56 protein-coding genes and 2 pseudogenes are annotated in these 55875 nt (G+C 61.8%); 29 read left to right on the top strand and 29 right to left on the bottom strand.

Annotated elements, in window-relative coordinates; all coding sequences use genetic code 11:
• Positions 1-41: 41 nt before the first annotated feature.
• The 7 genes from M6D32_RS16170 to M6D32_RS16140 form a co-directional block, all read right to left on the bottom strand.
• Complete coding sequence (locus M6D32_RS16170; protein ID WP_298257939.1) at positions 42-206, bottom strand: Flp family type IVb pilin; 165 nt, start codon at positions 204-206, stop codon at positions 42-44.
• 433 nt (positions 207-639) lie between these two features.
• Positions 640-828 (bottom strand): hypothetical protein, encoded by a 189-nt coding sequence (locus M6D32_RS16165; RefSeq protein WP_298257937.1) that lies wholly within the window; start codon positions 826-828, stop codon positions 640-642.
• A gap of 49 nt (positions 829-877) precedes the next feature.
• On the bottom strand, positions 878-1696 hold the full coding sequence (locus M6D32_RS16160; protein WP_298257935.1) for an RMD1 family protein: 819 nt from the start codon (positions 1694-1696) through the stop codon (positions 878-880).
• Positions 1697-1807: 111 nt separating this feature from the next.
• Complete coding sequence (locus tag M6D32_RS16155; protein WP_298257933.1) at positions 1808-2044, bottom strand: hypothetical protein; 237 nt, start codon at positions 2042-2044, stop codon at positions 1808-1810.
• A gap of 366 nt (positions 2045-2410) precedes the next feature.
• Positions 2411-2983: a hypothetical protein gene (locus M6D32_RS16150; protein WP_298257931.1), complete on the bottom strand. Its 573-nt coding sequence runs from the start codon at positions 2981-2983 to the stop codon at positions 2411-2413.
• Positions 2984-3061: 78 nt separating this feature from the next.
• Positions 3062-3625, bottom strand: a complete 564-nt coding sequence (locus M6D32_RS16145; RefSeq protein ID WP_298257929.1) for a DUF1376 domain-containing protein — start codon at positions 3623-3625, stop codon at positions 3062-3064.
• A gap of 370 nt (positions 3626-3995) precedes the next feature.
• The gene (locus M6D32_RS16140) at positions 3996-4526 is read right to left on the bottom strand and encodes a GcrA family cell cycle regulator (protein WP_298257927.1); all 531 of its coding nucleotides are present in this window, start codon (positions 4524-4526) and stop codon (positions 3996-3998) included.
• A gap of 124 nt (positions 4527-4650) precedes the next feature.
• Between M6D32_RS16140 and M6D32_RS16135 the strand changes: the two genes are divergently transcribed.
• The 4 genes from M6D32_RS16135 to M6D32_RS16120 all read left to right on the top strand — a co-directional run bounded on the left by M6D32_RS16135 (position 4651) and on the right by M6D32_RS16120 (position 7066).
• Positions 4651-5307, top strand: coding sequence for a S24 family peptidase (locus tag M6D32_RS16135; RefSeq protein ID WP_298257925.1), 657 nt, complete (start codon positions 4651-4653; stop codon positions 5305-5307).
• A gap of 186 nt (positions 5308-5493) precedes the next feature.
• Positions 5494-5769 carry a hypothetical protein gene (locus M6D32_RS16130; RefSeq protein WP_298257923.1) on the top strand — a complete coding sequence of 92 codons (276 nt, stop codon included), beginning with the start codon at positions 5494-5496 and terminating at the stop codon, positions 5767-5769.
• A 289-nt stretch (positions 5770-6058) separates the two neighbouring features.
• Positions 6059-6529: a hypothetical protein gene (locus tag M6D32_RS16125; RefSeq protein WP_298257921.1), complete on the top strand. Its 471-nt coding sequence runs from the start codon at positions 6059-6061 to the stop codon at positions 6527-6529.
• A 96-nt stretch (positions 6530-6625) separates the two neighbouring features.
• Positions 6626-7066 carry a Spy/CpxP family protein refolding chaperone gene (locus M6D32_RS16120; protein ID WP_298257919.1) on the top strand — a complete coding sequence of 147 codons (441 nt, stop codon included), beginning with the start codon at positions 6626-6628 and terminating at the stop codon, positions 7064-7066.
• An 85-nt stretch (positions 7067-7151) separates the two neighbouring features.
• Here the strand turns inward: M6D32_RS16120 and M6D32_RS16115 are convergent, their stop codons facing one another.
• Both M6D32_RS16115 and M6D32_RS16110 read right to left on the bottom strand, forming a co-directional pair.
• Entirely contained in the window at positions 7152-8477 is a 1326-nt protein-coding gene (locus M6D32_RS16115; protein WP_298257917.1) for an MFS transporter, read from the bottom strand.
• 340 nt (positions 8478-8817) lie between these two features.
• Positions 8818-9003: a hypothetical protein gene (locus tag M6D32_RS16110; protein WP_298257915.1), complete on the bottom strand. Its 186-nt coding sequence runs from the start codon at positions 9001-9003 to the stop codon at positions 8818-8820.
• A 317-nt stretch (positions 9004-9320) separates the two neighbouring features.
• Here M6D32_RS16110 and M6D32_RS16105 point away from each other — a divergent pair, with 317 nt between their 5' ends.
• A complete protein-coding gene (locus tag M6D32_RS16105) occupies positions 9321-10445 on the top strand; it encodes an amidohydrolase family protein (protein WP_298257913.1) in 1125 nt (374 codons plus the stop codon).
• Positions 10446-10544: 99 nt separating this feature from the next.
• Here M6D32_RS16105 and M6D32_RS16100 read toward each other — a convergent pair whose 3' ends face one another.
• Complete coding sequence (locus M6D32_RS16100) at positions 10545-10934, bottom strand: DoxX family protein (RefSeq protein ID WP_298257911.1); 390 nt, start codon at positions 10932-10934, stop codon at positions 10545-10547.
• Positions 10935-11561: 627 nt separating this feature from the next.
• Between M6D32_RS16100 and M6D32_RS16095 the strand changes: the two genes are divergently transcribed.
• From M6D32_RS16095 to M6D32_RS16085, 3 genes are read left to right on the top strand one after another with little or no spacing between them, the layout of a single operon-like run.
• Entirely contained in the window at positions 11562-12575 is a 1014-nt protein-coding gene (locus M6D32_RS16095) for a branched-chain amino acid ABC transporter permease (protein WP_298257909.1), read from the top strand.
• Complete coding sequence (locus tag M6D32_RS16090; protein ID WP_298257907.1) at positions 12565-13332, top strand: ABC transporter ATP-binding protein; 768 nt, start codon at positions 12565-12567, stop codon at positions 13330-13332. Before M6D32_RS16095 ends, M6D32_RS16090 begins: the two co-directional genes overlap by 11 nt.
• Positions 13329-14048: an ABC transporter ATP-binding protein gene (locus M6D32_RS16085; protein WP_298257905.1), complete on the top strand. Its 720-nt coding sequence runs from the start codon at positions 13329-13331 to the stop codon at positions 14046-14048. The genes M6D32_RS16090 and M6D32_RS16085 overlap by 4 nt, the downstream gene beginning before the upstream one ends.
• 24 nt (positions 14049-14072) lie before the next feature.
• Here the strand turns inward: M6D32_RS16085 and M6D32_RS16080 are convergent, their stop codons facing one another.
• The 3 genes and pseudogenes from M6D32_RS16080 to M6D32_RS16070 form a co-directional block, all read right to left on the bottom strand.
• Positions 14073-14636 carry an invasion associated locus B family protein gene (locus M6D32_RS16080; protein ID WP_298257903.1) on the bottom strand — a complete coding sequence of 188 codons (564 nt, stop codon included), beginning with the start codon at positions 14634-14636 and terminating at the stop codon, positions 14073-14075.
• 256 nt (positions 14637-14892) lie between these two features.
• A pseudogene (locus M6D32_RS16075) lies at positions 14893-15087 on the bottom strand (efflux RND transporter permease subunit); the annotation flags it as partial.
• Entirely contained in the window at positions 15084-16250 is a 1167-nt protein-coding gene (locus M6D32_RS16070) for an efflux RND transporter periplasmic adaptor subunit (RefSeq protein WP_298257901.1), read from the bottom strand. The gene M6D32_RS16070 and the pseudogene M6D32_RS16075, both read right to left, overlap by 4 nt.
• Positions 16251-16397: 147 nt before the next feature.
• Here M6D32_RS16070 and M6D32_RS16065 point away from each other — a divergent pair, with 147 nt between their 5' ends.
• The 4 genes from M6D32_RS16065 to M6D32_RS16050 all read left to right on the top strand — a co-directional run bounded on the left by M6D32_RS16065 (position 16398) and on the right by M6D32_RS16050 (position 19269).
• Positions 16398-16859, top strand: coding sequence for a MarR family transcriptional regulator (locus M6D32_RS16065; protein WP_298257899.1), 462 nt, complete (start codon positions 16398-16400; stop codon positions 16857-16859).
• Between the two features lie 219 nt (positions 16860-17078).
• Positions 17079-18002: a tonB-system energizer ExbB gene (gene exbB / locus M6D32_RS16060; RefSeq protein WP_298257897.1), complete on the top strand. Its 924-nt coding sequence runs from the start codon at positions 17079-17081 to the stop codon at positions 18000-18002.
• A 3-nt stretch (positions 18003-18005) separates the two neighbouring features.
• Positions 18006-18476, top strand: coding sequence for a TonB system transport protein ExbD (gene exbD / locus M6D32_RS16055; protein WP_298257896.1), 471 nt, complete (start codon positions 18006-18008; stop codon positions 18474-18476).
• 4 nt (positions 18477-18480) lie between these two features.
• A complete protein-coding gene (locus M6D32_RS16050; RefSeq protein WP_298257894.1) occupies positions 18481-19269 on the top strand; it encodes a TonB family protein in 789 nt (262 codons plus the stop codon).
• A gap of 215 nt (positions 19270-19484) precedes the next feature.
• Here the strand turns inward: M6D32_RS16050 and M6D32_RS16045 are convergent, their stop codons facing one another.
• The 7 genes from M6D32_RS16045 to M6D32_RS16015 all read right to left on the bottom strand — a co-directional run bounded on the left by M6D32_RS16045 (position 19485) and on the right by M6D32_RS16015 (position 26105).
• Positions 19485-20708 carry an ABC transporter substrate-binding protein gene (locus tag M6D32_RS16045; protein ID WP_298257892.1) on the bottom strand — a complete coding sequence of 408 codons (1224 nt, stop codon included), beginning with the start codon at positions 20706-20708 and terminating at the stop codon, positions 19485-19487.
• Positions 20709-20803: 95 nt separating this feature from the next.
• Entirely contained in the window at positions 20804-21232 is a 429-nt protein-coding gene (locus M6D32_RS16040) for a hypothetical protein (RefSeq protein WP_298257890.1), read from the bottom strand.
• Positions 21233-21431: 199 nt separating this feature from the next.
• On the bottom strand, positions 21432-22112 hold the full coding sequence (locus M6D32_RS16035) for a site-2 protease family protein (RefSeq protein ID WP_298257889.1): 681 nt from the start codon (positions 22110-22112) through the stop codon (positions 21432-21434).
• A 116-nt stretch (positions 22113-22228) separates the two neighbouring features.
• Positions 22229-22618 carry a GFA family protein gene (locus M6D32_RS16030; RefSeq protein ID WP_298257888.1) on the bottom strand — a complete coding sequence of 130 codons (390 nt, stop codon included), beginning with the start codon at positions 22616-22618 and terminating at the stop codon, positions 22229-22231.
• 8 nt (positions 22619-22626) lie between these two features.
• Positions 22627-23373 carry an SDR family NAD(P)-dependent oxidoreductase gene (locus M6D32_RS16025; RefSeq protein ID WP_298257887.1) on the bottom strand — a complete coding sequence of 249 codons (747 nt, stop codon included), beginning with the start codon at positions 23371-23373 and terminating at the stop codon, positions 22627-22629.
• A gap of 82 nt (positions 23374-23455) precedes the next feature.
• Positions 23456-24190, bottom strand: a complete 735-nt coding sequence (locus M6D32_RS16020; RefSeq protein WP_298257886.1) for an SDR family oxidoreductase — start codon at positions 24188-24190, stop codon at positions 23456-23458.
• 106 nt (positions 24191-24296) lie between these two features.
• Complete coding sequence (locus M6D32_RS16015; protein ID WP_298257884.1) at positions 24297-26105, bottom strand: IlvD/Edd family dehydratase; 1809 nt, start codon at positions 26103-26105, stop codon at positions 24297-24299.
• A 221-nt stretch (positions 26106-26326) separates the two neighbouring features.
• Between M6D32_RS16015 and ugpC the strand changes: the two genes are divergently transcribed.
• The 14 genes from ugpC (at position 26327) to M6D32_RS15945 (ending at position 45068) form a co-directional block, all read left to right on the top strand.
• Complete coding sequence (ugpC, locus tag M6D32_RS16010) at positions 26327-27388, top strand: sn-glycerol-3-phosphate ABC transporter ATP-binding protein UgpC (protein ID WP_298257882.1); 1062 nt, start codon at positions 26327-26329, stop codon at positions 27386-27388.
• A 57-nt stretch (positions 27389-27445) separates the two neighbouring features.
• Positions 27446-28768: an ABC transporter substrate-binding protein gene (locus M6D32_RS16005; RefSeq protein WP_298257880.1), complete on the top strand. Its 1323-nt coding sequence runs from the start codon at positions 27446-27448 to the stop codon at positions 28766-28768.
• Between the two features lie 117 nt (positions 28769-28885).
• Positions 28886-29845 carry a sugar ABC transporter permease gene (locus M6D32_RS16000; protein WP_298257878.1) on the top strand — a complete coding sequence of 320 codons (960 nt, stop codon included), beginning with the start codon at positions 28886-28888 and terminating at the stop codon, positions 29843-29845.
• Positions 29838-30746 carry a carbohydrate ABC transporter permease gene (locus tag M6D32_RS15995; protein WP_298257876.1) on the top strand — a complete coding sequence of 303 codons (909 nt, stop codon included), beginning with the start codon at positions 29838-29840 and terminating at the stop codon, positions 30744-30746. The genes M6D32_RS16000 and M6D32_RS15995 overlap by 8 nt, the downstream gene beginning before the upstream one ends.
• 155 nt (positions 30747-30901) lie before the next feature.
• Complete coding sequence (gene denD / locus M6D32_RS15990) at positions 30902-31888, top strand: D-erythronate dehydrogenase (protein WP_298257874.1); 987 nt, start codon at positions 30902-30904, stop codon at positions 31886-31888.
• 83 nt (positions 31889-31971) lie between these two features.
• Positions 31972-33141, top strand: a complete 1170-nt coding sequence (locus M6D32_RS15985) for an acetyl-CoA acetyltransferase (protein ID WP_298257872.1) — start codon at positions 31972-31974, stop codon at positions 33139-33141.
• Positions 33142-33156: 15 nt separating this feature from the next.
• A complete protein-coding gene (locus tag M6D32_RS15980; protein ID WP_298257870.1) occupies positions 33157-34686 on the top strand; it encodes an AMP-binding protein in 1530 nt (509 codons plus the stop codon).
• Positions 34687-34875: 189 nt separating this feature from the next.
• Complete coding sequence (locus tag M6D32_RS15975) at positions 34876-36069, top strand: CoA transferase (RefSeq protein ID WP_298257868.1); 1194 nt, start codon at positions 34876-34878, stop codon at positions 36067-36069.
• Between the two features lie 4 nt (positions 36070-36073).
• On the top strand, positions 36074-37240 hold the full coding sequence (locus tag M6D32_RS15970; RefSeq protein ID WP_298257866.1) for an acyl-CoA dehydrogenase family protein: 1167 nt from the start codon (positions 36074-36076) through the stop codon (positions 37238-37240).
• Between the two features lie 50 nt (positions 37241-37290).
• Complete coding sequence (locus M6D32_RS15965) at positions 37291-39381, top strand: acetate--CoA ligase family protein (RefSeq protein ID WP_298257864.1); 2091 nt, start codon at positions 37291-37293, stop codon at positions 39379-39381.
• 822 nt (positions 39382-40203) lie between these two features.
• On the top strand, positions 40204-41130 hold the full coding sequence (locus tag M6D32_RS15960; RefSeq protein ID WP_298257862.1) for a class I mannose-6-phosphate isomerase: 927 nt from the start codon (positions 40204-40206) through the stop codon (positions 41128-41130).
• Positions 41127-43409 carry a glycosyltransferase family 4 protein gene (locus M6D32_RS15955; RefSeq protein ID WP_298257860.1) on the top strand — a complete coding sequence of 761 codons (2283 nt, stop codon included), beginning with the start codon at positions 41127-41129 and terminating at the stop codon, positions 43407-43409. The genes M6D32_RS15960 and M6D32_RS15955 overlap by 4 nt, the downstream gene beginning before the upstream one ends.
• A 32-nt stretch (positions 43410-43441) precedes the next feature.
• The gene (locus M6D32_RS15950; protein WP_298257858.1) at positions 43442-44737 is read left to right on the top strand and encodes a glycoside hydrolase family 130 protein; all 1296 of its coding nucleotides are present in this window, start codon (positions 43442-43444) and stop codon (positions 44735-44737) included.
• Positions 44738-44780: 43 nt separating this feature from the next.
• A complete protein-coding gene (locus tag M6D32_RS15945) occupies positions 44781-45068 on the top strand; it encodes a hypothetical protein (RefSeq protein WP_298257856.1) in 288 nt (95 codons plus the stop codon).
• A 42-nt stretch (positions 45069-45110) separates the two neighbouring features.
• Here the strand turns inward: M6D32_RS15945 and M6D32_RS15940 are convergent, their stop codons facing one another.
• Positions 45111-45461, bottom strand: coding sequence for a hypothetical protein (locus M6D32_RS15940; protein ID WP_298257854.1), 351 nt, complete (start codon positions 45459-45461; stop codon positions 45111-45113).
• 468 nt (positions 45462-45929) lie between these two features.
• On the opposite strand from M6D32_RS15940, the gene M6D32_RS15935 reads away from it, so the two are divergent.
• Positions 45930-46172: a hypothetical protein gene (locus M6D32_RS15935; protein ID WP_298257852.1), complete on the top strand. Its 243-nt coding sequence runs from the start codon at positions 45930-45932 to the stop codon at positions 46170-46172.
• Positions 46173-46311: 139 nt separating this feature from the next.
• Here M6D32_RS15935 and M6D32_RS15930 read toward each other — a convergent pair whose 3' ends face one another.
• Positions 46312-46857, bottom strand: coding sequence for a MarR family winged helix-turn-helix transcriptional regulator (locus tag M6D32_RS15930; RefSeq protein WP_298257850.1), 546 nt, complete (start codon positions 46855-46857; stop codon positions 46312-46314).
• 191 nt (positions 46858-47048) lie between these two features.
• Here M6D32_RS15930 and M6D32_RS15925 point away from each other — a divergent pair, with 191 nt between their 5' ends.
• Entirely contained in the window at positions 47049-48017 is a 969-nt protein-coding gene (locus tag M6D32_RS15925) for a PDR/VanB family oxidoreductase (RefSeq protein WP_298257848.1), read from the top strand.
• Positions 48018-48246: 229 nt separating this feature from the next.
• Positions 48247-49425, top strand: a complete 1179-nt coding sequence (locus tag M6D32_RS15920) for a Gfo/Idh/MocA family oxidoreductase (RefSeq protein WP_298257846.1) — start codon at positions 48247-48249, stop codon at positions 49423-49425.
• 177 nt (positions 49426-49602) lie between these two features.
• On the opposite strand, the gene M6D32_RS15915 is transcribed toward M6D32_RS15920, so the two are convergent.
• From M6D32_RS15915 to M6D32_RS15885, 7 genes and pseudogenes are all read right to left on the bottom strand, one after another.
• The gene (locus M6D32_RS15915; protein ID WP_298257844.1) at positions 49603-49788 is read right to left on the bottom strand and encodes a hypothetical protein; all 186 of its coding nucleotides are present in this window, start codon (positions 49786-49788) and stop codon (positions 49603-49605) included.
• Positions 49789-49931: 143 nt separating this feature from the next.
• Positions 49932-50729, bottom strand: coding sequence for an ABC transporter ATP-binding protein (locus M6D32_RS15910; protein ID WP_298257842.1), 798 nt, complete (start codon positions 50727-50729; stop codon positions 49932-49934).
• On the bottom strand, positions 50716-51525 hold the full coding sequence (locus M6D32_RS15905) for an ABC transporter ATP-binding protein (protein ID WP_298257840.1): 810 nt from the start codon (positions 51523-51525) through the stop codon (positions 50716-50718). Before M6D32_RS15905 ends, M6D32_RS15910 begins: the two co-directional genes overlap by 14 nt.
• The gene (locus tag M6D32_RS15900) at positions 51522-53438 is read right to left on the bottom strand and encodes an ABC transporter permease (RefSeq protein WP_298257838.1); all 1917 of its coding nucleotides are present in this window, start codon (positions 53436-53438) and stop codon (positions 51522-51524) included. Before M6D32_RS15900 ends, M6D32_RS15905 begins: the two co-directional genes overlap by 4 nt.
• Positions 53439-53471: 33 nt before the next feature.
• Complete coding sequence (locus tag M6D32_RS15895) at positions 53472-53744, bottom strand: hypothetical protein (protein WP_298257836.1); 273 nt, start codon at positions 53742-53744, stop codon at positions 53472-53474.
• A gap of 34 nt (positions 53745-53778) precedes the next feature.
• Entirely contained in the window at positions 53779-54945 is a 1167-nt protein-coding gene (locus M6D32_RS15890; RefSeq protein ID WP_298257834.1) for an ABC transporter substrate-binding protein, read from the bottom strand.
• Positions 54946-55210: 265 nt separating this feature from the next.
• A pseudogene (locus tag M6D32_RS15885) lies at positions 55211-55875 on the bottom strand (hypothetical protein); the annotation flags it as partial.

Here is a 55875-nt window from a genome sequence, read left to right as displayed (position 1 = left end):
TCTTCTCCAACTGTATCCTGCGCGCCCCGCGACGACGGGGTTTATTTCAGCGAGCTGTTGATCGAGCTGAAGTTGGTGTTCAGGTTCGAGCCGAGGCCGTTCACCACTGCGATAATCGCAAGGGCAATACCAGCCGCGATCAGACCGTATTCAATCGCGGTCGCGCCCGACTGATCCGAAAAAAACTTCGACAAAATGCGCTGCAACTCCGCCTCCGTGATGGGAATTTACGCGCCTGTTCTGGCGCGGCCGCAATCTACGGCCGGCGCTCTAAGGTTGCGTAAACAAGTACACACAGTATTTTAACGAAAATTGTGTTTCTCGCGCGCTTTCGCGCAAAACGCGCAAGCGATGCACAGCAAGCGTGCATGTCCGACGGCCGCGCGATACCCCGCGGGCTTGCCCCGCCCGAAGCCCGTGAAAGCCAGCCGGTCTATCTGAAGGAGATTACTGGGTCGCGACCTGGACGGCCGGCTGCGAGTGGAAAATGCCAGCGCCGGATACCTGGGAGGCAATCAAAAAGGCCGCAACCACGGCCGGCACACTGATAAGTCTCAGGAATTGGTCCACGGAAATCATGTTCGACGTCCCCCAAAGATTAGACCCGACCCCGCCGGACGTGCCCACGCCCGACGAAACTCAGAACCGAACTGCCATCACCGGGTTTTCCCGGCTTGTCAGGATCTGATCGGAGATCACCGCTCCGGAGATCGTCAGCAGTGCCAGGATGGTTATGACCGTAATGGTTTGCATTTGGTTAACGTTGCGTCGGATTGTGGCCGAAAGCGTCAGAGTTTGGTCCGTTTTCAGGACGATGCCGGGAAACAATCGTGGCCGGCCTGATGACTGCGAAATCGTCTACGACCCGAGTGCAGCCTCAATGCCCGCCGCGGGCGGCAAAGATCTGCGAGATGCCGATCACGATTTCGACCGCAATCAAAAGCGCGACGATGATCTCGAGCCGCAGCGAACGGCGGGTGTCGATGATGTCGGCGAGCGTATCGGCGGTCTCGGCGACCACCGCGAGCTTGCGGTTGAGCGTCTCGACCCGCGCGGTCAGTTCGTATTCGTCTTCCAGCCGCGCATAAAGCCGCTCGAGGTCCACCCGGTCCCAGAGCACATCGGGCTTGTCGGCGATCGCGACGCGGCCGGAGACGTTGTGCTGCACCAGGAGCGCCTCGCCGATCAGCTTCAGGATGCTGCGGCGATTGCGGAAAAACCTCCCGGCAAACGCGAGCTCCCGCACAAAGGGTTCGATGGTCTCGAACACCTTTGCGACCTCGCGTTCGTCATGGGCGAGCACGACGCTCTTCGCCAGCACATCGGAGACCACGAGCAACCGCGCCATCGACATGTCGCGGACGTGAATGGGGCCGCCTGAAGCCACCTGATCGTCGCTCTCGCCCAGGAGTTCGACGGTCGCGGCCTCTTCCTCCGGCGGCGTCAACCGACCTCCGATCCGCGGCAACAGCCGTTCGAGGAAGCCGGCTTCCTCCTCCGCACTCATGTTGAAGAACACCGCGACCCCGTAACGAAACACGACTGCAATGCCGTCCTGACCCGTGCGCAGCGCCAGCGGCACCCCCGAGAGCGCGTCCTTTTCGAAGCCGGCTGTGTTGATGCGGTCTCCAACATTGAGCGCGTGCGCGGTGACGCGACTAAGCTGTGGCTCGCTGCGGAAGGCGTAGTTTTTCATGTTCGCAAAGAGGCCTCAAACAATCGCGTCCAACGGAATTCGAAATGAGATCGCGAAAGAGAGATCGCGCAAGAGGAAGAACGCGACAGTCTGGTTGACCTATTGCGCGCGTCAGCCGCGCGGTGCGATGCGCAATTCAACCAGCGCAATGCGTTCCAGCGCACCGGCGTCGCGTTCGCCGCGGCCGGCGCTGTGCAGGATCGATTCGGCCAGATAATGGACCTGGGTTGCGGAAACCGGTTCAGGCAAGCTTTTGACCGAAGATTCCAGCGCTGCCGACATGATCTCGATCACCTCGGGAGAATACATCACGGCTGAAGGTCCAACGCCTTTTGCCACCAAAGTCATGTCAGTGCCCCTTTTCGGCATCGTCGGTGGCATTACGCAAACCCCTTATCTGATAAGCCGCGCGGCAAGGGGGTAGTTCCGCGGTGTCGAATGGGGCGTTTTGGTTACGCGGTAACACAAGTGGTGTCGCCTCCGGCGCGATCACCTCCGCCAAGGTCTTAAGACTGTGCCAGCGCCGCAACAGCGGCGCGCTGTCACGCAAGCATCGTGATTTTCGACTCCATTCCTTCATCGGTAGCGGATATGTTTGACAACATCCGGGGCTGGACTAATTTCATCCCGATCCATTATTTCTGCCCGGCGGGCCGCTGGCGCATAGGCCAGCGGCCTTTTCGTTTCCTCCATCTCGATTCCTCAAATCGCAATTCAACGAAGCGGCGCGTGTTGCGGCCGACTCTTGCTTGCAAAACCGTAAATCAGCGCCAGCCGATCGAGGCATTCCTGAAAGCGCCTGGCGAAATAGTCCTTCCAGCGCTGGCCGCGCAGTCCGCGCCGCTGACCGACCTGTTCCATGGTGAGCCCGAGCACCAGCACCTCGTGCACCAGCACGATGCCGTCCGCGCCGAGCTCGCGTTCGAGGCGATTGAGCCGCAGCACCGCCCTGCGCTGCCGCTCGGTGATCGGCTCGCGCGCGCTTCCGCCATCGACGTATTCGCGCGTCGGATCGACCGCGCGCGGACCGCGCTCGGCCTTCTCCCAGTCGTCCTGAAACGCGCGCCCGGCGCGATACTGCGCCTCGTCGATGTGACGGTGGCTGTGCAGCCTGCCCAGGGGATCGTTGCGGATCGAACGCAGTGCGACGATCTTCTCGCCGGGCTCAAGCGCCAGCGGATCGTCGATCTCGACCGCCGCGACCTCCGCATTCAGCGGCAGATCCCGTGCCCGGCGATCATGAGCGTGAGCAGAAATGCGTGGCTTGGAGCGTCTGGCGCGAGGCATCGTTTTCAAAACTCCTGTTGCGAACATCAATGGTCGAAGGCGTGAAAGACCTCGCTGCTTGCAAGCTTCACGCAGCCGTCAGGTCGTCTTTCGCGCGATCAGGGCCGCAAGTTCCGCACTGACCGGGATCGACTTGCTGTCTTTCGCAGCTCCGGGCGCGGTATCGGATCTCGCACACGACGTCTGATCTCCCTTCAAGGAAAGAGTCTGATGTGAGTGTGAGTGTGAGTGGTCGACGTTTGCTTGCGTTTTGCTTGGCTTTTGCAAAGCAATTGCTGGCGGCAATGACCTTCCCCGCGCCGAATTTTCGAGTTTCAATCGGGAGAGCGCCGAACCGAGCCCGCCCTTTTGCCCCGCGGTCGCGCGCTTTTCAGAGACGCGCATCACCCGTTCCAGCTCGGCATCGATCCGCTTGTGTTTCCAGCCGGAATGAAAGAACTGCTGCAGGACCGGGCGATAATTGCTCCAGGTCTTCAACGGCAATTTCGCGATCTTCGACAGCTGGCGGTCGTCATCGGGCAGTTCGCCCTTGCGCCAGTAATGCATCATCAGCAGCAGGTAAGCGCCATGCTGCGCCGTGGTCAGGTGACCGGTGTCGCCAAGATAGTCACCGACATAAAGCGGCATCCACGCCCGCTTCATCCCGCGCGGCCGCCATCGTTGGCCGTGCTTGATCTCTCCGGCTTGCGCGCGTTATCGCATACGCGGGCGCTTCCTTTTCCCTCCCCCTTGCGGGGAGGGTCGTCGCGAATGAAATGAGCGGCGGGGTGGGGGTACAACAAGAGGCCCCCCACCCTCGCCTCCGCTTCGCTTCGGCCTTCCCTCCCCACCACTCGCTCACGCTCGCAAGGGGAGGGATAAGAAAGAGATCGCTCACGCTCCTGCGGGGTGGGGTAAGAAAGCGAGCGCGCGTTCTTTGCCCGCTCCCAGCGCACGAGCGCGGCCAGATGCGCGATGCGAAGCCGCACCGGCAAAGGCCTTAGTCTCTCAAGCATGGGATCGGCGTTCGTCTTCACGCCGCCTCCACCAGCCGCAGCGGCGCCTTTGCCGGCGGACGCTTCTCGTCAACGTCCGGCAGGCTGGTCAGATGAAAATGCGACGGGCAGTAGCTCGAACCCTCGCGGCGGAGATGGCCGCAAAACGTGATCGGCTCGCCCTCGGCATCGCCGCCATAGGGATAGCGGCAATCGCCCGGCTCGAGATCAATCAGCGTGAGGTGTCTTGGCGCGATGGCGACGCAGCGAAGCTGAAGCACGGCCGCGCGTTCCAGCGCGGTGGGTTTGGGCGACTTGCACAGGTTGCGGGCGCGCTTTTCGGCCATTTTTCGCGCATCCGGCTTCCTCGGCGCGGCAAACACGCCGCCCGGGCCCGATCGTTCGGGCGTCGAAAGCCCCAGGCGGCGGGCGCGGCCGATCGCGGCATTGCGGGTATAGGCGGTGCCGAAGCGCTCGTTCAGCGCGCGGGCGATTTCCTTGAACGAAATCCCCTTCTCGACCAGTTCACGCAGCGCAAGCGAATGCGCATCCTCCCACGTGGATTGCATTGTCAATTTCCTGAAGTTTCACGTTGTGTTCTCACTATTTCTGATATTCCGAAGCAAGTCAAGCTTGATTTCGGATAATCGGAATTGCTATGGTCACTCATATTTGACGAGTCGGAGAGGACCGATGCTGGACGTCAAGATGATCGAACGGGGACTGGCAAAGCCGGGCAAGACCAAGGGCGGCCTCGCGGCGGCAATGGGCGTGCGGCCCGGCGCGGTGTCGGAAATCCTGGGCGAGATGCGCCTGATCAAGGCTTCCGAGCTTGCCCCAATCATCGACTATCTCGAACTCAACGCAGTTCCGATCATGGGACGGGTCGGCGCCGGCGCGTCGATCACGCCGGAATTCGAGCAGATGCCGCCCGAAGGCCTCGGCGAGGTCGAACTGCCGTTCCCGATCGCGGAAGAAACCATCGCCTTCGAGGTGGTCGGCGATTCCATGCTGCCGAAATACGAGAATGGCGACATCATCGTGGTTTATCGCGACCAGCGGCACCCTCTGTCGAGCTTCTATGGCGAGGAAGCGGCGGTGCGCCTGAAGACGGGCGAGCGTTACCTGAAGACGATCGAACGCGGCAAGACCGCGCATGTCGTCAACCTCACGAGTTTCAACGCCAAGCCGATCGCTGGCGTCAAGCTGGAATGGATCGGCGAAATCTGCGTGACGCTGCCGCGCGGCCAGATCGAACGGCTGCGGGCGCGGGCTGCCTCGCGGACGCGGAAGAAAGCCGCGGGGCATTCGGGACACGGTGGGCATAAGGATGGCAAGACGCCCAAATGAGGCACGTCGTTCCGGGGCGCTCGCGAGGGCGAACCCGGAACCTCGAGATTCCAGGTTCAATGCTGCGCATTGCCCCGGAATGACGCAATTTCTGATTTTCAGAAATTTTTCTTGCCAGACTTTCGAATCCCCGAAATAATGGAACCCACTCAGGCAGGGCTTTTCGAGGAGGCGTCACGCCGCCACATGCAGTATTTCGTCGTCATGATCGATTATGGAAGGCGCGGCCGCGAGGCCATCGTCGACCCTGAAATCACCCGCCGCGAGGTCGTCTCGCGCATCGCCTCGGGCGAATACGCCAACATCAGCTTCATCCACGAGATCGCCGAGCGATCGGTCGAGGACATCACCGAGGAGATCCTGGCCGAGGCCGCCCTGCCCGAGATCGCGGCCTCGGACACGGACCTTCAGGCGGCGTGCTTCGATCACGCGCACGATCTGCGCAAGCACGAGGCTGTGTGAGGGTTTATATCGCCTCCACCGCTGGGCTCTCACTGCCAAATCGTCCTCAATTGATCAATTGCTCGCGCGAGGCATTGGCCGCCCGTCATGAATAGCTTCAGCGCCATTGGGCCGTCGCGGCGGCCATGTTGCCGCGGTCGCCGAAGCAGGCAAGCCCGAAGAAGCAACTAAACATTTCTTTAGCCGCGCTCGCATAGACCTGCGACGGCGATTCGATCAAGCTTCGACGGCCCGCGCTTCCGCGGCACATATTCCAGCTATTCGATACCGGACGCGAAAGGATATTTGGATGATGCTGATCAGAGGCGCCGCTTCTATCGGGATTGCGCTGATCCTCACGGCAGCTCCGGCGATGGCGGGACTCGTCGGTCCGCAACGGATCGAGCCTGGCCCGGATATCCAGCAGGTCCAGTATGGCGGCGACGCCATTGCGGGCGCGATCATTGGAGGCGCGGTCGCCGGCATCGTCGGCGGCGCGCTGGGCGGCAATTGTTATTACAACGACTGCGATGATGACGGGGGTTACGGCGACGGCTTCTATGGTGGCCCCGGTTATTATGGTGGCCCTGCCTATTATGGTGGTGGTCCTGCCTATTATGGCGGCGGGTTTTATCGCGGCGGGCGCGGCTTTCACGGCGGCGGCTTTCACGGCGGGCACGGCTTTCACGGCGGACACGGCTTTCACGGCGGGGGCATGGCGCGAGGCGGCGGCCACGCGGGCGGCGGCCATGCGGGTGGCGGCCATGGGGGCAGGAGATAACGGCGCCTGTCTCGTTCAAAGCGAGACCAATCATTCCTTATAGGTTGCGATCTTGAAACAAGGTTCGCCGGCAACAATCCATCCTGGGAGCATCAGATGAGAAAGACGAAACTGTCAGCGCTGATCGTGGCGGTCACCCTGCTCGGCGGGACCTCCTGGCAGGCGCAAGCCACCGACAGCGGTCATCACGGCGCGCTGTTCCAGCGGCTCTGCGCCAAGGAGAATAATGAGGCACGCCATCACAAGATCGGCGAACGGCTGGCCGCCAAGCTGAAGCTGACCTCCGCGCAACAGGCCGCCTACGACGATTTTCAGCAAACGCGGGTAAAGTCGATCGACGACACAAAATCGAAGCTTTGCACCAAGGAGCCCGACCTGTCGTCTTACGAGGACCGGCTGAATTTCCGCCAGAGCTTCCTCGAGGCGCGGCTGGATGCCATGAAGGCGGAAAACCCGAAGCTGATCGCCTTCTACAACAGCCTTGATGACAAGCAGAAGCGCAAGTTTGATGACTTCCGGAAGAGCATGCGGAAGTAGTTGCCGTTCGGCGCCTGAATGATGGGGAAAGGTCCGCCCTGAAGGCGGACCTTTTTGTATCAATGCAGCAAATCGTTCCGTCCGCCTACTCGCGCGAAATAAAGAGCTTCAGCGACATCGAGGCCAGCGCCGCCGCGACCAGGACGGCGGCAACCGCCAGCAGGCCGACGACATAGGAGCCGGAATACTGCTTCAGCCAGCCCATCATCGTGGGGCCGAAAGAGCCGCCGGTGGTGGCGACCGAGTTGATGAAGGCAAGCCCGCCGGCGGCGGCGACACCGGTGAGGAAGCGCGTCGGGATGGTCCAGAAGATAGCGCGCGCCGCGGTGACGCCGACCAGCGCCAGGCTGAAGCCGATGACGGCCGAAACAAGCGAGTTGGAAAGGATCGGCAGCAACAGGCCCACGCCGGCCAGCAGGCAGGTGACGGCGAGATTGACGATGCGCCTGCCCTTGCGGTCGACATAGTGCGCCCACAGGATCATGCCGACGGTGGCGAAGAGATAGGGGATCGCCGCGACCCAGCCGATCGCCATGTTGGAGAGGTGGTACTCCCTCAGCATCAGGGGCATCCAGATGCCGATGCCGTAGGAGCCGAGCGTAAAGCCGAACTGGACCGCGGTGCAGATCAAGACGCGCGGATCCTTCAGCGCCGCGAGCAGCGAGGAATGCGGCCGTTCCCGCACCTCTGATGCCAGCACGCCGTCGAGCGCGTCGCGCTCCTCGCGCGTCAGCCAGGATGCGGTCTGCGGCCGGTCGGCAAGAAATTTCAGCGTGAGCAGGCCGAGTGGCAGGCAAGGCAGGCTCACCAGCAGAAACATCCATTGCCAGCCGGCCAGGCCCCAGATGCCGTTCATCCGAAGCAGTTCGGTGCAAACGGGCGTACCGATCAGCGACGACAAGGGAATGCCGACCAGAAACCAGGCCAGCATCCGCGTGCGGTACTGCGCCGGAAACCATGCGGCAAGAAAGAACGTCACGCCGGGAAAGAAGCCGGCTTCCATGATGCCGAGCAGAAGCCGCACGCCGTAAAAGCTGTGTGGCCCGACCACGAAGGCGGTCGCCGCCGACACGATGCCCCAACTGACCATGATGCGGGCGATCCAGCGCCGCGCGCCAACCTTGTAAAGCAAAAGGTTGCTCGGGATCTCGAACGTCGAATAGCCGAGAAAGAACACGCCGCCGGCCAGCCCGAACTGGAATGGCGTCAACCCCAATTGCTGATTCATGGTCAGCCCCGCTACGCCGAGACTGGTGCGGTCGAGATAATTGAAGAGGTAGGCGACGGTCAAAAGCGGCACGAACCGCAGCGCCGCCTTGTGCACCGCGCGTTGCATCGCGGCATCGGCCGCGCCCGCGCTTGCGCTGGAATCGGAAAGACCACCCGGGACGCCCCCGCCCATCACCGTCATCCCGCTTTGTCCTTCCCCGTTTTGGCTTTTGTTCTTTGTTGGTTACGGACTTGCCTTAGCAGAATGCTCCCTCCGCCTGAAAGGGGGAGGGTTCGGACCTTCGATCCCTCCCCCGCGAAGCGTGGGGAGGGTGGCCGTCGCGAAGCGACGGTCGGGTGGGGGCGTGCCCGACGAGGTGAGATTGCTATATTTGATTTTGAGAACCCCCACCCCGGCTCGCCGTCGCTCGCCGACCCTCCCCGCAAGGGGGAGGGAAAAGAATCCCGCTCGTCTATCCCCCAAACGCATCGCGGGCGACCCTCCGGCCGCCCGCGACGTATGATTGATTTCGGCGACTGACTTAAGCGTTCAAGGAGCGAGCCGGCTCCTCGAAATTGCACTCCCGGAAGTGAAACGCGATCTCATCCAGCGCACGCTGCTCCCAGATTTCGGCCTCCGCAAGCCAGAACGTCTTACGCTCGGAATCATGTAACGCACGCTCACGGCAAAAATGCTCCTGGCGGCGAATTTCAACGAGCTTGTTCATGAACTCCACTCCTCTGTGAAGCCAAGTAACGGAGCAAACCTAGCAGATTTCATGGCAGGCGTCTGTTTCCTTTTGTCGCTGCCGGCGGACATCAACATTCTTTTACAACGCGTGCAGTGCGATGCAGCACGACACTCAAGAACTCTGCACGCTTGACCAGAATCTCGCGCATCTGCGCGCAAAACCGCCTTGCAAAGGCGACTTGTCCGAGGATGACGTGAAGGCGACCGCTATTGTCTGGCATACCAACATCGCTAAGGTGTGACGGTCTTGATCGAGAAGTCCCGAAGAGCGGACCGGGACGGGGAGAAAACTTCATGCGCCACAAGGAGGGTCAATCGGGCGAAGGCAAAAGGCGCATGCTGATGCGCGGTTGCGCCTGCGGATGCGGCGACACGTTGTCGCTGACGTCACGGGCTTTAAGCCGGCGCCGATTCGTGGCGGGCGCTGCTGCGCTGGCGGCAACCGGCGTGGGCGGCTCGCGAGCCTTCGCGCAGGCGGCGAACGAAAAGCCATATCGTGTCGACGTTCACCATCATCTGTCGCCGCCGAGCTATATCCAGGCCATCGTCGAAGATCATCTCGGCAGCCCTCCGCAAATCAAGTGGACGCCGGAAAAGTCGCTCGCCGACATGGATGCGGCCGGCATCCAGGTCTCCATGCTCTCGGTGACGCAGCCCGGCGTGAACTTCACCTCCGGCGACACCGCCCGCAAGCTTTGCCGCGAGAGCAACGAATATGCCGCGAAGCTGATATCAGATCATCCCGGCCGCTTCGGCTCGTTCGCGATGATCCCGCTCACCGACACCGAAGGGTCTCTAAAGGAAATCGAATACGCGCTCGACACGCTCAAGGCCGACGGCATCGGGCTGCTCACCAGCTATCACGACAAATGGCTCGGCCATCCGTCGTTCTTAGCCGTGATGGAGGAGCTCAACCGGCGCAAATGCGTCGTCTATACCCATCCGACGACCGCGGATTGTTGCGTCAACCTCTTGACGACCGAGCCGCCGACGCTGGTCGAATGGGGCACCGACACCACGCGCACCATCGGCGATATCGTGTTCTCCGGCAATGCCTCGCGGTTCCGCGACATCAAGTGGATCTTCTCGCACGCCGGCGGCACCATGCCGTTTTTGATCGAGCGCTTCATCGGCCAGCCGAAGATCGACGCCAAATTCAAGCCGGCAGTGCCCGATGGCGCGCTGGCCGAACTGACGCGTTTCTATTACGACACCGCGCAAACCGCGAACAAGGCGTCGATGTCGGCACTGACCGCCATCATCCCGCCCTCGCAAATCGTGCTCGGCACCGATTTCCCCTACCGCACCGGCATCGACCACGTGAAGGGCTTGCGAAGCTGCGGCCTGTTCTCCGATGCGCAATTGATGGGCATCGAACGCGGCAACGCGGTGAAGCTGCTGCCGCGGCTGAGCACGTGAGGTTTTTGGAGGCGCGCGAGAGCAGCGGGCGGGAGGTTTTTCCGGCTGTCGTCCCCGCGCGTTCGAAAGCAGGGACGACATAGCTGTTGTGGCGTATAGCTACTTCCCCGAGCCATCCACGGCCCAGCGGCCGGGCCCGGCGAAGAAATAGATCAGGAAGACGAAGCAATAGAGAATGGCCGCATCGCCGCCATTGAGCATCGGGAAGAAGCCCTTTGCCGCATGCACCTTGAAATAGGCGACCGCCATGTCGCCGGCGAGAATGAAGGCAACCGGGCGCGTCAAAAAGCCGATTGCAAACAGCACGCCGCCAACAATCTCGATGATGCCCTGAATCCCGATCAGCGAGCCAATCGCGGGTTGAACCGGCCCGTGCGGAAAGTCGAGCAGCTTTGAGAGCCCGTGTTCGAGAAACAACAGCCCGATGACGATGCGGGCGATGCTGAGCATCTCGGGCGTATACTTGCTTAAGCGATCAAGTGACGACATCGATCAAACTCCCCAAGCTGGATTTCGAATGTTGGAAAGGCACCCCACCCCATGGCCGGCTACCATAGCCCGCGCGGCAGGCCGTGGGAAACGCCTTCGCGCTGCACCCAAGTGTCTGATTCACAACATCTTGCTTCGAACGTCACCCCGTTGCGGCGCAAGCAAGGCCGTTACGCACGCCGGCCGAAGCGACGGAAACCGCACCTGGTCCGCCCTCGAAGATTGCTATCGGGTCCGACAGTCCCTATATGCTCACAAGTGCTCGCTTTCCGAAGTTCATGTACGACCGTTTCTGGTGCAGAAATTTCAAACAGGCCGCACTAGAGCTCCGATTCCGAAGTTCGCCAGCTAACGGGGCAACCTCTGATGCGAACTTCGGAATCAAAGGAGCTCTAGCAAGACTATGATTCTAGTGCGGCTTTTGAATTTGAAGTTCCTATGACGAACTTGCGGCGAAACTGATAGGAACTTCAAATTCGCCGCACTAGGGCCCACTTTCCGAAGTTCGTGTTACACTTCAGCGCGCACCTTTCACGAACTTCGGAAAGTTATGGGCACTAGCAAATCGATAACAATTCTAGCGCCGCTTTTCCATTTGAAGTTCCTGAACGGAGTTTGCTTCTGGTGGTGAGGAACTTCAAATGGGCGGCGCTAGTCTGGCTCTCGGTGCTGCTCTCTGTCATCGTCGCTTATCCGCTGCTGTTCTCAACGCCATTCCAACAGCGGCTCGGTGCGCTGGTGTTGCTCTATGCGATTGCCGCCTCGGCCTGGAACGTCGTCGGTGGTTACGCCGGCCAGGTTTCGGTCGGTCACGTCGTTTTCTTCGGCTGCGGCGCCTACGCCGCCATGGGCGCATATGCGCATTTCGGATGGTCGCCGCTATTGGGCATCCCGATCGGCATCTTGGCGAGCGCCGGGATAGCGGCCATCATCGGTGTGCCGACACTACGGCTGTCCGGGCACTATTTCAGCATGGCAACGATTGCGGTCGCCGAGCTTTTCAGGCTGATCGTCACCAACACGCCGTATCTCGGGGCGGGAATCGGCCTGAGCGGGCCCACGGTGCCGCGGAACGTGTTCGATCTCTCGTTCATTTCGGCGCTGCCGTATTACTACCTGTTCCTCGCGATGCTCTCGGCAACGCTGGCGATCACCTGGTGGATGAACAACAGCCGGATGGGATTTTATTTGCGCGCCATCCGCGATTCCGAACGTGCGGCCCGTTCGCTCGGCGCGCCCGCCACCCGCACCAAGCTTTATGCCTTCATGCTGAGCGCCGGCCTCACCAGCGTCGCCGGCGCGCTCTATGCGATGATGTTCGGTTTCGTCGATCCTGAATCCGGCCTCGGCCTTCTGATCTCGGTGAAGATCCTGATCATGGCGGCGCTTGGCGGCGCCGGTCTGTTGTTCGGACCGCTGGTGGGCGCTGCGATCCTCGTGCCGCTGGAAGAGATTTCCAACAGCGTGTTGGGCGGCAAAGGCGCCGGCCTGACCTTTGTCGTGTACGGTGCGATCATCGTTCTGATCGCACGCTTCCAGCCCGGCGGCGTACTCGCGCTGGCGCAGCGGTACTGGTTGCGCTGGACCGCCGCGCGCAAGACGGCCGAGGCTGCCTCGAAAGGCGCCGCCCATGCTCCTTGAGGCGCGCGAGATCACCAAGACGTTCGGCAGCTTCAAGGCCGTCGACAACGCCTCGGTCACGGTGGGCGAGGGGGACATTCTCGGCCTGATCGGACCGAACGGCGCCGGCAAATCCACCTTCTTCAACTGCCTCACGGGCGATCTCGTCTCGACCTCGGGAAAGGTACTGTTCGACGGTCACGACATCACTTCGCTGGCGCCCGAAGCCCGTGCGCGGCTCGGACTGGCGCGCACCTTTCAAGTGCCGCAAACCTTCGAAGGCATGTCGGTCCTTGAGAACGTCATGATCGGTGCGTTTCTTCGAACTTCCCGCGCGTCGGAGGCCGAAGCACGCGCGCGAGGGGTGCTGGAACGCGTCGGCATGGGCCAGTTGGCGGCGACGCCGGCGCGATCGCTGGGAACGCCGGGCCGCAAGCGGCTCGAAATCGCCCGCGCGCTTGCGACCGAACCCAAGGTGCTCTTGCTGGACGAGGCGATGGCCGGGCTGACGCAGCGCGAGGTGCAGTTGGCGATTGATCTGGTGCGCGACATCCACAGTTCTGGCGTCACGCTCGTGATCGTCGAGCACATCATGGAAGTGATCATGTCGCTGGCGACGCGGGTCCTGGTGTTTCACCAGGGCCGTGAGATCGCACGCGGCAGCCCGCGCGAGGTCACCTCCAACCCCACCGTGATCGAGGCCTATCTCGGCAAGCGCGCTGCCAAGGCAGCTGCATCTCATACGCCTATTGAGCTCATGGGCGGGCCAACACCATGACGGCTCCCTTGCTGCGGATCGAGCATTTGGAAGTTCGCTATGGCGATCTGATCGGTGTTTCCGACGTTTCGCTCGATGTGCCGGAGGGCAGTGTGGTCGCACTGCTCGGATCGAACGGAGGCGGCAAGACGACCGTTCTCAATGCCATCGCCGGCCTGATCCCACTGCATGCCGGCTCGATCGAATTTCGCGGGCAGCCGATCGGCAGACGGAGCGCCTTTTCGATCGTGCGCGACGGGCTCGCGTTGTCGCCGGAAGGGTGGCGTCTGTTCGTCCAGCAAAGCGTCGAGAAGAATCTGAAGCTCGGAGCTACCCCGTTGCATGACAAGCGGCGCGCCGCAACGCTGCTCGATCGGGTCTACGATATCTTTCCGAGGCTGGCAGAACGCCGCAACCAGCGTGCTGGCACCATGTCGGGCGGCGAGCGCCAGATGCTCGCGGTCGGACGCGCCTTGATGAGCGATCCAAAACTTCTGATGCTGGACGAGCCTTCGCTCGGCCTTGCGCCGGCGGTGGTAGAAGCCATGTACGACACTTTCGGCCGGCTGCATCGGGAAGGACTGACGATACTGCTGGCCGAGCAGTCGATCGAACTCGCCCTCGAAGTCTCCGACTTCGCGACCGTCCTTCAGGTCGGCAAGAGCGTGTTATCAGGCAAGGCTGCCGATCTCGCCAACGATCCGCAGGTGCAGAAGGCCTATCTCGGGATCGGCTAGCAACGCGCATTCAGCGGGAGCGGTTTATTTGATCTTGTCGTAGGTCGCGGTGAAATCGGCGAGCGACATCGGGATAGCAATCGTTTCCTTTGCGAGGTCCTGGAAAAGGACTTTCAGCTGCTTGCCCGCTCTCATCGCATTGAGCATGTCAGGAGAGATCGGCACACTCGCATAGCAGCCTCTATTCTCGCAGGTCTGGACCGGAAGATCGACGCCCTTGCCCTCGTCGACCTGAAGTTTTGCACCAGCTTGCAGATTGAGGCCGAGTGGCAGCTGCACCAGCGCGACCGGCGCCCGGGTATCTCCGGGCACTCGGATATTGACCAGCGCGACCAGCTGCCCGGTCTTGGTGAGGACCGCGCTCTGCTCCATCGCGCATTCGAGCGGCGCATCACGGCTCGGGCTGGAGCAGCGCGCGACCCAGCCGGGCTGCGCCGGCGCGGGTGTGGCGGAGGGTGAAGGCATCGGCAACGGGATTTGGGGTTGGCCCTTGGCCTTGGCCGTTTCCCTGGGGCCTTGGGCAAAACAAGCCCCCGTTGCGGCCGGCACGGCGAGGGCGACAATGATTGCAAGTCTTGCTGATTTCACCGACCGGTCTCCGGAAAAGATTTTGCACGCCGATCGGCGGACTAGTGCCGCCTATTTGACGTTCCTGCACCACAAGCGGCAAATTCGATCCAGGAACGTCAAATAGTAAAGCGGCACTAGAATCATAGATTTGCTAGTGCCCAGAACTTTCCGAAGTTCGTGAAAGGTGCGTGCTGAGGAGTAACACGAACTGCGGAAAGTGGGCACTAGGGCTCTGATTGCGGCGAAATTGAAACGAACGTCAAATCCGCTCCACGAGGGTTTCGGGGCTTGCGCCGGGCAACTGCGCGGTGATCTGGATCGTCGGGAAGTCGACCTGCGGCAGCGGCGCGACGGGCAGCAGGGGATAGGCGACGAGGCCGACAAACAGAATGCCAGCCATCATCAGCGAGGTGCCGATCGGGTATTTGATGAAGGGGGCGGAGATCCCCTCGTGAATACCCTCGCTCATTCCGGCTTCGCCTTCGGTTGTTCCGAATCCGAACTCGCGATGGCTGTGCTGACAAGCGTGCCCGGCGCAACCTTGAACTGGCCGGCGGTGATGACCCGCTCGCCGGGCGACACGCCTTCTTCGATCACGGAATTGCCGTCGATCGACTGGCTGACCTTCACTTTGCGGAGTTCGGCCTTGTTGTTCTGGTCGACGGTGAAAACGTAAAGACCCTGGGTGCCGTGCTGGATGGCTTGATCAGGCACCACCGTCGCTCCCTTCAGCGTCCGGATGAGAAGCCGGGTGGAGACCGATTGCCCCGGCCACAAAGCGTGGTCCTTGTTGTCGAAAACGGCCTTGAGGCGGATGGTGCCGCTGGTGGAATCGACCTGATTGTTGACCACCGCGAGCTTGCCTTCCGCAAGCGGCCTGTTGCCGTCGGTCGTCAACGCAATGGTTTTGAGCGGCGTTGCGCCTTGTGCATCCTTGATGTCCGGCAACTGGTTTTCGGGTGCGGTGAAGATCACTGCGATCGGCTCGATCTGCGCAATCGTGACGATGCCGGTCTGCTGCGAGGCATTGACGATATTGCCGATGTCGACCAGTCGAAGACCGACGACGCCGGAGATCGGCGCGCTGATCTGGGTGTAGTCGAGCTGGGTTTGTGCGTTTGAGATGGCGGCGGCATCGGCTGCGATCTGCGCCGTCAGCTGCGATACCGCGGAGTGCTGCGTATCGAGCTGTTGGCGGGTCGCGAACTCGCCAAGCTTGATGTAGCGCTGCAGGTCCAGATTGGCATTGGCGAGGTTGGCCTCGTCCTGCTCCTTCTTGGCCTTGGCCTGGTCGAGCGCGGCTTGATAGGGACGGGGATCGATCTCGGTGAGCAAGTCACCTTGCTTCACGAGCTGGCCTTCGGTGAAGGCGATCTTGTCGATCTGCCCGTCGACACGGGGGCGGACCAGCACGCTATTAAACGCCTGCACCGTCCCAAGGCCTGTCAGGTAAACTGGAAAATCCGCTTTTTCGGCGGTGGCGACGCTGACCCGCACCGCGCTCCTGGACCCTTTCTGCGTTCCGTTAGCCGTTTCCTGATGTTCGCCATGGAAGCGCTGCCAGCCGTAATATCCGAGCCCAGCGACGACCAGGGCCAGCAAAATCCAACGCGTTGCCCGCGATTTGTTCATGTCGGCCTTCAGACTTAAAAAAATAAAAGTAGCGAGTCTTGCCTGGAGAGCATAGACGCGCCAGATATAATACGCGTGCACTTAATGTGTAAACACACTATAGCTTGAGAACTCTAAGCATTTGTCAATCTGGGGTCGCCAGGGCCAATGTCGCTCGACCTGAAGAAGCAGATCGTCTCGCAACTGGTCGAAACTTCCCGACTTTTGCGAAACTACATCGACCACCGCGCCAAGAGCCGCGGCACCACGCGAGCGCAGTGGATCGTGCTGTTTCGCTTGCGCGAACAGGAGGGCATGTCGCAGGTGGATCTGGCGGATGTGCTGGAATTGCAGCCGATTTCGCTGGTGCGGTTACTGGATCGGCTGGTCGAGCACGGTCTCGTCGAGCGCCGCAGCGATCCCAGGGATCGGCGGGCCAACCGTCTGTTTCTGACACCGGCCGGGCGCCAACTCGCCGACGATCTCGATAGCCTGCGCGATGCCATTGCAACGGATGTGTTGCACGGGGTGCCGACGGCAACCCTCGAAACGAGTCTCAAGGCATTGCGCGACGTCAAGGACCGGATCAAAACCTTGGCCGGTCCCGCCGGCCACGTCGCCGCCGAGTGATCTCTGAAGTCCTCGACCATTGCTCGTTTTCGCATTTCGCGGCACACACGCGCCACAGTCAGGCGCTTCAAGGTCCGCGATCGGGACAATATCCCGAAACCATCGGGACAATTCCCGAGCCCAAATGGAATTTGTCTAACTCACGCGCTAACTACTCGACGCCGTGACGGAAATGCACTTGAAGCAGTCAGTACAGACTGAAATCCGGGAAGCCGCGGTATGTGTAGAAGCGTTCTCAAGGTTGGCGTTGTACTGATATTCGTGTCGATGGGGACGGTTGCGTTCGCCCAACAGACGACGGCTGGATCGGATCCGAAAATCTCAGCCGGTACTTCGGCGCCAGCCACGCAGCCCAACACGCCGGTCGTCGCTCCGGCGGCTTCCGCCGATCAAGCCGCGGCCGCCGATGCCGTCAGGACGCCAAGGGCCATGCCGGTCACGCTGCATGAGCTTTCGCCGTGGTCGATGTTTCTTGCGGCCGACATCATCGTCAAGGCGGTGATGATCGGGCTCGCTTTCGCCTCGCTCGTGACCTGGACGATCTTCATCGCAAAAATGATCGAGCTGTCGTTCGTTCGGCGCAACTTGCATGGTGCGCTCACCAAGATCGCGGATTCACGGTCGCTGGCGGAGGCGCAATTTGCGCTGGGCTCCAAAGGCACCATCTTGTCCGCGTTGCTCTCGGCCGCCATGCGTGAAGCGCGCTTGTCGGCGGGCATTTCCAGCGACGCGGGCGTGAAGGAGCGGGCGGCATCGAGTTTTGCCGACATCGTGCGCGCGGAAGCGCGCCGGATCCGGCTCGGCATGGGCTTGCTCGCCACCATCGGCGCGACCTCGCCGTTTGTCGGACTGTTCGGCACCGTCTGGGGCATCATGAACAGCTTCATCGGCATTTCGAAGTCGCAGACGACCAACCTCGCGGTCGTCGCACCCGGCATTGCCGAAGCGCTGCTTGCGACCGCATTTGGTCTGGTCGCCGCCATTCCGGCGGTCATCATCTACAATCATTTCGCGCGCGTGACGAAAGGTTACCTTGAGCAGGTCAACCGTTCCTCGGGCGCGGCCGGAAGGCTGCTGTCGCGCGATCTCGACCGCACCCATGTCAGCCCGCCGGGCCGCATCAACTCGCGGGCAGCGGAGTAGGGCATGGGCGTCTCGCTCGCCGATACCGACCTCGATGATGATGCCGATTTCGGCGAGACGCATGACATCAACGTCACGCCATTCATCGACGTCATCCTCGTTCTTTTGATCATCTTCATGGTGGCGGCGCCGTTGTCGACGGTCGACCTCCCGATCGATCTGCCGACCTCGACTGCAACGCCGCAAAAGAAGCCCGACAAGCCGACCTATGTCAGCATCAAGCCGGACCTGTCGCTCGCCATCGGTGAAAAGACGGTCAAACGCGCCGAGCTGATCTCGACGCTTGATGCTGCCGCGGAGACCAACCCCGAGCGTCTGGTGTTCGTGCGGGCCGACCGCGCCGTGGCTTATGGCGACTTGATGGACGTGCTGGAACTGTTGCGGCGGGGAAATTACCGGATGAAACTGGTGACGCTGGAAGGCGTTTCCGATCCGGCGTCTCCATCGCCGGCGCCTGGAGTTGCAAGACCATAACGCCATGAGCGACGTGATGCAGGAGCAACGGCCGTCCTGGCGGCTCTGGACGATTGCGGCGGTGGCCGCGATCTCCCTGCATGTCGCCGGCGCAGCGCTCGCGTTGGCGCATTTGCACCCGAGCGAAGATTCCGACGGGCTGGGCGCGAACGTCACCGATATCGCCGTCGAGTTGGCGTCACCGACGGCGGAAGACGTCGACCTGCCCCCGGGCCCAGATGCCGACGCTTCTGCGGCATCGCCCGCGCTCGCCGAGCAGAAGGCCGAGGTGAAGCCGACCGATCTGCCGAAAGAGACGCCCAAGGAGAGCGAAGATCCCGATCGCGTCGTGACGCAGAACGAGCAGAAAAAGCCCACGGAAGACCAGCCGAAGACGGAAGCCGTGCAAACCGCGGCGTCGCAGGAATCGGTGGCGCAGGAGGCAACCGCGCGGCAACGGCTCGACAATGCCCGAGAGGCCGACGCCACGGCGGCGCCGAACATCGGGATCGGCAAGGACAAGCAAATGCTCACAGCCAAGTGGGCAAAGCAGATCAGCGCCTATTTCGAGTTGCACAAGCGCTACCCGAAGACCGACAAAATCCACGCTGCGAAGGTCAAGGTGAGCCTTGTGCTCAACCGCCTGGGCCAGGTTGTATCGCTCGCGGTCGCCCAATCCTCGGGCGATGCGCTTTTCGACGAAGCCGCGCTCGACATGATCCGCCGTTCCGATCCGGTGCCACGCCCGCCGGCGGCGCTCACGGACGACACCTTCAGCTACAACCTGGATGTCGATTTCAAAGGCAAGAAATGAAAATGCCGGCGACTAGTGTCCCGGTTCTGACATTCGTACGCTATCGCAGCGGGCACTTTTACGAATGTCAGAACCTAAGGGACACTAGCAACAAGATAATGCTAGTGTAGCTTTGACCCTGACGTTCCTTCCGAGAATTTGCTGTGACCCTGAAAGGAACGTCAGGGTCGCTACACTAGTCCCGCCGGCATTTTGTTTCGACTGACGCCTCTCCGTTATTTCTTCTTCACCAGCGGGCAGACGCTCTTGTCGAGCGGCAGGAAGGCTTCGTCCGCCGGGATGGTGGCGACAAGCTTGTAATAATCCCAGGCGTATTTCGATTCCGAAGGCTTCTTCACCTCGAACAGATAAGCGGGGTGAATCTTGCGGCCGTCGGCCCGGATGTAGCCCTTGCCGAACAGGGGATCGTCGGTCGGCAGTTCCTTCATCTTGTTGACGACCTTGACGCCGTCATGCGGATTGCCGCCGAGCGCCTCAAGCGCCTTGAAGTAATGGATCAACGACGAATAAACGCCGGCCTGTACCATGGTCGGTGGATTCTTCTTGAAGCGTTGCATGAAGCGCTTGCTGAAGGCCCGCGTCCCGTCGTTCATGTCCCAGTAGAAGGTCTCGGTGAAATTCAGGCCGTTCGCGACATTCAGGCCGAGCGCATTGATGTCGGTGATGAACAGCAGCATGCCCGCAAGTTTCTGGCCACCGGCGACGATGCCGAATTCAGCCGCCTGCTTGATGGCGTTGGTGGTGTCGCCGCCGGCATTGGCAAGGCCGACGACCTTTGCCTTCGAGCTTTGCGCTTGCAGCAGGAAGGAAGAGAAGTCGGCGGTGTTGAGCGGGTGCTTGGCGCTACCCAGCACCTTGCCGCCATTCGCGACGATGACGGCGCTGGTGTCGCGCTCGAGCGCGTGTCCGAACGCATAGTCCGCGGTCAGGAAGAACCACGTGTCGCCGCCCGATTTCACCAGCGCCTTGCCGGTGCCGTTCGCGAGCATGTAGGTGTCGTAGACCCAGTGTACCGTGTTGGGCGAACATTGCGAACCGGTGAGATCGGAAGAGGCCGAGCCCGAATTCAGGTTGACGACGTTTTTCTCTCTGGCGAGGTTGGCGACCGCCAGCCCAACGCCAGAGCTCGCGAGATCGACGAACACGTCGACCTTTTCGACGTCGATCCATTGCTTGGCGATGTTGGTGCCGACGTCCGGCTTGTTCTGGTGATCCCCGGAAATCAGGTCGATCTTCCAGCCTTTGGCCAGAAGCCCGGAGTCCTCGATCGCCATCTGTGCGGCAACCGTCGAACCCGGTCCGCCGATATCCTGGTACAGGCCCGATTGATCGCCCAGCGCTCCGACCTTCACGACCTTGTCGAGTTTTTCCTGCGCGAATGCACTGCCCATTGACCCCAGGCCAACGGCAAGCACGAGCGTTGCAATTGATCGCTTCATTCTCCGGCTCCCCCCGTTTGGTTTTCTCCGGGAGCCATTATGTCGGCCCTCTGGCGCGTCGGCTAGTGCGGCGAGGCGCCGAACCGGCCCGGCCGTCAGCGGAAGAAATACTGGATAGCCGTATAGACGATGACCAGACCGATGAAGATCAGGGCGACCGGCAGTCTTGGCTTGGCCTGCTGCCCGCTGGCAGCCCGCGGCCGCTGCGGGGGCGGGCGTTTAAAGGCGGTGACATTGTCGCTCGCCTGGCTGGCCTTGGCCGAACGCGGTTTGACTTCGGGAGCCTGGCCCGCGCCGCCCATCTCCTCATAGTAGCTTTGATAGATGAGCTGGATCGCGGCCTCGGAGGCTTCGGCCTCGGTCTTCTCCTTCAAGAGCGCCTTGTATTGATCGAGGAAGGCCTGCGCCGCCGGCGGCAGGGAGGAAGTTCCATTCAGCTTCGCCATCATGGTCCAGGTTGCGAAATCCGCTCTCGCTCTGGTATCGGCGCGTCGCGCGATCATCATGTCGGCTGCTTTGATCAAACTAGAGCTCCGATTCCGAAGTTCGCACGATATCGGGGCAGCCTCTGATGCGAACTTCGGAATCAAAGGAGCTCTAGCAACTTATTGTTCTTCAGTGCGGCCTTGAATTTGAAGTTCCTATGACGAACTCGCCGCGAAGCTGATAGGAACTTCAAATTCGCCGCACTGACCTCTGCTCTTGGCGGCGGGGCTTATTGGGTTATCGATTTCCGGTGACGAAGAGTATCGCCCGGATCACATAACCGGTCGCTGTTCGCAATATCGCTGAAATAACATCAAGATTTAGACCGAACTGCGAACCGGCCAGCGGAAGCAAGATCAGGATGCCGATCAGGATCAGCATCCCGAACGGTTCCAGTCGGGCCAGCGGCAACGCCAGAGCGCGCGGCAACAGCCCGACGGCGACCCGGCCACCGTCGAGGGGCGGGATCGGCATCATATTGAAAATCGCGAGGACGACGTTGATCACAATCGCATTCTTCAAGTTGTCCGCCACCCACTGCGCGGAGTTCTCCGGCAGCAGCCGCGCGCCGTGGAAGGCTGCGGCCGCGATCAACGCGAGCGCGATATTGGTCGCGGGACCCGCCAGCGCGACGAGAATCATGCCGATCCGCGGATTGCGCAGCGCCCGAAAGTTCACCGGCACCGGCTTGGCATAGCCGAACAGAAATGGCGCATGCGACATCAGGAGGATCGCCGGCATGATCAGCGTGCCGAAGGGATCGATGTGCCGGACCGGGTTGAAGCTGACGCGGCCGAGATTAAAGGCGGTGTCGTCTCCCAGGCGATGGGCAACGAAGCCGTGCGCGGCCTCGTGAAAGGTGATCGCAAAAACGAGCGGCAGGATCCAGACGGAGAGGGCGTAGGGGGTAAAGTTCACGGGCTCGATTCCGGAAGGCGGGCGTGGTTCCCTTACGCTTACCACGCCGCAAGCGTGTTGGTGCCCGGGCGGGCAGCCTTAATCATACCCGGAACGGGCTTATCGTAACCGAAATACTAAATTGGACCTTCGGGATATTGCGGGAGGCCGTCGTCCAGGCGGACCCAGGCGATCTTTTCCGACACCCAGATGTGCTCGGTCGGCGCAAAGGCGTTGCGGTCGTCGAAGGTTGCGAGCGCAACGCCGGCCGCAGTGCCGTTGCGGCGCCAGGAAAACAGCCGTGTGCCGCACTGTTTGCAGAAGACCCGATCGAGATGGTCGGAGGAGGGGTAGCGGCCGGTATCGCCTTTGACCGTGATGGCGCGCTGCTCGTAAAGCGCGCGCGCGAAAAAAGGCGAGCCCATCGCCTTCTGGCAATTGCGGCAGTGGCAGACGCGCACGTTGAGGGGGTCGCCCTCGCATGTGAAACGAACCGCGCCGCAGAGACATCCGCCTTCGCGTGTCATAGACATTCCTAGTAAGTCGCCCGTCCGCCGGAAATGTCGAACACCGCGCCGGTCGAGAACGAACAGTCTTCGGAGGCCAGCCAGGCCGCGAGGGCTGCGAGTTCCTCGACGAGAACAAAGCGGTTTTTCGGAATCTTCGACAGCATGAAGTCGATGTGCTGCTGCGTCATCTGGTCGAAGATGGCGGTCTTCGCCGCGGCCGGCGTCACCGCATTGACCATGATGTTGTATTTGGCGAGTTCCTTGCCGAGCGATTTGGTGAGCGCGATCAGGCCGGCCTTCGAGGCCGAGTAGTGCGCGGCGTTCGGATTGCCTTCCTTGCCGGCGATGGAGGCGATGTTGACGATCCGGCCGTAGTTCTGCTTGACCATGGACGGCGCGATCGCCTTGCAGCAGATGAAAGGACCGTCGAGATTGATGCGCAGCACCTTGCGCCACTCCTCGAAGTCGGTCTCCCAGACGGTCTTGTTGACGCCGGCGATGCCGGCATTGTTGACGAAGATATCGATCTTGCCGAGCGCCTTCAGCGTTTCGTCGCGTGCTTTCTCGACCGCGGCGAGGTCGGTCACGTCGACCTTGAATGCGCTGACGCCAGTGCCGATTTCCCTGGCCGTCTTTTCGGCCAGCGCTTGATCATTGTCCCAGATCGCGACCTTGGCGCCGGAGACGATATAACGTTCGGCAATCGCGCGGCCAAAACCTTGCGCTCCGCCGGTGACGATGGCGCAACGCCCGTTGAGGTCGATCTTGTTCATTGAGGAAGTCCTTTCGTCAGAATTCAATTCTGTCGGTGACCTGAAGTTCGCTGCTCTCCCGGGAGGCGGGGAGAGGTGATGATTACAGCGTCCAGCCGCCATCGATGACATGCGCGACGCCGGTGGTGAAAGCGCTCTCATCGCTCGCGAGATAAACCGCCAGCAAGGCAATCTCCTGGGCCGTGCCGAGCCGCCCCATCGGCTGCCGTGCGATAAACTGCTCTCGCCCGCCGGGGCCGGCGGCGGCCGCACGGCCGAGCATCGAGGGCGTCTCGATGGTGCCGGGGCAGATGCAATTGCAGCGAATGCCCCTCGTGATGAAATCGGCTGCGACCGCCCGTGTCAGCGCGGCGACGGCCGCCTTGGTCGCCCCGTAGACGTAGCGGTTGGGCGCGGCCTTGAAGACTCCGGCAGCGGAGGAGATGTTGACGATCGCGCCGCCGCCACGCTCCAGCATCGGCGGCAGGAAACTTCGGATCGTGCGGTGCATCGATTTGACGTTGAGGTCGAAGGAAAAGTCCCAGTCCTCGTCGGAGCAGTCGAGCACCGTGCCGTGATGCACGAAGCCAGCCGCATTCAGCAGGATGTCGACCGCGCCGACCCGCCTGGCCATGGCGGCGACCGCGGCGCTGTCGCGTGCATCGAGACGTGCCGTTTCCTTGACCCCCTCGGCGGCGAGGCTCGCCAATCCCTTCTCGTCGATGTCGGTGGCAAAGACGCTGGCGCCCTCGCGCGCGAATGCGATCGCCGAGGCACGGCCGATGCCGGCTGCCGCCGCGGTGACGAATGCGCGTTTGCCCTTGAGGCGGTCGGTCATGGTTTCATCCTTTTTATTTTTGTCATTCCGGGGCGCGCGTAGCGCGAACCCGGAATCTCGAGATTCCGGGTCTAGTCCTTCGGACTATCCCGGAATGACGGATGTCTCAGTGATTATCCCTGGCGACGCCGAAAGTGCCGGCGACGTTGTGGTAGCGCGTGGCAAGCTCCATGCAGGCGCCGGTCGAATGCTGGCCGACGGTCGAACGATATAGCTCCTGCCATGGCGTCTGGTTTGGCGGATGGGGGAAGCCACCTTTGGCCTTCAACTCCGCACGGCGCTTCTTCAACTCGTCGTCGGAAATCAGGATATTGGCGCTGCCTTTGTTGAGATCGATGCGAACCTTGTCGCCGGTCCTCAGGATCGCGAGGCCGCCGCCGGCGGCGGCTTCCGGCGAAGCGTTGAGGATCGACGGCGAACCCGACGTACCGGACTGCCGGCCGTCGCCGATGCAGGGCAGGGCCAGGATGCCGCGTTTGATCAGGGCTGCCGGCGGCTGCATGTTTACCACCTCGGCGCCGCCGGGATAGCCGATCGGGCCGGCACCGCGCACGAACAGGATGCAATGCTCGTCGATGTTGAGTGAGGCATCGTCAATTCGCTCGTGATAATCCTCCGGACCCTCGAACACGATGGCGCGGCCCTCGAAGGCGTTCAGGTCCTTCGGGTTGATCAGATAACGGTCGCGGAATTCCTTTGAGATGACGCTGGTCTTCATGATCGCGGAATCGAAGAGATTGCCGCGCAGCACGATGAAACCTGCATCTTTCACCAGAGGCTTGTCATAACTGAAGACGACGTCGCCATCCGGCTTGGGCGCTTCGCGGCAATTGTCGCCCATGGCATGGCCGTTGACGGTGATGGCGTCTTCGTGAATCCGCTTGGCCTTCATCAACTCGCGCACCACCGCGGGCACGCCGCCAGCGCGATGGAATTCCTCGCCGAGATAGAAGCCGGCCGGCTGCATGTTGACGAGCAGCGGCACGTCGTGGCCGAATTTCTGCCAGTCGTCGATCGAAAGCTCGACTCCGATGTGACGGGCTAGCGCATTGATATGGATCGGCGCGTTGGTCGAGCCGCCGATCGCCGAGTTGACGACGATGCAGTTCTCAAACGCCTGTCGGGTCAGGATGTCGGAGGGTTTCAGGTCCTCCCAGACCATGTTGACGATGCGCTTTCCGGTCTCATAGGCGATCTGGCCGCGTTCGCGATAGGGCGCGGGAATGGCCGCGCAGCCGGGCAGGGACATGCCGAGCGCCTCGGCCAGCGCGTTCATCGTCGAGGCGGTGCCCATGGTGTTGCAGTGGCCGACCGATGGCGCCGAGGAGGCCACAATGGTCATGAACTGTTCGTAGTCGATCTCGCCCGCAGCAAGTTGCTCGCGGGCCTTCCAGACCACGGTTCCGGATCCGGTACGCTGGCCGTTGTGCCAGCCGTTCAGCATCGGTCCGCCCGACAGCACGATTGCGGGCAGGTTGACGGTCGCGGCGGCCATCAGGCAGGCTGGCGTGGTTTTGTCGCAGCCCGTCGTCAACACCACCCCGTCCAGCGGGTAGCCGAACAGGACTTCGACCAGACCGAGATAGGCGAGGTTGCGGTCCAATGCCGCGGTCGGCCGTTTGCCCGTCTCCTGGATCGGGTGCATCGGGAATTCCATCGCGATACCGCCGGCGGTCCTGATACCCTCACGGACCCGATGCGCCAGTTCGATGTGGTGCCGGTTACAGGGCGACAGGTCGTTGCCGGTCTGCGCAATACCGATGATCGGCTTGCCGGACTGCAGTTCTTCCCGCGTCAGGCCGTAATTGAGATAACGCTCAAGGTAGAGCGCGGTCATCCCGGGGTTATGGGGGTTGTTGAACCACTCGGTGGAACGGAGTTTGCGCCTTCTGACGCCGGTTAGCGGCTTGTTCATGGTTTCTCCCGCAGCGCACGCGCCTTATTTTTGTGCGTAATCATCATTTTGGGCGCGCAATGTTCGCACGCCAAGTTGCGCTCCGCAACGGCGAGCAGCCGCGACAATTTTCTACGACTTTGATCCAAGGACATCGTTGCAAAAGTCTGATATGACGCCACTAAATCAGAGGCCGTCGGCATGTACCGGCGGCTGGATCGGGTGTTTGGGAGAAAAAGTGTATGTCATCTGTGCATATCCGCGATGTGCGGAAATCGTTTGGTGGCTTTGAGATCTTGCACGGCGTGACAATTCCGATCGAGGACGGCGCCTTCGTCGTTCTGGTCGGCCCTTCCGGTTGCGGTAAATCGACCTTGCTACGGATGCTCGCAGGACTGGAAAACATCACCTCGGGCACGATTTCGATCGGCGACCGCGTCGTCAACAATATCCAGCCCAAAGAGCGCGACATCGCGATGGTGTTCCAGAACTATGCGCTCTATCCGCATATGACGGTCGCCGACAATATGGGGTTTTCGCTCAAGCTCCGCGGCGCCAACGCCAGCGATGTCAAGAAGGGTGTCGCCCGCGCCGCCGAGATTCTGGACCTGACGCCGTTGCTCGACCGCTATCCGCGGCAGCTTTCCGGTGGCCAGCGCCAGCGCGTCGCCATGGGCCGCGCCATCGTGCGAGATCCGCAGGTGTTTCTGTTCGACGAGCCGCTGTCCAACCTCGATGCCAAGCTGCGCGTGGCGATGCGCACCGAAATCAAGGAACTTCACCAGCGGCTCAAGACCACGACCGTCTATGTGACCCACGACCAGATCGAGGCCATGACCATGGCCGACAAGATCGTGGTGATGCACGATGGCATCGTCGAGCAGATCGGCTCGCCGCTCGAGCTCTACGACCGGCCTGAAAATCAGTTCGTCGCGAGCTTCATCGGTTCGCCGGCGATGAATTTCCTGAAAGGCAAGGTCAAGGTGAACGGCAGCGCCAGCTTCGAAGCGCCGAACGGCGTCAAATTGCCGCTGGCGACGGCGCCCGCCAATTCCGACGGCAGGCCTGCGCTCTACGGCGTGCGGCCGGAGCATTTCACCATCGCCGACGACGGCGCCGAAGCGGAGATCGTGGTGGTCGAGCCGACGGGGTCTGAAACGCAGCTGTTCGCCAAGCTCGGCGGCGAGCAGGTCGTCGCTGTCTTCCGCGAACGTCATCAGTTCAAGCCGGGCGACAAGGTGCGGCTGAAGCCGAATCCATCGGTGGTTCATCTGTTCGACGAGGCCACCGGCAAGCGACTTTAAAAGTCGGCGCATCTCAATCGCCGATGGAAAGCCAATCAAAAAGGGAGAAATGGGACAATGAGTAATTTTACACTGGACCGGCGGTCGGCGTTGAAGGCCGGCGGCACTCTGCTTGCGGCCGCCGCCACCATGTCGGCCGACCAATTGCTCGGCTATGCCAAGGCTTGGGCGCAGGCCTCGCCGTGGAAACCGGAAGCCGGCGCCAAGATCAACCTGTTGCGCTGGAAGCACTTCGTCGATTCCGAAGATGCCGCGTTCATGAAAATCGTCGACGCCTTCCAGAAGGCAACCGGCGTCGTGATGAACGTCACCAACGAATCCTATGAAGACGTCCAGCCCAAGGCGTCGGTTGCGGCCAACATTGGGCAGGGCCTCGACATCGTCTGGGGCCTCTATTCGTTGCCGTTCCTGTTCCCGACCAAGGTCACCGATATGACCGACGTCGCAGATTACCTTGGCAAGAAGGCGGGCGGGTGGTCCAAGGCGGGCCAAGCCTACGGCAAATTGGACGGCAAGTGGATCGGTGTCCCCGTCGCCGTCACCGGCGCTTTGGTGAATTACCGCGTCGCTGCGATGGAAAAGGCCGGCCACAAGGAGTTCCCGAAGGATCTTGCCGGCTTTGCTGACCTCGTCAAGGGTCTGAACAAGAACGGCACTCCGGCCGGCATGGCGCTCGGACACGCCTCGGGCGACGCCAACTCCTGGCTTCATTGGGCCCTGTGGGCGCATGGCGGAAATATGATCGACGCAAACAATAAGGTCGTCGTCAATTCGCCCGAGACCGCCAAGGCGCTCGAATATGTCAAAGGCCTTTACGACAACTTCATCCCGGGCACCGCGTCCTGGAATGACAGTTCCAACAACAAGGCCTTCCTGGCGGGTCAGCTTCACCTGACTGTCAACGGCATCTCGATTTACATCAAGGCGAAGACTGAAAATCCGCAGATCGCGGCGGACATGAACCACGCCCACTTGCCGCTGGGGGTGGACGGAAAGGCGCGTGAACTCAATCTGGGTTTCCCGATTTTGGTCTTCAACTTCACCAAGTTCCCGCAGGCCTGCAAGGCCTTCACCGCCTTTATGCTGGATCCGGCCCAGTTCAACCCGTGGGTCGAAGCATCCCAAGGTTACCTCTCCCCGTTCCTGCTCGATTTCACCAAAAATCCGATCTGGACCGCAGATCCCAAGAACACGCCGTTCCGCGACGTCGGCGAAACCTCGCTGACCCCTGCGGGGGTCGCTCAGATGAGCGAGAATGCCGCCGCCCTGATCACCGACTTCGTTCTGGTCGACATGTTCGCGAACTACTGCACCGGTCGAGAAGATGTGAAGACCGCGATGGCCTCGGCGGAGCGTTCCACCAAGCGCATCTTCCGCTAGGTCTTATCTTGGGTTGGTCGGCGCGGTTTGGGGCGCCGACCGCGGACACTGCCAATCCGGTCCCAAAGTTCGGCCACCAGATGCGGCCGGAGATGGGTGGATAGAAATTGGAACGAGATGACGACACTTCAAACATCGGTGCCGGTTCGCCAGGCCAGTGTTGATACGCCCTCTCTATGGTCGCGGCTGAAGGTCAACCGCAACTTCGTGGCGCTGTGGTTCATGCTGCCTGCGGGCGCATTCCTGATCCTGTTCCTCGCGTATCCGCTGGGCCTGGGCATCTGGATGAGTTTTACCGACGAGCGCATCGGCCGCGCCGGCATATTCGTCGGCCTTGAGAATTACGAGTGGCTGTGGGACGACTCGATCTTCTGGCTGTCGGTTTTCAACACGATTCTCTATACGGTCGTCGCGAGCACCATCAAATTTGCGATTGGTCTCTATCTTGCGTTGCTGTTGAACCGCAACTTGCCGTTCAAGGCGCTGATCCGCTCGATCGTGCTCATTCCCTTCATCGTGCCGACCGTGCTCTCCGCGATCGCATTCTGGTGGATCTACGATGCCCAGTTCTCGATCATTTCCTGGTCGCTGATGAAGCTTGGCCTGATCGAGCACAACATCGATTTTCTCGGTGAAACTAACATGGCGCGCGGCAGCGTGATTTTCGCCAATATCTGGCGCGGCGTCCCTTTTGTTGCGATCACGCTTCTCGCAGGCCTTCAGACCGTCTCGCCCTCGCTCTATGAAGCCGCAACACTCGATGGCGCGTCCAACTGGCAGCGCTTCCGCTACATCACCTATCCGTTGTTGACCCCGATCATCGCGGTCGTGATGACGTTTTCGGTGTTGTTTACCTTCACCGATTTCCAGCTGATCTGGGCGCTGACGCGCGGCGGACCGGTCAACGCCACACATTTGATGGCGACCTTGAGCTATCAACGCGGCATTATCTCGGGGCGTCTGGGCGAGGGCGCGGCGATTGCGACCGCCATGATCCCGTTCCTGCTGGCGGCGATCGGGATATCCTGGTTCGGCATGCAGCGACGCAAATGGCAGCAAGGATCGAGCAATGACTGATTCCGTGCTTCCTGCCAAAGCTCCGGCGGCCGTCCGCGGCGACGACAGCGAGGGCATGAGCTATCTGGAGTCGCTGCCGCGCCGCGTGGTGACGCTCTATATCCCGCTGGGACTGATCCTGATCATCCTGCTGTTCCCGTTCTACTGGATGGTGCTGACGTCGATCAAACCCGATGAGCAACTGATCGACATGAACACCTACAACCCGTTCTGGGTGGTTCATCCGACGTTCAAGCACATCGAAAAACTGTTGTTCGAGACGCAGTACCCGCACTGGCTCTGGAACACGATGTACGTCGCGGTCGGTGCCACCGTGCTCTCGATCATTGCAAGCGTACTGGCGGCCTACGCCATCGTGCGCCTGCGATTCAAGGGGGCGGACACTGTCGGCGTCTTGATCTTCTTCGCCTACCTCGTGCCGCCGTCGATCCTGTTCATTCCGCTGGCGTCGGTGATCCAGGCGTACGGCCTGTTCGACTCGCCGCTGTCGCTGATCCTCGTTTATCCGACGATACTCATTCCCTTCTCGACCTGGCTGTTGATGGGATACTTCAAGACTATCCCGTTCGAGCTTGAAGAATGTGCGCTGATTGACGGCGCCTCGCGCTGGCAGATCCTCACCCGCATCGTGGTGCCGCTTGCCGTTCCCGGCTTGATCTCGGCCTTCATCTTCTCCTTCACGCTGTGCTGGAACGAGTTCATCTACGCGCTGACCTTCCTGCAATCGACGGCGAACAAGACGGTGCCGGTGGCGATCGTGAACGAATTCGTCGATGGCGATATCTACAAGTGGGGCTCGCTGATGGCGGGCGCGCTGGTCGGCTCGCTGCCGCTCGTCATCCTTTACGCCTTCTTCGTCGAGCACTACGTGTCGGCGATGACGGGGGCGGTCAAAGAGTGACAGGCGAAGGTCCGTCGGACCTCATCCTGAGGAGCGCGCATTTGGCGCGCGTCACGAAGGATGGCAGCTTGCAGGGTCTGTGATCATCCTTCGAGACGCATCGCTTGCGCGATGCTCCTCAGGATGAGGCAACGAAGAACAAACGGGAGTAAGTTTTGTATATTCTGGTTCTGGGCGCGGCCGGCATGGTCGGCCGCAAATTGGTCGATCGCCTCGTCGCCGACGGCCGGCTTGGCAAGAGCGGCATCACCAGGATGACGCTGCACGACGTCGTCGCGGCGAAACAGCCCGAAAAGGCCGGCTTCCCGGTTGAGATTCTGGCCGGCGATTTTGCAGTGGCCGGTGTTCCTGAAAAGCTCGTTTCCGGCCGCCCGGACGTGATCTTTCATCTGGCTGCGATCGTCTCCGGCGAGGCCGAACTCGATTTCGAGAAGGGCTACCGCATCAACCTCGACGGCACGCGGATGCTGTTCGATGCGATCCGGCTGGCCGGTGGCGGCTACAAGCCGCGCGTTGTGTTCACCTCGTCGATCGCGGTGTTCGGTGCGCCGTTCCCGGACGCCATTGGCGATGAGTTCTTCAATACGCCGCTATTGAGTTACGGCACCCAGAAGACGATCGGCGAGCTCCTGCTTGCCGACTACACGAGGCGCGGCTTTATGGACGGCGTCGGTATTCGCTTGCCGACCATCTGCATTCGCCCGGGTCTGCCGAACAAGGCGGCCTCCGGCTTCTTCTCCGGCATTCTGCGCGAGCCGCTTGCAGGCCAGGAGGCGATCCTGCCGGTATCGGAGGATGTACGGCACTGGCATGCTTCGCCGCGCTCGGCGGTCGGGTTCCTGATCCATGCGGGAAGCATCGACACTGCCAGGATCGGTCCACGACGCAACCTGACCATGCCCGGCCTTTCCGCAACCGTCGGCGAACAGATCTCCGCGCTCAAGCGCGTTGCGGGCGAGAAGGTGGCAGCGCGGATCAAACGCGAGCCGGATCCTTTTATCGTGGGCATCGTCGCCGGCTGGCCGCGTAACTTCGATCCCAGACGTTCGCTTGAACTCGGCTTCACGACCGCAGAAAAGACCTTCGACGACATTATCCGTATTCATATCGACGACGAACTGGGCGGTAACTTCGCCGCCTGATTTCGCGAGCATGATCCGGAAAAGTGGGAACCGGTTTTCCGATAAGATTATGCTCAAACACAAGACTTCGCGGGAGAACAACCATGACAGCCAGCATCGTCGGATGGGCACATACGCCCTTTGGCAAGTTTGACGCCGAGACGGTCGAAAGCCTGGTCGTCAAGGTCGCCAACGAAGCGTTGGCGGACGCGGGCATTGCAGCCGCCGACGTCGACGAGATCGTGCTCGGGCATTTCAACGCCGGCTTCTCGGCCCAGGACTTTACGGCCGCGCTGGTGTTGCAGGCCGATCCGCAGCTCCGCTTCAAGCCGGCCACCCGCGTTGAAAACGCTTGCGCGACCGGCTCGGCCGCCGTGCATCAGGGCATCCGCGCGATCGCCTCGGGGGCGGCGAAAATCGTGTTGGTCGTTGGCGTCGAGCAGATGACGCGGACGCCGGGCCCCGAAATCGGCCGCAACCTGTTGCGCGCTTCTTATCTGCCCGAAGACGGCGATACCCCCGGTGGCTTCGCCGGCGTGTTCGGCAAGATCGCGCAAGGCTACTTCCAGAAATACGGCGATCAATCCGATGCACTCGCCATGATCGCGGCTAAGAACCACAAGAACGGCGTTGCCAATCCCTACGCTCAGATGCGCAAGGATTTCGGTTTTGAATTCTGCCGCTCCGAAAGTGAAAAGAATCCCTATGTCGCGGGTCCGCTGAAGCGTACCGATTGCTCGCTGGTATCGGATGGTGCGGCCGCGCTGGTACTGACCGACCTCGAGACCGCGAAGAAGATGGGCAAGGCGGTGAACTTTCGCAGCGTGGCACACGCGCAGGATTTCCTGCCGATGTCCAAGCGCGACATTTTACAGTTCGAAGGCTGCTCGATCGCCTGGCAACGCGCGCTCGAGAAAGCCGGTGTTGCGCTTTCCGACCTTTCCTTCGTCGAGACCCACGACTGCTTCACGGTCGCCGAACTGATCGAGTACGAGGCGATGGGGCTGACACCGCGCGGGCAGGGTGCGCGTGCCATCAAGGAAGGCTGGACGCAGAAGGACGGCAAGCTACCGGTCAATCCCTCCGGCGGATTGAAGGCCAAGGGCCATCCGATCGGTGCGACCGGCGTTTCGATGCATGTGATGACTGCGATGCAGCTCACGGGGCAAGCGCCCGAAGGCATGCAGCTTCCAAATCCGAAGCTCGGCGGCATCTTTAACATGGGCGGTGCGGCGGTCGCCAACTATGTTTCGATCCTGGAGCCCGCGAAGTAAGCGAGGCTTTGAGCAATGAACATCGCGGAATGGCTCGCCAACACGGCCAGGCTTCGTCCTGAAGCGCCGGCACTGCTGACCGGCTTCGACCTAGACGCCGACTACGGGACCTTCGCGCACCGCGCGGCCGCGACCGGTGCCGCGCTGTTGCGTGACCACGGGATCGCGCCTGGCGATCGTGTCGCGCTTTTCGCCGGTAACTGTACGCAATATCTCGAATGCCTTTACGGCATCTGGTGGATGGGCGCGGCCGCTATCCCGATCAATGCCAAGCTGCACGGCCGCGAGGCCGCCTGGATCTGCAGCGACGCCGGCGCCAAACTGGCTTTCATTTCCGACGGCACGGTTGAAGCGTTGACAGAGGCGAAGGCCGATCTGCCGGCCGCGATGAAGACAGTGTCGCTCGACAGCGACGCCTATCGGGCGATGCGCGAAGGTGAGGGCGCACCCATGCCGCTCGCCCGCGAGGTCGATGACCTCGCGTGGCTGTTCTATACCTCGGGCACGACCGGCCGGCCGAAGGGGGTGATGCTCAGCCACGGCAATCTGGTCGCAGCGTCGATGTGTTATCTCGCCGACGTCGATCCGGCGACGCCGCAAGATGCCTCGCTCTATGCCGCGCCGATTTCGCATGGCGCCGGCCTCTACAATCTCCCGCATGTGCGCATGGGCGGACGGCACGTCGTTCCGGAATCCGGCGGTTTCGATCCGGATGAGGTGCTCAACCTTGCCCGCAATCTCGAGAATGTCGTGATGTTCGGCGCGCCGACCATGGTTCGCCGGCTGGTCGATGCTGCCAAACGCCGCGGCGAAAGCGGCGAGGGCATACGCACCATCATCTATGGCGGCGGGCCTATGTACCTCGCCGATATCCGAGAGGCGATCTCGGTGATGGGGCAGCGCTTCGTGCAGATCTATGGCCAGGGCGAATCGCCAATGACCATCACCGCGCTCAGCCGCGAATGGCACATGAAGACGGAACATCCGCGCTACCTGGAGCGGCTGGCCTCGGTCGGCACCGCGCAGAGCGTCATGTCGGTTCGCATCACCGGCAAGGACGGCGAGGTACTGGGTGCGGGCGAGACCGGCGAGGTCGAAGCCAAGGGCACCGCCGTGATGCTCGGCTACTGGAACAATCCGAAGGCCAATGCCGAGACGCTCAAGGACGGCTGGCTGCGCACCGGCGACGTCGGGCGTCTCGACGAAGACGGCTTTCTCACGCTCTCCGACCGGTCAAAGGACGTCATCATTTCCGGCGGCACCAACATCTATCCGCGGGAAGTGGAGGAGGCGCTGCTGTCGCATGCGGACGTGCGCGAGGTCTCCGCGATCGGCCTGCCCGATCCAGATTGGGGCGAGATCGTCGTTGCCTGCGTGGTGCTGGAGGAGGGCGCGACTCGCGACGACGCCAAGCTGGATGCACATTGCCTGGCATCGATTGCGCGTTTCAAACGGCCCAAGCGCTACGTTTATCTCGATGCGCTGCCGAAGAACAATTACGGCAAGGTGCTGAAGACCGAGTTGCGGCGGATGATGCGGAAGTAAGTAGTTTTCCGGGGTCGCCGTGCCGGCTGGAGCCTGTCGCCTGCTCGCCGACGGCGAGACCCGTGGCGGACGATGACGCCGTCGCGCATACGGCCATACCTCGGGAAGCCTTGATCTCGCCCGCAGCCCGGCGCTACTAAGCCGGACAGGCGCATCGCGCCGAACATTTTCCGTAAGAAAGTACCACCCATGGGGCCGCTGGAAGGCGTCAAAGTCATCGACATGACGACCGTGCTGATGGGGCCGTATGCCACCCAGATGCTGGGCGACTACGGCGCCGACGTCGTCAAGGTCGAAAGCCTCGAGGGCGACGTGACGCGGCTGATCGGTCCGACACGGCATCCCGGCATGGGACCGGTGTTCCTCAATACCAATCGCAGCAAACGCAGCATCGCGCTCGACCTGAAGAAGCCCGGCGGCCGCGACACGGTGCTGCGGCTGATCAAGACGGCCGATGTCCTGGTCTACAACATCCGTCCTGCGGCGATGGCGCGCCTGCAACTCGGCTACGATGTCGTATCTGATATCAACCCGCGGCTGATTTATGCCGGGGTATTCGGCTTCGGCCAGGATGGTCCCTACGCCGCCAAGCCGGCTTATGACGACCTGATCCAGGGCGCGACCGGTCTGCCGGCGCTGATGGCGCAAACCGGTGACGGCGTGCCGCGCTATGTTCCGAACGCCCTGGTCGATCGGATCGTCGGACTGACGGCGGTCGGCGCGATCTGCGCCAGCCTTGTGCATCGCGATCGCACCGGGCGCGGCCAGCGGCTGGACGTTCCGATGTTCGAGACCATGGCGGGATTTGTCATGGGCGACCACATGGGTGGGCTCACTTATGAACCGCCACTCGACAAGGGCGGCTATGCGCGGCATTTGTCGCGCGACCGCAGGCCTTACAAGACCGCAGACGGCTTTATCTGCGTGATCGTTTATAACGACAAGCAATGGGCGAGCTTCTTCGCGGCGACCGGTCGTGACGACCTGCGGCAAGATCCGAAGTTTGCAAGCTTTGCCGGCCGTGCCAGCAATATCGACACCGTCTATGCCGAACTCGCCCGCATCTTCGAGACTAAAACCACGTCCGAATGGCTCGATTTGCTCACCAAGGCCGATATACCCGTAATGCCCATGCATGATCTCGAAAGCATCTTGCAGGACCCGCATCTGGCATCGACCGGTTTCTTTCCGGTGGTCGATCATCCCAGCGAAGGAAAAATCCGCAGCATGAAGGCTTCCGCCCGATGGTCCGAAACGGCAGTCGAGCCTTCGCGGCTCGCGCCGCGCTTGAACGAGCACGGTGGCGAAATCCTGAAGGAAGCCGGGTTTTCAGCCGAAGAGATTGCCGGACTTGTGCGTGACGGCGCGACAACAGCGGTCTGACATCATGGATTTCGCGCTCAGCCCCAATCAGGAATCGATCCGCGATGCGGTCGCAAAAATCTGCGCACGCTTCGACGACGCCTATTGGCTGAAGAAGGACAAGGAAGGCGGATACCCGGCCGATTTTCACCGCGCGCTGGCCGATGCCGGCTGGCTCGGCATCTGCATTCCTGAGGAATATGGCGGTTCCGGCCTCGGCATCATGGACGCCGCGATCATGATGCGGACGATTTCGGAATCCGGCGCCGGCATGTCGGGCGCCTCCGCAGTGCATATGAATGTGTTCGGGCTCAATCCGGTGGTCGTATTCGGTACCAAGGAGCAGTGCGAGCGGATGTTGCCGCCGATCGTGGCCGGCACAGAGCGATCCTGCTTCGCCGTCACCGAACCCAACACCGGGCTGAACACCACGCAGTTGAAGACGCGCGCGGTGCGTTCCGGCGACAAATATATCGTCAACGGCCAGAAGGTCTGGATTTCGACCGCGCAGGTCGCCGGGAAAATTCTGCTGCTGGCGCGCACCACGCCGCTGGAAGAAGTGAAAAACCCGACCCGCGGGCTAAGTCTCTTCTATACCGATTTCGATCGCAGCCGCATCTCGGTGCGGGAGATCGAGAAGATGGGCCGCAAGGCGGTCGATTCCAACGAGCTCTTCATCGAGGATTTCGAGATTCCGCTTGCGGATCGCCTCGGTGAAGAGGGTCGGGGATTTGAATACATCCTGCACGGCATGAATCCCGAGCGCATCCTGATTGCGGCAGAAGCCGTCGGGCTCGGCCATGTGGCGCTGTCACGCGCCGCGGCCTACGCCAAGGAGCGCAACGTCTTCAACCGTCCGATCGGCAAGAATCAAGGAATCCAGCATCCGCTCGCGAAGAACTGGATGGAGCTGGAAGCTGCCTGGCTGATGACGCTGTCGGCTGCGTGGCAATACGACCAGGGTCAGCTCTGCGGGCCGGCGGCCAATGCCGCGAAATATCTTGCAGGCGAAGCCGGCTTTCATGCCTGCGAACAGGCGGTGATGACCCATGGCGGTTTCGGCTACGCCAAGGAATTTCATGTCGAGCGATATCTTCGGGAATCCCTGATCCCGCGTATCGCCCCAATCAGCCCACAGCTCATTCTCAGCTTCATCGCCGAAAAGGTGCTGGGCTTGCCGAAGTCGTATTGAGGCGGCTAACCCCTTTCGAAAATCATAAAGCGCACGTTCAAGGATTCATCATGACTCGTCTCAAGGCCGCGCTCGACCCGCGCTCCGTCGCCATCATCGGCGCCTCGGAAAATCCCAACAAGGTCGGCGGCAGGCCGGTGCACTATCTCGACAAGTTCGGCTTCAAGGGCAGGATTTTCCCGATCAATCCGTCTCGCCCCGAGGTGCAGGGCCACAAGTGCTACAAGAGCCTCGGCGATCTGCCGGAAGCGCCTGACATGGTGATTGTCGCGGTCGCCGGCGATAATGCGATTGGCGTGGTAGAAGATTGTGCGGCCCACGGCGTGAAGGTCGCCGTGGTGATGGCCTCGGGCTTCGGCGAGGTCGATGCGGTCGCCGGCAAGGCGAAAGAGCGGCGGATGGTGGAGGCCGCGCACAAGGCCGGCATGCGCATCGTCGGTCCCAATTCGCAGGGGCTCGCCAATTTCGGTACCGGCGCGATTGCAAGCTTCTCCACCATGTTCATGGATATGGATCGCGCCGAAGGCCATGTCGCGATGCTGAGCCAGAGCGGCGCGCTGAGCACGGTGCCCGTCGGATTCCTGCGTCAGCGCGGCATCGGCGTGCGCCACACCCATGCGACCGGCAACGACGCCGATATCACCGTCGGTGAGCTTGCGGTCGCCGTCGCGGAAGACCCCGAGGTCAAGCTCCTGCTGCTTTATCTCGAGAGCATTCCGGAGACGAAATATCTGGAAGAACTCGCCGAGGTGGCGCTCAAGCGCGATCTGCCGATCATTGCACTGAAGTCCGGCCGCTCCGAAGCCGGGCGCCAGGCCGCGCAATCGCATACGGGCGCGCTCGCCAATGAAGATCGCGTGGTCGATGCCTTCTTCGAGCAGCACGGCATCTGGCGCGCGCCGGACATGCGTGGCCTGGTTGAGGCGACCGAGCTTTATCTGAAGGGATGGAAGCCGAAGGGCAGGCGGCTGGTTGCGATCAGCAATTCCGGCGCGGTCTGTGTCATGACGGCGGACGCCGCCACCAACGTCGGCATGCCAATGGCGACACTCTCCGCCGAGACGGACAAGAAGCTCAAAGGCATTCTGCCGAGCTTTGCCACCACGACCAATCCGATCGATCTGACGGCGGCGCTGCTGTCGAACAGCCGCCTGTTCGGCGATATTCTTCCTGTCATCGCCGAGGATCCGGCCGCGGACGCGTTTCTGATCGGTGTTCCCGTCGCAGGTCCGGGTTACGACGTCGAGGCGTTCGCCCGCGACGCCGCAGCCTTTGCCAAACAGACCCGCAAGCCGCTGGTGATCGCCGCGACCCAAAAGAGTGTCGCCGATCAGTTCGCCGCCGAAGGTTCGTCCGTCTTCCCGACCGAGACCGAGGCGGTCGCGGCATTGCATCAGTTCCTGGCACACCACGAACTGATGGCGCGCACCAAGGCACGCCGGGCGCAGACGCAGAAGGTGCGCGCGCTCTGGGTGCCGGCGGCTGCAACCACCATGCTCAATGAAGCGGACAGTCTTGCTTTGCTGGCCGAGCGCGGCGTTGTCGTCGTGGCCCATCGGCTGTGCCGGTCGCGCGCCGAAGCCGTGGCGGCGTTCGAGAGCATCGGCGGTCCGGTGGTGGTCAAGGGATGTTCGGCCGATATCGCGCACAAATCCGAGCTTGGGCTGGTCAAGCTCGGCGTGACGAGCCGCGAGGAAGCGGGCGACGTCTGGGCCCAGATGGAAGCCATCATCCGCAAGCACGGTTCGCGGTTCGACGGCGTCATCGTTGCGGCGATGGCGGGCGGCCGCCGCGAGATCATGATCGGCGCGCACCGTGATCCCGTCTTCGGTCCGGTCGTGGCCGTGGGCGATGGCGGCAAGTATGTCGAGATTTTCCGCGACACCGCGTTGCTGTTGCCGCCCTTCTCAAGAGACGAGGTGAGGGCAGCGCTGCAAAGACTTAAGGTCGCGCCGTTGTTCGCGGGTGTGCGTGGCGAGCCGCCTATGGATGTCGATGCGCTGTGCGACGCCGTGATGCGGATCGGCGACCTGATGCTCGATCCCACAGCTAGGGTCGTCAGCCTCGACCTGAATCCGGTGCTGCTCGGCAGCGCCGGCAAGGGCTGCGTCGTTGTCGACGCGGTGGTATTTCAGGGCTAGAAATAGCGATTTCGACGGTAGTGGCGAACGCAACGAGGCAACCCCCCAAGGCTACGCGGAACTATCCGCCCCGGCTTGCCTCGCCGCATTCGCTCACTTCACGCACATCCGGCGGTGGGTGATCACCGCCAGTGGAAGACGACGCTGGCGATGACGATCATGGCGGTCACTGCCATCATCTGCGCGAGTACCTCCGAGGCCACCCACTTGGTGACGTCCTTCATGCCGTTCTCCCTAGACACGGGTCTGGGTGAACCCGGATTTTGGACGTGACTCATCGTTGCCCGCGAAGGCCCGACGAGACTGGATTTACTCGGAACACCCCTCGACGAGTATTCGCTTTGATTTGAGTCCCCACTCAGCGAATATCGACAGGCGTCAAGGTCGTTTAGCAATAAGGCGGCATTTTGGCCCGCCTGTAGCGGGTTTATGCGGAAGCCAAGGAATTTTGGGAACGAATTTTGGTTCATGTTGGCGGCGTCCCGCCGCCATTGTGGTATCATCGCGTCGAACGATCGAACTCCGACAGACCTAGTGCCCACTTTCCGAAGTTCGTGTTACACCTCAGCACGCACCTTTCACGAACTTCGGAAAGTTCTGGGCACTAGCAAATCTATGATTCTAGTGCCGCTTTTCTATTTGAAGTTCCTGGATCGAATTCGCCGCTTGTGGTGCAGGAACTTCAAACGGGCGGCACTAGTGGAGTGGATCGGCTCCTGCAGCAAAGCCTGCTCGAAAACGCGACGCCTCAGCTAAGCCAAATGGATGACATCGGCCAACGGCACGTCGCTCCGACGTGTGCGTCATGGATCAGGACAGCGTATGCCCACCGAACTTGCGGCCGTGCAAGCCGTTCACAAGCCGTGGGGGGTCCGCGATCTGCAACCCTGGAGCAGCCTTGACGCTTCAGGCGATGCCGTCGGCGAACTATGGTTCGAGCGGCCCGGCAAGCATGCTCTTAACCCCGCCCTGCTCCTCAAACTCCTCTTCACCAGCGAACCATTGTCGATCCAGGTTCATCCGGACGACACCTTCGCCCGCGCGATGGGAATGCCGAATGGCAAGAGCGAGGCCTGGTATATCCTTTCGGCAGAGCCGGACGCGCGGATCGGCGTAGGCCTGAAGCACCGGATAACGCCACAGCAACTACGTGCTTCGATCCGTAACGGTTCAATCGAAGAACTGGTTCACTGGCGTCCGGTCGCCAAGGGCGACGTGATCTACATCCCGGCCGGCACTATCCATGCCATCGGCGCTGGCATCGTGCTTGCCGAAATTCAGCAGCGCAGCGACACGACCTTCCGCCTGTTCGACTTTGGAAGACACCGCCAACTGAATGAAGACAATGGCGTCGCGGTTGCCCACCCGTGGCCGCTTCAAGCGCCCTGCCATCCGATCCGTCTCACGACGGCCCGAACGGTGCTGATCGCAAGCCGGCATTTCGTCCTTGAGCGGGTTGAGTTGACCGAGGGTTCAAGCTGGGCGCTCCTCGCCGGGCCTGAGACCTGGATTCTAGCTCTCGGCGGCCACGCGGCGATCGGACTGTCCGCAGTATCGATCGGACAGGCAATCTTCGTCGGCGGCGGTCGCACCAGCATCGAGGTTGGCGCCGATGGATTGAGCGCGCTGGTCGCCTATCCGGCAAGCCGCCCGATCGATTCGCTATTGCAGACACTCGATGAGCAGCCCGTCAGCCCGGTTAATTCGGCAGCTTCCGAGACACAAAGCCCCACCGAGGCGCAAACGTGACGCCGCATCGCCGCATCGTCGTGATCGGAAATTCGTTGCCTCGCCGCTGCGGCATCGCCACCTTCACGACCGATCTGGTACGAGCGGTTGCGAATTCACGGCCAAACGTCGAGACCTGCATTGTCGCGATGAATGATCACGGTCAAACCTATAACTATCCCGATTCGGTCGCCTTTCAGATCAAAGATGACACCATCGAAGATTATGTGCACGCTGCCGCATTCCTCAACGCTGGCCGCTTTGATGTCGTCTGTCTGCAGCACGAGTTCGGAATATTTGGCGGCGAAGCCGGCGGCTACATTCTCGAGTTGCTTTCACGATTGAACATGCCGGTTGTCACGACGCTGCACACGGTGCTGGCCAAGCCGGGCGCGGCCCAACGCGCGGTGATGGAACGCCTCGTCGAGGCATCTTCGAAGATCGTCGTGATGGCCAACAAGGGACAGGAGATGTTGCGTAGCGTCTATGGCGTTCCAGACGAGAAGATGGAGGTCATCCCCCATGGAATCCCCGAGTTTCCGTTTGCTGAGCCCGACGCCGCAAAAGCCCGACTCGGATTCAGCAACCGTTCCGTCATCCTGACGTTCGGCCTGCTCTCCCCCAGCAAAGGTATCGAGGTCATGATCGACGCAATGCCCTCGATCCTGCAACGCCGGGCGGACGCGGTCTACGTGGTGCTCGGCGCGACGCATCCCAATCTGGTGCGAGACCAGGGCGAGGCCTACCGCGAGAGCCTGGTGACGCGTGTGCGTGAACTCGGGGTCGAGAACCATGTGGTGTTTCTCGACCAGTTCGTGGATCAGGCGACGCTACTGGAATTCATTTCGATGTGCGACGTCTATGTCACGCCCTATCTCAATGAGGCGCAAATGACGTCGGGGACGCTGGCCTACAGCTTCGGGCTCGGCAAGCCGGTAGTTTCGACGCCCTACTGGCACGCGCTGGAGCTATTGGATGACGGCCGCGGTGTCATCGTTCCGTTCGGCAACGCGGCAGCGATCGGCAAGGAAATTGCCCTGATGCTCACCGATGCCCCTCGCCGGCAGGCGATGCGCGAGCGCGCCTACGCCATCAGCCGCTCGATGACATGGGAGCGCACTGCCGAGCGTTACATCGCCGTATTCGAGAACGCGCGCCATGGCGACTGGCTCAAGGTGGTCGCGCGGACCGGACCGGTCCCGATTGCGCACAGCCCTGCGGCGTCCGACATGCAATTGGGTCACTTTCTTTCCATGTGCGACGACACCGGCCTATTCCAGCACGCCGTGCATTCGGTGCCGGATCGCGCGCACGGCTATTGCGTGGATGACAATGCACGGGCCCTGCTGCTGGCCTGCGCCCTCAACAATCCCGGTGAAAAACGCTTGTCCGAGCCGTTGACGGCCCGATTTGCTGCCTTCGTGCAGCATGCCTGGAATCCCGACACCAAGCGATTTCGCAATTTCATGGGCTTCAATCGGACCTGGCTTGAAGACAGCGGTTCCGAAGACAGTCATGGGCGAACCTTGTGGGCGCTGGGTGAGTGCGCCCGCAGGGACGCGAGCCCCTCGCGCCGGCGATGGGCTGCCGCCCTGTTTGCGGAGGCGCTGCCAACCGTGAAGACATTTCATTCGCCCCGGGCGTCGGCCTTCACGCTATTGGGTTTGGACGGTTATTGCGCCGTCGTGCCTGAGGATCTCCGCGCCAGGGAAATCAGGCATTTTCTCGCTGACAGATTGATATCCGGCCTCGCGTCGGTTGAGACGCCGGACTGGTCGTGGTTCGAGGAGAGCCTCGCCTATGACAACGCACGGCTGCCGCAGGCCCTGATGCAGACAGGCATCGCTACCCAAACGCCTGATTACGTCGATGCCGGATTGAGATCGCTCCGCTGGCTGATGACACAACAGACAAACTCGACCGGTCAGTTCCGCCCCGTGGGCACCGCCAGCTTCGGCGAACTGCGCCGGCCGCCTCATGCATTCGATCAGCAGCCGGTGGAAGCCACCGCAACGATCGCCGCCGGCCTGACCGCGTGGCGAGCGGAAGGCAACGCCGAATGGAAAGCGATCGCAACCAACGCTTTCGCCTGGTTTCTCGGCCGCAACGACTTATCGGTTTCGCTCGTTGATCCCGAAACCGGCAGTTGTCGCGATGGCTTGCATCCCGACCGCGCCAACGAAAACCGCGGCGGTGAGTCGGTCGTCTCATATCTGCTCGGTCTTGCCGATATTCGTCAGCTTGCGCGCGTTAATGTCAGCGCCACCTCTCCGGTAGCGCTTCGTTCCATCGGCGCCTGATCTTGCCCCAACTCCAGCGAACCGAGGTCGTCTTGTCACAAGCCTCTTTCCTGCATCGGCAGGCACTTTATCTGCGTCCTGACCCCGCGCGCGTGATCGTACGCCCTTTCAAGCCGGCAACCGAACCCCGCGATCTCAACCCGACCGACAAGACGCGCGCCAACCATATTGTCGAACGTGTTCTTGCACTCGACCCCAAGGCCGCGGCCGGCTTGTTGACCGATGTGCTGGAGAATTTTCAAGGGCGCCATCGCAATCTGCTCGAGACCTTCGAACTTCGCGCCGACGACATGGAAGACGCGCTCGCGTCACATGACACCTTTTCCGAAACCCAGCGCCAGCTTCTCGGCGCATATTTTCTCAACGAGTATTCGTTCGAGGCGTCGGCACTGTTCAATCCCAGCATCGTACCGCACCCCGATCAGTCGGGAACGCCGGAAGGCGGTCTGCGCTTCATTCTCAGCCTGCGGGCCGTTGGCGAGGGACATGTGTCTTCGCTGACATTTCGCACCGGCACCATCGCAGCCGATGGCAGCCTGGCGGTCGATCCAACCGCCCGGCTCGCCTCAAGTCCTAAGGTTGAACATCGAACGTCCGGGCCACTCGGCGACGAAGTTGATGTCGTCTTCAAGGAGGGTCTGGACATCAGCGAACGCGTGATATTCCCAGTCACGGAGTATCAGTCGCAGGGTATCGAAGACGCCCGCTTCGTCGAATTCAGCGATGGTGGCCGGAAGACCTATTATGCGACCTATACCGCCTATACAGGCAGGGCGATCCGGTCGGAGTTGCTCGAGACGAACGACTTCCTGTCATTTCGAATGTCGCCGCTGCAGGGCACCGCCGCGCGCAACAAGGGCATGGCACTGTTCCCCCGCCAGGTCGGCGGAAACTACGCCATGATCGCGCGCCAGGACAATGAGAACCTTTACCTGATCTACTCAAACGACTTGTACCGATGGGACGGCGGCCAGGCGATCCTGAAACCGCAGTTTCCCTGGGAATTCGTGCAGATCGGAAACTGTGGCTCACCGATCGAACTGGACGAAGGCTGGCTGTTGCTCACGCACGGCGTCGGTCCGGTCCGAAAATATTCGATCGGCGCGGCCCTGCTCGACAAGAACGATCCCACCAAGGTGCTGGCGCGTTCGGTCGAACCGTTGCTGCGTCCAGAACCATCGGAGCGCGAAGGCTACGTTCCCAACGTGGTCTATACCTGCGGGGCGATGCGGCACAACGATCAGATCATTTTGCCCTACGCCATATCCGACACCTACTCCAATTTTGCGACCATCGAGATTGCAACCCTGATGCAGGCAATGTCCTGATCCGAATCAGTTCGTGCGGCGATCATCCGGCTATGGGCGCATCATGGTTTCAACAGAACAATTCCGGCAAGAGATTCGATCGCGGCTGGAACGGGCGAGCGCGCAAGGTGGGCAACACCTGACGATCGAGTGCGGGGAGCTTTACCGGTCAGTCAGCAGCCCCCCGGTTTCCAACCGATGGATGATCTTCTGCTGTAATGCGATGCGTGCCGAAATGGCGATCTCGGACGAAGTGATTTTCGACTATGCAACAAAAGAAACTTTGCTGAAGGTGAAATACAGACTGCCACGAACGAAAACCAGGCCGCCGGTTGATCGTGGCCCCGAATAGGGCATCGCGGTCATCATCCGGCAGAGGCATTTTCGTCGCGCTTCACTCCGCCTTGGCGCGGCTCCGCAAGATGCCAAGCGTCCTTTCGTCGCCGCGGGCGTGCGCGTCGTCGACAAAGGCGATCAGGAGATCGGCGAGCGTCGCGAAATCCCACAGCTTGAGTTCGGCCGGGTCGATCCATCCCTCGAAGTAGTCGTCGAGGTAGCCGCGCGAGGCATCGTTGGCTTCGGTCCAGGTCGGACCGGCAAGGCCGGGCGGATCGAGATCCCAGTGACAGACCACGAAGCCATCGGCGGATTTGCACAAAATCCAGCGTCCATCCTTCGGAGCCTCGCCAATCGGGCGCAAGGATTGACCGATCCTTCGTATGACAAGTTCGACCTGGTCAGGCATGCACGCCCCGGCACTCACACGAGAACAGAACGGCCCGCGAAATATTCGGGCCAATCCTCCTGTTCCACAGGGTGATGGTTCAACTATGGCGAGATCAACGCATCCGAGGCAGAAAAGATTCACCCCGGCGGAATCTAGTGGTCCGATTCTAACATACGCATCCCTTCGCAGCGGCCACTTTTGCGAATGTTAGAATCGGAGGACCACTAGCAAATATATGTTTCTAGTGGAGTTTAGGATTTGACATTCGCGAATCAAACTCGCGGTCGGGTGGGTAGCGAATGTCAAATCCACTCCACCAGCGATGCTGGTCAATACGATCAGCACTGCCCCGCGAACTGTGCGGCCCTGACCAAACAGCACATCGCGTGAGCGTTCCGGCAAGACCGCGATATTTTTGCGCGTGACTCCGCGGAACGGTGACTGCCCCATGACGTTTACACCTGCATCCGAGAAGAGGAGGACGAAATGAGGAAAGTATTGATGATTGCGGCGGCGACCTGCGTCCTGGCCGGGCCGGCCCTGGCCGATGAAGTCGGCGTGCGGGCCGGTCCGGTCGGCGCAGGTGTGACCGTGGGCGAAACCCCTCGCGTCGACACCGAGCGGAAGACCGTGATCAGGAAAGACGAGCCGGGCAGCCGGACCACCGTGATCAAAAAGGATCACGACGACGGCACCCGGAGCAAGACCGTCATCCATCACGACTATTAGTACGGGCCGAACCATACGCGGTTGAAAACAATCCCTGACTGAAACTCACTCGCCCGCGGGTTCCATTCGGAGCACGCGGGCGGTTCTTTGTTATCGCTTCAGGGTACGCGGCCAACGGGTCGCACGAATGCGCGCCCGGCTATCCGGCCCTGCCGTTATGATGCGCATCATCGAGGCGGTCGAGCGTGGCGTGCAGGTTCTTCTGCACCTCGGCGAGCCTGCTCAACAACTGTGAGACATCGCCGCGGGAAAGATTTTGCACCGCAGTATCGACGACTTCCCGGGCGAGGGGTAGCAGCCTGGCCTTCAGCCCCCGCCCCTTCGGCGTCAGATGGATATGCCATTTGCGACGGTCGTCCGGGTTGCGCACCCGCCGCACCAGGCCGTTCTTTTCCATGATCAGGATCGCGCTCAGCGTAGTCGGCTCCATGGTGCCGACCCGGTTCGACAGTTCGCGTTGGGTCAGGCCGTCCTCGTGCCAGAGCGCACGCAGGAAGTACCACATCCCGAGCGTGATGCCGTGCGGCTCGATCTTGAACTGGAGGAAGCGCTGAAGCAGGCGATGGGTGGCGCGGATCTGATAGCCGACGCTTTCGGAAAAGGGCAAAACGGGGTCGGTAGCGGGTGCGCTCCGCTTTGGTGGCTTGCCGGTCTTTTTGCCGGTGGCTTTTTTCAGGCTGGTCAACGACGTCCCTTTCGTCCCTGCCGACAGCTAATATCGCGAGCGGTGATTGCACATTCGCAACGCCTGCGCAAACCTGCCCTCAAGAACAGGCTGTGGAACGCTGCCCATCTCGTTGGCATTTTAGGGGTGTTATCCGCCGACGGATTGCGCTATTTACTTAGCAAACTAAGTATTTTTTCACCGGAGACGGCATGACGGCGGCCCCAGAGGCGCGGGAATTGACCCTTGAAGTCCGGCACAAGTCGGAAATCGCCAACGGCGTGTTCCTGTTCGAACTGCGCGCGGGAGGTGGCGGGCAATTGCCGCCGTTCACGCCCGGTTCGCATATCACCGTGACCGCGCCCTCCGGGCAAAAGCGCCGCTATTCGCTCTGCAACGATCCGGCCGAGCGCGACCGCTATCTGATCGCGGTAAAGCAGGAAGCTTCCGGCCGCGGCGGTTCGCTGAGCTTCACGAGGGAAGTCAGCGAGGGCGACGCGGTCACGGCCGAGCCGCCGGAAAACGAATTCGAAATGGCGAAGACCGAGCCGAAGCGGCTGATCTTCATCGCGGGCGGCATCGGCATTACGCCGATCCGCGCCATGATCCTGCACTGCGTTCGTCAGGCCAGGACGAATTTCATGCTTTATTACTTCACGCGCACGCCCACGATGATGGCGTTTCGCGACGAGTTCGCTTCTCCCGCCTTCGAAGGCAAGGTGGTGCTGCATCACGACAACGGCGATCCCGATCAGGCCTATGATCTCTGGCCGGTGCTGGAACAGCAGCGCGGCGCGCATCTTTACTGCTGCGGCCCGCGCGGCCTGATGGACGCAGTGCGCGACATGACCGGCCACTGGCCGGATTCGGCGGTGCATTTCGAAGACTTCGTCGGCGCTTCCGCTCCGCATGCGGACGACAAGCCATTCGAGGTGAGGCTCGCAAAATGCGGCGCCGCTTACGAGGTCGCCGCCAACGTTTCGATCCTCGATACGCTGCGGCGGCACGGCCATGTGCTGGCGAGCTCCTGCGAAAGCGGCACCTGCGGCACCTGCCGCTGCCGCTTCACGGAAGGCGAAGTAGACCATCGCGACCTCGTGCTCTCGGACGACGAAAAGAAGCGCGAGATCATGATTTGCGTCTCGCGGGCAAAATCGCCGACACTGGTGTTGGATATTTGAGGATGAGCAACGTCGGGCGAACTTTCTTATCCCTCCCCCGCGAGCGAAGCGAGTGCGGGGAGGGTCGACGCGAATGGAATGAGCGTCGGGGTGGGGGCAAATTCGTTCGCGGCATCCCATATTATCCTATAAGGCGACACCCCCACCCGACCGTCGCTTCGCGCCGGCCACCCTCCCCACGCGTTCCGCGGGGGAGGGATAAGGAGAGCGTGCCTTGCCGGAAACACCCATGACCACCCCCCTGAACCTCGGCGTCATCGGTCTCGGCCGCGCCTTCACGCTGATGCTGCCGACGTTTGCCGCCGACCCGCGCATTGCGCTTGTCGCCGCCGGCGATCCCCGCACTGAGGCGCGCGAGCGCTTTGCGACGGAGTTCAATGCGAAGGTTTTCGACGACGCCGAGGCGCTATGCGCCGATCCCGACGTCGCGGCGGTTTATATCGCCTCGCCACATCAATTCCATGTCGAACACGTCAAGCTCGCCGCAAAGCACGGCAAGCACATCCTTGTCGAGAAGCCGATGGCGCTTGACGTCGAGGATTGCCGCGAGATGATCGCCGCGGCGAAAGAGGCCAGCGTCAAGCTGATGGTCGGGCACAGCCACAGTTTCGACCTGCCTTACTTGCGCGCCCGTGCGATGATCCGAAGCGGCGCCTATGGTCAAGTCCGCATGATCAATGCGCTCAACTTCACCGACTTTCTCTACCGTCCGCGCCGGCCGGAAGAGCTCGATACGAGCCAGGGCGGCGGTGTGGTGTTCAGCCAGGCCGCGCACCAGGTCGATATTGTCCGGCTGCTGGCGGGCAGCAAAGCCACGTCCGTGCGCGCCATCACCGGCAACTGGGATGCCGCGCGCAGCACCGAAGGCGCTTATGCGGCGCAGATCAGGTTCGACGACGGCAGTTTTGCCTCGCTGACCTATAGCGGCTACGCGCATTTCGACACCGATGAGTTCATGGGCTGGTGGGGCGAGCTCGGGCAAGGCCGCGATGGCGGTCTGCCTTACGGCCGCGCGCGGGCGAACTTGCAGAAGGCCACCAGCGTCGCCGACGAGATCGCGCTGAAGAACGCCCGCGCCTACGGTGTTGCAGGAAGCGACGCGTTTCGCATCGACGGCGAACTCGCGCACAATCATTTCGGCCTCGTGGTCGTCAGCTGCGAGCGCGCCGACCTGCGCCCGCTGCCGCAGGGCGTCATGGTCTATGGCGACAAGACGCGGCATCTTGACGAACTTCCCGCGCCCAAAATTCCGCGGGCTGAAGTGGTCGACGAACTCCATGCGGCGGCGATGTCAGGCCACGAGCCGCTGCACTCCGGCGAATGGGGGCTGGCGACGCTGGAGATTTGCATGGCGATCCTGGAATCGGCGAAGACGGGGGCTGAGGTGGGGTTGAAGTGGCAGCTGTAAGTTTAATCGTCACTCGTCGCCGCGCGGGCGGTGCGCTCCCTCTCCCCTTGCGGGAGAGGGTTGGGATGAGGGGTTGCAGTCTTTCGGTGGATTACCCCTCACCCGCCCGACTTCGCTGCGCTTCGCCGGACGACCTCTCCCGCAAGGGGAGAGGTGAAGGAAGTGTTCGCCGCAAATTCATGTCTTCGGATTATTCGCCCGCGTTGCGATGATCGCGATCAGGTCGTTCTCGGCGGCAGCCGCGGTCTTGTAGCGCGGCTCGGTGGTCACGAAGGGCTGCTCTGCCTCGGCCGGATGGAAGATCTCGACGAAGTAAAGGCCGGATGGCGCGTCCAGTTTCGGCTCGATACGGATCATTGCCATGGTTCAGTTCCTCCCACCGCCGTCATTCCGGGGCGCGAGCGAAGCAAGCGAGCCCGGAATCCATTTCTCCCAGCATTCTTGCGGCGCCATGGATTCCGGGTTCAGCCCTGCGGGCTGCCCCGGAATGACGACAGACGAATGCGTCACGCCTGCGTCTCCCCTTCTGCAAACAACACTTCCCGCAACCTCCCCGCCAGCGCAGCGCCGGCTGCATCAGGCGCTTCCGTCGTCCCGCTCATGCCGAGATAACGCTCGGCGACTTCCCGTGAATTCAGCAAGTCCTTGGCCGCGCCCGACAGCGTCATGCGGCCGTTCTCGAACACATAGCCGCGGTCGGCGATCGACAGCGCGGCCTTCGCGTTCTGTTCGGCGAGCAAAATGGTGATGCCCTGCTCGCGCAGCGCCACGATCAGGCGAAAGATTTCCGCGACCAGTAGCGGCGCAACGCCGAGCGACGGCTCGTCGAGCACCAGGATTTTAGGGCGAGCCATCAGCCCGCGCGCGATCGCCAGCATCTGCTGCTGGCCGCCGGAGAAATTTCCAGCGATGTCGTTCATCCGCTCGCGCAGCAGGGGAAACAGCGTCCACACCGATTCGAGTTGCGCAGCCGCATCGGCCTCCGGCACCGCATAGGCGCCGAGGGCGAGATTTTCCGCAACCGTCATCCCGGCAAAGATCTGCCGTCCCTCCGGCACATGGGCGATGCCCCGCCGTAGCCGCTCCGCCGGCGACAAAGCCTCGATCGCATTGCCTTCGAGGAGAATCTGACCGGCCTGTGGGCGCAGCAATCCCGAGACGGCCTTCGCAAGCGTCGACTTGCCGGCGCCGTTGGCGCCGAGCAGCGTGACGATCTCGCCGCGTTCGAGCTTGAGGTTGACATCTTCGAGCACGCGGTGATGGCCGTAGCCGATCGCCAGCGACCTGAGTTCAAGAAGCGCCATGATCCTCCTTTCCGAGATAGGCCTCGATCACGCGGTTGTTGTTCTGTACTTCGGCCGGCGTGCCGGTGGCGATGATCGCGCCGGAATCGATCACGACGACGCGGTCGGCGACGTTCATCACCAGCGACATGTTGTGCTCGACGACCAGCACGGGAATGCCGAGCTTACGGATCGCCCGCAACAGATTTGCGAGCTCCTGCGTTTCGGTGTCATTGAGGCCCGCCGCCGGCTCGTCGAGGCACAAGAGTTTCGGTTGCGCCATCAGCGCGCGCACGACTTCGAGCAGTTTTTGCGCGCCCATCGGCAATTCGGTTGCGTGCATTCCGGCAAAGCCCGATAGGCCCACGAGCTCCAGCATCTCCCCGGCGCGCTGGCGGGTGCGGCGTTCTTCCTCGCGCGCGCGCCAAAGCCACAGCGCCTGACCCGCGAGCGAATGGCGGCCAAGCCGATGGCCGCCGACCATCACGTTCTCGATCGCGGTCATCCCGGGAAAGACCCGCGCCGACTGGAAGGTGCGGACTAGGCCGAGATTTGCGATTTCGACCGGCGACAGGTTGGCGAGATCTCGGCCTGCGAAGACCACCCTGCCCGCATCGCGGGCCAAGATGTTGGTGACGAGGTTGAAGACGGTGGTCTTGCCCGCGCCGTTCGGGCCGATCAGCGCGGTCACTTCGCCCGGCCGCACATCGAACGACACGTCGTTGATGGCCTTCAGCCCGCCAAAGCTCTTGGCGAGGCCGCGCACGCTGAGCATCGCGGTCTCGTTGGCCTGGCTTTGTGTGTCGATCGCGCTCATGACGCCTGCACCCGATCGCTGACGGGGTTCACCTTCGCCGCGACCTCGCCGCGCGCGCCAGCGAGCCGGGTCAACAACTGGATCAGCACGCCATAAATCCCCTGCGGCAGATGCAGGAAGCTCGCGACCAACAGCGCGCCCGAGGCAAAGGTCTTGTAGATCGCGAGCGGCGCCGACATCACCGGCAATAGCGTCAGCAGCAGCGCGCCGAACAGGCCGCCGACCAGCGTGCTTTCGCCGCCGATGATCAGCATCGCCACCAGTTCGAGGGAACGCGAGGTGCCGACCATTTCCGGCGCGAGAAAATTGAAAAAGAACGCGTAGAGGCTGCCGGCGAGCGAGGCGAGCGTCACGCTGATCAGGAAGGCGGCGAGCTTGTAGCGCACGGTGTTGATGCCGAGTGCGGCTGCCGCCATCTGGTCGGAGCGGATCGCCTGCAGCGCGCGGCCGAAGCCGGAACGCATCGCGCCAAAAAGCCCGAGCAAGATGACAATATCGAGCGCCAGCACGAGATAATACATCGCGCGCGGAGTGGCGAAGGTGAAGCCGGCAACCGAGAAAGAGGGAATGCCGACCAGACCGGACGGCCCGCCGGTGATATCGATGAAGCCGACCGCGCAGGAGTCGATCAGAAGCCCGAAGGCGAGCGTCGCCAGCGCGAGATAAAGCCCACGCAAACGCAGCGTCACCACCGAGAGCACCAGCGCGCAGGCAAGCGAGACGCCGATGCCGGCGAAGATCGAAAGCGCCGGCGCGATCTCGGTGTTGATCGCGAGATAGCCCGAGGTGTAGCCGCCGATCGCCATGAAACCGGCCTGGCCGAGGCTGACCTGGCCGGCATAACCCATCAGCACATCGAGCCCCATCAGCGCCATGAACAAGATGGCGGCAATGACCAGGGAGCTCATGATGCCGTTGTCTGTGACGGCGAAGGGAATAGCCACGGCCACCAACACGGCCAGCGCCGCGAGCGGCCAGCCGAGATGAGCAGGCAATTTGGCGGCATGGCCTGCGGCCTTGACGTCATCGCGGGTGTCCTGCCGCCGCGCCACGCCGCCCGCGATCAGTCCCTGCGGCCGCCAGATCAGCACCACGAGCAGGATGAGCAGCGAGATCGCACTGGAAAACAGCGAGGAGATGTAGGCGGTCGATAGTTGCGTGACGAGCCCGAGGAACAGCCCGCCAATGATCGCGCCGGGAAACGAGGCCATGCCGCCGATCGCCGCCGCCACGAAGCCTGAAATCGTGAACAGACGCCCGGTGTCGAATTGCAGCGAAGTCGACGGCGCGACGATGACGCCCGCAATCGCCGCGATCAGCGTTGCCAGACCAAAGCTGAACAGCGTCATCCTGGGCACGTCGATGCCCATCAGGCTGGCGGCGGCGGGATTCTCGGCGCAGGCGCGCAGGCCCTTGCCGAGCCTGGTTTCGGCGATCAGAAACCAGAGCGCGGCGATGATCAGCGCGGTCGCGCCAAACACCCAGAAGGCCTGCGTGGGGATCGTGATGCCGCCGAACGCCAGCGGCTGCTCGCCCGAAAAAGGCGGCGTAGCATAGGGCTGGCTGCCCCAGACGACGAGCGAAAATCCCTCGATCATGGTGAGGATGCCGGCGGTCAGCATCAAGACATTGGCGTTGGAAAGCCGCGCCAGGGCCGGCACGAAAGTGAACCGCGCCAACACGACGCCGGCGATCACGGTTGCGATCACCGCGGCCGGAATGGCTACGATCAGCGGCCAGCCCCAGGCGACGCCGAACGTATAGCCGATCAGCGCGGCGATCAGCGCAAAGCCGCCCTGCGCGAGATTGATCGCGCCGGTGACGCGATAGATCAGCGAGAAGCCCAGCGCGATCGCGGCATACATGCTGCCGACGACAAGCCCGCCAATCGCGATCTGGACAAACTCAAGCACGCCGGACCACCCTTCGTCGGGCCGGAGCTTTGCTTAGCGATTCCATAGTTGCCAAAGAAGGCCGAAAGCTTGCAATGCAGCGGCTGCGGCGGCAGCATAGGCAGCGCGCGCGCTCCATGTCGATTGCGCTTCCGCGGTGCCAGTCACATCGTAAAGGCGGCCGTTCTTATACATGACCATGTTGGTTGACTTCGCCTCGGTTTGGCCATCAGCCCAAACTTCAACGGTTGCCGATTTTATCCAAAGTAAAGCAGCGGCTATTGCCGCTGTCGCACATAGAATATCCGTAACCGTTTTTGTCGTCATTTTCCGCTCTCTCCAATCGATCGTTCCGGAAAATTCACTGCGCGCGCGGAATGCCGAGGGGATCGCTCACCACGTCCCAGGTCTGCGCTGCCGTATCCCAGCGCGTGACAACGACGTTCTGTTCGCCGAGCCCGCGGTTGGGCACCGCCTTGAAATCGTAGAAGCCGTTGATGCCGGCCACGCCCGTGAGATCGTGCAGATAGTTGCGCAGGTCTTCCGCCGATGCATCCGTCTTCAGCTTGCGCAAGGCGCCGACGACAAGCAGCGCCGGATCCCAGGCATAGGTCGAAGGACCGTCGGGCTTGATGCCGGTGCCGTCGAACGCCTTGTAGAACGCAGCCTTGGCGGCTGCCGCTTCGTCCTGCTTCGCCGGCTTTTCGCTCTTGAGAAAATCGGCGGCCGGAATGTAGAGCTGCTTCGGCAGGAAGGCGGCATATTGCGCCATCTGCGCGTAGGTCTGATTGCCGTTGGTGGTCGCAACCGGCAGTTCGAGGCCGGCATCGTGGATCGCCTTGAACACGGTGCCGATCGGCCCGCCCGTCGACCACGCGATCAGCACGTCGGGACCCGCGCCCTTCAGCCGCTGGATCTGCGCCGATGCGCTGACGTCGGTCGGGTTGAGCTGCGCTTCGGCCACGAGTTCGACATCCTTGTGGTCGGCCTCGGCAAACAGCGCCTTGAAGTTCTTGTAGGCGTCCTGCCCGCTTGCATCGGTCGAGGTGATCAGCGCGACCTTCTTCCAGCCTTTCTTGCCGAAATAGCGCAACAGCGCCGCCGCAAGCTCCTTGGTCGAGATGCTTGAACTGTAGATGAAGCTGCCTGGCGCCGGATGGACGCCGGGCGAGAAGCAATAGAGCAGCGGGCCATTCTTCATCAGAGGGGCCATTGCATTGCAGAGCGCGACCAGCGCCGAACCCAGGATGACCGGCGGATTGGACGCCTTCACCTGATTGGCGAGTTGCACCGCGACTTGGGGGCTCGATTGATCGTCATGAAAGACGAATTTCAGCGGCTGGCCGTGGATGCCGCCGTCGGCATTCGTCGCCTTCTCGAATTGCTGGAGCGATTGTTGTTCGGCCTTGCCGAGGAAGGCGCCGCCGCCGGTGAGCGGCAGGATGACGTTGATCTCGCGATCGGCGGCCTGTGCCGCAGTGAGCCCACACACAAGTGCTGCGGCAACAAGAATAATGCGGAAGCGCAAACGATCCTCCCGAGATTTTTTTGCGTTTGATATTTGCGGCGTTTGGTGTTTTAGCGATTTCCAGTAGCGGCGAATTTGAAGTTCCTATCAATATCGCCGCAGGTTCGTAATAGGAACTTCAAATTCAAGGCCGCTACTAGTCAATAGGTTGCTAGAGCTCCTTTGATTCCGAAGTCCGCATCAGAGGTGCCGCGGTAGCTTGCGGACTTCGGAATCGGAGCTCTAGTGGCAGCGCCATGTTTCCGGCTGTGACGTTCGTAGCATGTCAGGCCGCAGCGCCCGCCATTTCCTTGTCGGTGTCGTCCTCCTCGAGGCCGGCCAAAACCTTGACCTCCTCGTCGGACGCGCCGAGCGTGCGCCACGGAACGGTCTTTTCGACCACGCCCTGGTAGGAGCGCAGTCTGGCCTGCGGCAGGCGCGGCTGGATATGGCCGATCACGCGGCCCTCTTCCTGGAAAGCCTTCGCGGCGTCGATCATCAGGCGGCGGAACTGGACGATCGCGATATCGCTGGCGCCGAGCCGCTCCTGGCTGCGATCGGCGATCGGCCCCATCGATTCCCACATCGCGATGTCCTGGTTGGGCATGCCGAGAATGCCGGTGAAGCTGTCACCACTGGCCATCGCCGCGCGGTCCTGAAGATAGTCGTTATCGGCGTGGCGCTTGATCGGACGAAACTGCGCGTCGACGTCCTGACCGACCTCGAGCACGCAAAATTTCCGCCATGCATCGGTGTCGATGCCGGCCTGTTCGCCCTCCGCCCAGGCGATGAAATGGAAGTAACTCGAAGTGTCGTTGCGCGGTACGATCACGCTCGTGACATTGTAGGTCGCGTTCGGCGGGATCAACGCGGTGAACGGCGCGACGTAAGTCGTGATGCGGACGTAGTCATGCGTGTTCGCGTTCGCGATCGGACGGCGGATCGCGGCAT

This window comes from Bradyrhizobium sp. (assembly GCF_027307225.1).
Lineage (GTDB): Bacteria > Pseudomonadota > Alphaproteobacteria > Rhizobiales > Xanthobacteraceae > Bradyrhizobium.
The sequence above is the reverse complement of the archived record's forward strand: the minus strand, read 5'-3'. Positions and strand labels throughout refer to the sequence as shown.

What these genes read in the sequence shown, in the direction of transcription:
- M6D32_RS15920 (WP_298257846.1), top strand. Translation starts at nt 48,247, where the DNA reads ATGACCACCCCCCTGAACCTCGGCGTCATCGGTCTCGGCCGCGCCTTC.
- M6D32_RS16110 (WP_298257915.1), bottom strand. Translation starts at nt 9,003, where the DNA reads ATGAACAAGCTCGTTGAAATTCGCCGCCAGGAGCATTTTTGCCGTGAG.
- M6D32_RS16120 (WP_298257919.1), top strand. Translation starts at nt 6,626, where the DNA reads ATGAGAAAGACGAAACTGTCAGCGCTGATCGTGGCGGTCACCCTGCTC.
- M6D32_RS16085 (WP_298257905.1), top strand. Translation starts at nt 13,329, where the DNA reads ATGACGGCTCCCTTGCTGCGGATCGAGCATTTGGAAGTTCGCTATGGC.
- M6D32_RS16090 (WP_298257907.1), top strand. Translation starts at nt 12,565, where the DNA reads ATGCTCCTTGAGGCGCGCGAGATCACCAAGACGTTCGGCAGCTTCAAG.
- M6D32_RS15965 (WP_298257864.1), top strand. Translation starts at nt 37,291, where the DNA reads ATGACTCGTCTCAAGGCCGCGCTCGACCCGCGCTCCGTCGCCATCATC.
- M6D32_RS16005 (WP_298257880.1), top strand. Translation starts at nt 27,446, where the DNA reads ATGAGTAATTTTACACTGGACCGGCGGTCGGCGTTGAAGGCCGGCGGC.
- exbD (WP_298257896.1), top strand. Translation starts at nt 18,006, where the DNA reads ATGGGCGTCTCGCTCGCCGATACCGACCTCGATGATGATGCCGATTTC.
- M6D32_RS16000 (WP_298257878.1), top strand. Translation starts at nt 28,886, where the DNA reads ATGACGACACTTCAAACATCGGTGCCGGTTCGCCAGGCCAGTGTTGAT.
- M6D32_RS16135 (WP_298257925.1), top strand. Translation starts at nt 4,651, where the DNA reads ATGCTGGACGTCAAGATGATCGAACGGGGACTGGCAAAGCCGGGCAAG.
- ugpC (WP_298257882.1), top strand. Translation starts at nt 26,327, where the DNA reads ATGTCATCTGTGCATATCCGCGATGTGCGGAAATCGTTTGGTGGCTTT.
- M6D32_RS15985 (WP_298257872.1), top strand. Translation starts at nt 31,972, where the DNA reads ATGACAGCCAGCATCGTCGGATGGGCACATACGCCCTTTGGCAAGTTT.
- M6D32_RS15945 (WP_298257856.1), top strand. Translation starts at nt 44,781, where the DNA reads ATGGTTTCAACAGAACAATTCCGGCAAGAGATTCGATCGCGGCTGGAA.
- M6D32_RS16160 (WP_298257935.1), bottom strand. Translation starts at nt 1,696, where the DNA reads ATGAAAAACTACGCCTTCCGCAGCGAGCCACAGCTTAGTCGCGTCACC.
- M6D32_RS15940 (WP_298257854.1), bottom strand. Translation starts at nt 45,461, where the DNA reads ATGCCTGACCAGGTCGAACTTGTCATACGAAGGATCGGTCAATCCTTG.
- M6D32_RS16155 (WP_298257933.1), bottom strand. Translation starts at nt 2,044, where the DNA reads ATGACTTTGGTGGCAAAAGGCGTTGGACCTTCAGCCGTGATGTATTCT.
- M6D32_RS16150 (WP_298257931.1), bottom strand. Translation starts at nt 2,983, where the DNA reads ATGCCTCGCGCCAGACGCTCCAAGCCACGCATTTCTGCTCACGCTCAT.
- M6D32_RS15910 (WP_298257842.1), bottom strand. Translation starts at nt 50,729, where the DNA reads ATGGCGCTTCTTGAACTCAGGTCGCTGGCGATCGGCTACGGCCATCAC.
- M6D32_RS16125 (WP_298257921.1), top strand. Translation starts at nt 6,059, where the DNA reads ATGATGCTGATCAGAGGCGCCGCTTCTATCGGGATTGCGCTGATCCTC.
- M6D32_RS16140 (WP_298257927.1), bottom strand. Translation starts at nt 4,526, where the DNA reads ATGCAATCCACGTGGGAGGATGCGCATTCGCTTGCGCTGCGTGAACTG.
- exbB (WP_298257897.1), top strand. Translation starts at nt 17,079, where the DNA reads ATGTGTAGAAGCGTTCTCAAGGTTGGCGTTGTACTGATATTCGTGTCG.
- M6D32_RS15905 (WP_298257840.1), bottom strand. Translation starts at nt 51,525, where the DNA reads ATGAGCGCGATCGACACACAAAGCCAGGCCAACGAGACCGCGATGCTC.
- M6D32_RS15935 (WP_298257852.1), top strand. Translation starts at nt 45,930, where the DNA reads ATGAGGAAAGTATTGATGATTGCGGCGGCGACCTGCGTCCTGGCCGGG.
- M6D32_RS15915 (WP_298257844.1), bottom strand. Translation starts at nt 49,788, where the DNA reads ATGGCAATGATCCGTATCGAGCCGAAACTGGACGCGCCATCCGGCCTT.
- M6D32_RS16045 (WP_298257892.1), bottom strand. Translation starts at nt 20,708, where the DNA reads ATGAAGCGATCAATTGCAACGCTCGTGCTTGCCGTTGGCCTGGGGTCA.
- M6D32_RS16015 (WP_298257884.1), bottom strand. Translation starts at nt 26,105, where the DNA reads ATGAACAAGCCGCTAACCGGCGTCAGAAGGCGCAAACTCCGTTCCACC.
- M6D32_RS16030 (WP_298257888.1), bottom strand. Translation starts at nt 22,618, where the DNA reads ATGACACGCGAAGGCGGATGTCTCTGCGGCGCGGTTCGTTTCACATGC.
- M6D32_RS15970 (WP_298257866.1), top strand. Translation starts at nt 36,074, where the DNA reads ATGGATTTCGCGCTCAGCCCCAATCAGGAATCGATCCGCGATGCGGTC.
- M6D32_RS16130 (WP_298257923.1), top strand. Translation starts at nt 5,494, where the DNA reads ATGCAGTATTTCGTCGTCATGATCGATTATGGAAGGCGCGGCCGCGAG.
- M6D32_RS16145 (WP_298257929.1), bottom strand. Translation starts at nt 3,625, where the DNA reads ATGAAGCGGGCGTGGATGCCGCTTTATGTCGGTGACTATCTTGGCGAC.
- M6D32_RS15980 (WP_298257870.1), top strand. Translation starts at nt 33,157, where the DNA reads ATGAACATCGCGGAATGGCTCGCCAACACGGCCAGGCTTCGTCCTGAA.
- M6D32_RS15995 (WP_298257876.1), top strand. Translation starts at nt 29,838, where the DNA reads ATGACTGATTCCGTGCTTCCTGCCAAAGCTCCGGCGGCCGTCCGCGGC.
- M6D32_RS16070 (WP_298257901.1), bottom strand. Translation starts at nt 16,250, where the DNA reads ATGAACAAATCGCGGGCAACGCGTTGGATTTTGCTGGCCCTGGTCGTC.
- M6D32_RS16020 (WP_298257886.1), bottom strand. Translation starts at nt 24,190, where the DNA reads ATGACCGACCGCCTCAAGGGCAAACGCGCATTCGTCACCGCGGCGGCA.
- M6D32_RS16025 (WP_298257887.1), bottom strand. Translation starts at nt 23,373, where the DNA reads ATGAACAAGATCGACCTCAACGGGCGTTGCGCCATCGTCACCGGCGGA.
- M6D32_RS16065 (WP_298257899.1), top strand. Translation starts at nt 16,398, where the DNA reads ATGTCGCTCGACCTGAAGAAGCAGATCGTCTCGCAACTGGTCGAAACT.
- M6D32_RS16100 (WP_298257911.1), bottom strand. Translation starts at nt 10,934, where the DNA reads ATGTCGTCACTTGATCGCTTAAGCAAGTATACGCCCGAGATGCTCAGC.
- M6D32_RS15895 (WP_298257836.1), bottom strand. Translation starts at nt 53,744, where the DNA reads ATGACGACAAAAACGGTTACGGATATTCTATGTGCGACAGCGGCAATA.
- M6D32_RS16050 (WP_298257894.1), top strand. Translation starts at nt 18,481, where the DNA reads ATGAGCGACGTGATGCAGGAGCAACGGCCGTCCTGGCGGCTCTGGACG.
- M6D32_RS15925 (WP_298257848.1), top strand. Translation starts at nt 47,049, where the DNA reads ATGACGGCGGCCCCAGAGGCGCGGGAATTGACCCTTGAAGTCCGGCAC.
- M6D32_RS15975 (WP_298257868.1), top strand. Translation starts at nt 34,876, where the DNA reads ATGGGGCCGCTGGAAGGCGTCAAAGTCATCGACATGACGACCGTGCTG.
- M6D32_RS16105 (WP_298257913.1), top strand. Translation starts at nt 9,321, where the DNA reads ATGCGCCACAAGGAGGGTCAATCGGGCGAAGGCAAAAGGCGCATGCTG.
- M6D32_RS15960 (WP_298257862.1), top strand. Translation starts at nt 40,204, where the DNA reads ATGCCCACCGAACTTGCGGCCGTGCAAGCCGTTCACAAGCCGTGGGGG.
- M6D32_RS16115 (WP_298257917.1), bottom strand. Translation starts at nt 8,477, where the DNA reads ATGACGGTGATGGGCGGGGGCGTCCCGGGTGGTCTTTCCGATTCCAGC.